Source organism: Paraburkholderia sp. GAS348 (assembly GCF_050434205.1).
In the GTDB taxonomy this organism is placed as follows: Bacteria; Pseudomonadota; Gammaproteobacteria; order Burkholderiales; family Burkholderiaceae; genus Paraburkholderia.
This window is the reverse complement of the sequence record NZ_JBNPVT010000002.1, coordinates 1-54,651: the sequence shown is the minus strand read 5'-3', so window position 1 is coordinate 54,651 and position 54,651 is coordinate 1. Positions and strand designations below refer to the sequence as shown.

At 61.2% G+C, this 54,651-nt stretch carries 61 protein-coding genes and 1 pseudogene (1 of these 62 only partly in view); 18 read left to right on the top strand and 44 right to left on the bottom strand.

Features of this window, described 5'->3' with window-relative positions; genetic code table 11:
* Window positions 1–427: the 3' portion of an NlpC/P60 family protein gene (locus P3T22_RS03205; protein ID WP_429324205.1), read on the top strand. 593 nt of this gene lie to the left of the window's left edge; the window shows 427 of its 1,020 coding nt (coding positions 594–1,020); its start codon lies beyond the left edge, outside the window; it ends in the stop codon at window positions 425–427.
* Between the two features lie 144 nt (window positions 428–571).
* Window positions 572–1,378, top strand: a complete 807-nt coding sequence (locus tag P3T22_RS03200) for an SDR family oxidoreductase (protein WP_063497932.1) — start codon at window positions 572–574, stop codon at window positions 1,376–1,378.
* A gap of 105 nt (window positions 1,379–1,483) precedes the next feature.
* Here the strand turns inward: P3T22_RS03200 and P3T22_RS03195 are convergent, their stop codons facing one another.
* Together P3T22_RS03195 and P3T22_RS03190 are read right to left on the bottom strand one after the other, a co-directional pair.
* Window positions 1,484–2,494: an inorganic phosphate transporter gene (locus P3T22_RS03195; RefSeq protein ID WP_063495984.1), complete on the bottom strand. Its 1,011-nt coding sequence runs from the start codon at window positions 2,492–2,494 to the stop codon at window positions 1,484–1,486.
* Window positions 2,494–3,120 carry a DUF47 domain-containing protein gene (locus P3T22_RS03190; RefSeq protein ID WP_063495983.1) on the bottom strand — a complete coding sequence of 209 codons (627 nt, stop codon included), beginning with the start codon at window positions 3,118–3,120 and terminating at the stop codon, window positions 2,494–2,496. The genes P3T22_RS03195 and P3T22_RS03190 overlap by 1 nt, the downstream gene beginning before the upstream one ends.
* A gap of 904 nt (window positions 3,121–4,024) precedes the next feature.
* Between P3T22_RS03190 and P3T22_RS03185 the strand changes: the two genes are divergently transcribed.
* The gene (locus P3T22_RS03185; protein WP_429324204.1) at window positions 4,025–4,306 is read left to right on the top strand and encodes a BrnT family toxin; all 282 of its coding nucleotides are present in this window, start codon (window positions 4,025–4,027) and stop codon (window positions 4,304–4,306) included.
* Complete coding sequence (locus P3T22_RS03180; RefSeq protein ID WP_429324203.1) at window positions 4,278–4,553, top strand: BrnA antitoxin family protein; 276 nt, start codon at window positions 4,278–4,280, stop codon at window positions 4,551–4,553. The genes P3T22_RS03185 and P3T22_RS03180 overlap by 29 nt, the downstream gene beginning before the upstream one ends.
* Window positions 4,554–4,641: 88 nt before the next feature.
* On the opposite strand, the gene P3T22_RS03175 is transcribed toward P3T22_RS03180, so the two are convergent.
* Window positions 4,642–4,839, bottom strand: coding sequence for a helix-turn-helix transcriptional regulator (locus P3T22_RS03175; RefSeq protein ID WP_429324202.1), 198 nt, complete (start codon window positions 4,837–4,839; stop codon window positions 4,642–4,644).
* Window positions 4,840–5,057: 218 nt separating this feature from the next.
* On the opposite strand from P3T22_RS03175, the gene P3T22_RS03170 reads away from it, so the two are divergent.
* Window positions 5,058–5,618, top strand: a complete 561-nt coding sequence (locus P3T22_RS03170) for a hypothetical protein (protein WP_429324201.1) — start codon at window positions 5,058–5,060, stop codon at window positions 5,616–5,618.
* A gap of 350 nt (window positions 5,619–5,968) precedes the next feature.
* Here P3T22_RS03170 and P3T22_RS03165 read toward each other — a convergent pair whose 3' ends face one another.
* Window positions 5,969–6,106 carry a hypothetical protein gene (locus tag P3T22_RS03165; protein ID WP_429324200.1) on the bottom strand — a complete coding sequence of 46 codons (138 nt, stop codon included), beginning with the start codon at window positions 6,104–6,106 and terminating at the stop codon, window positions 5,969–5,971.
* A gap of 53 nt (window positions 6,107–6,159) precedes the next feature.
* Window positions 6,160–6,720, bottom strand: coding sequence for a recombinase family protein (locus P3T22_RS03160; protein WP_429324199.1), 561 nt, complete (start codon window positions 6,718–6,720; stop codon window positions 6,160–6,162).
* Between the two features lie 245 nt (window positions 6,721–6,965).
* Between P3T22_RS03160 and P3T22_RS03155 the strand changes: the two genes are divergently transcribed.
* The gene (locus P3T22_RS03155) at window positions 6,966–7,787 is read left to right on the top strand and encodes a hypothetical protein (RefSeq protein ID WP_429324198.1); all 822 of its coding nucleotides are present in this window, start codon (window positions 6,966–6,968) and stop codon (window positions 7,785–7,787) included.
* 154 nt (window positions 7,788–7,941) lie between these two features.
* Here P3T22_RS03155 and P3T22_RS03150 read toward each other — a convergent pair whose 3' ends face one another.
* The 24 genes from P3T22_RS03150 to P3T22_RS03035 all read right to left on the bottom strand — a co-directional run bounded on the left by P3T22_RS03150 (window position 7,942) and on the right by P3T22_RS03035 (window position 24,537).
* The gene (locus P3T22_RS03150) at window positions 7,942–9,081 is read right to left on the bottom strand and encodes a hypothetical protein (protein WP_429324197.1); all 1,140 of its coding nucleotides are present in this window, start codon (window positions 9,079–9,081) and stop codon (window positions 7,942–7,944) included.
* Window positions 9,082–9,110: 29 nt separating this feature from the next.
* Window positions 9,111–9,368 carry a hypothetical protein gene (locus tag P3T22_RS03145; protein WP_429324196.1) on the bottom strand — a complete coding sequence of 86 codons (258 nt, stop codon included), beginning with the start codon at window positions 9,366–9,368 and terminating at the stop codon, window positions 9,111–9,113.
* Window positions 9,365–11,272, bottom strand: coding sequence for a hypothetical protein (locus tag P3T22_RS03140; protein ID WP_429324195.1), 1,908 nt, complete (start codon window positions 11,270–11,272; stop codon window positions 9,365–9,367). Before P3T22_RS03140 ends, P3T22_RS03145 begins: the two co-directional genes overlap by 4 nt.
* Before the next feature lie 69 nt (window positions 11,273–11,341).
* The gene (locus P3T22_RS03135) at window positions 11,342–11,764 is read right to left on the bottom strand and encodes a hypothetical protein (protein ID WP_429324194.1); all 423 of its coding nucleotides are present in this window, start codon (window positions 11,762–11,764) and stop codon (window positions 11,342–11,344) included.
* A 52-nt stretch (window positions 11,765–11,816) separates the two neighbouring features.
* The gene (locus P3T22_RS03130) at window positions 11,817–12,104 is read right to left on the bottom strand and encodes a hypothetical protein (protein ID WP_429324193.1); all 288 of its coding nucleotides are present in this window, start codon (window positions 12,102–12,104) and stop codon (window positions 11,817–11,819) included.
* Between the two features lie 68 nt (window positions 12,105–12,172).
* Entirely contained in the window at window positions 12,173–12,370 is a 198-nt protein-coding gene (locus tag P3T22_RS03125) for a hypothetical protein (protein ID WP_429324192.1), read from the bottom strand.
* 3 nt (window positions 12,371–12,373) lie between these two features.
* The gene (locus tag P3T22_RS03120; RefSeq protein ID WP_429324191.1) at window positions 12,374–13,021 is read right to left on the bottom strand and encodes a hypothetical protein; all 648 of its coding nucleotides are present in this window, start codon (window positions 13,019–13,021) and stop codon (window positions 12,374–12,376) included.
* 84 nt (window positions 13,022–13,105) lie between these two features.
* Entirely contained in the window at window positions 13,106–13,306 is a 201-nt protein-coding gene (locus P3T22_RS03115) for a hypothetical protein (protein WP_429324190.1), read from the bottom strand.
* Window positions 13,307–13,319: 13 nt separating this feature from the next.
* On the bottom strand, window positions 13,320–13,943 hold the full coding sequence (locus tag P3T22_RS03110) for a hypothetical protein (RefSeq protein ID WP_429324189.1): 624 nt from the start codon (window positions 13,941–13,943) through the stop codon (window positions 13,320–13,322).
* The gene (locus tag P3T22_RS03105; protein WP_429324188.1) at window positions 13,940–14,113 is read right to left on the bottom strand and encodes a hypothetical protein; all 174 of its coding nucleotides are present in this window, start codon (window positions 14,111–14,113) and stop codon (window positions 13,940–13,942) included. Before P3T22_RS03105 ends, P3T22_RS03110 begins: the two co-directional genes overlap by 4 nt.
* 26 nt (window positions 14,114–14,139) lie before the next feature.
* Complete coding sequence (locus P3T22_RS03100) at window positions 14,140–14,841, bottom strand: hypothetical protein (RefSeq protein WP_429324187.1); 702 nt, start codon at window positions 14,839–14,841, stop codon at window positions 14,140–14,142.
* 414 nt (window positions 14,842–15,255) lie between these two features.
* Window positions 15,256–16,017, bottom strand: coding sequence for a helix-turn-helix domain-containing protein (locus tag P3T22_RS03095; RefSeq protein WP_429324186.1), 762 nt, complete (start codon window positions 16,015–16,017; stop codon window positions 15,256–15,258).
* Window positions 16,014–16,238 carry a hypothetical protein gene (locus P3T22_RS03090; protein WP_429324185.1) on the bottom strand — a complete coding sequence of 75 codons (225 nt, stop codon included), beginning with the start codon at window positions 16,236–16,238 and terminating at the stop codon, window positions 16,014–16,016. Before P3T22_RS03090 ends, P3T22_RS03095 begins: the two co-directional genes overlap by 4 nt.
* Complete coding sequence (locus tag P3T22_RS03085; protein WP_429324184.1) at window positions 16,235–16,426, bottom strand: helix-turn-helix transcriptional regulator; 192 nt, start codon at window positions 16,424–16,426, stop codon at window positions 16,235–16,237. The genes P3T22_RS03090 and P3T22_RS03085 overlap by 4 nt, the downstream gene beginning before the upstream one ends.
* Window positions 16,427–16,573: 147 nt before the next feature.
* Window positions 16,574–16,819, bottom strand: coding sequence for a hypothetical protein (locus tag P3T22_RS03080; protein WP_429324183.1), 246 nt, complete (start codon window positions 16,817–16,819; stop codon window positions 16,574–16,576).
* A gap of 251 nt (window positions 16,820–17,070) precedes the next feature.
* The gene (locus tag P3T22_RS03075; RefSeq protein ID WP_429324182.1) at window positions 17,071–18,198 is read right to left on the bottom strand and encodes a tyrosine-type recombinase/integrase; all 1,128 of its coding nucleotides are present in this window, start codon (window positions 18,196–18,198) and stop codon (window positions 17,071–17,073) included.
* A 330-nt stretch (window positions 18,199–18,528) separates the two neighbouring features.
* On the bottom strand, window positions 18,529–19,914 hold the full coding sequence (locus P3T22_RS03070) for a replicative DNA helicase (protein WP_063495982.1): 1,386 nt from the start codon (window positions 19,912–19,914) through the stop codon (window positions 18,529–18,531).
* 145 nt (window positions 19,915–20,059) lie between these two features.
* On the bottom strand, window positions 20,060–20,512 hold the full coding sequence (gene rplI / locus P3T22_RS03065) for a 50S ribosomal protein L9 (RefSeq protein ID WP_063495981.1): 453 nt from the start codon (window positions 20,510–20,512) through the stop codon (window positions 20,060–20,062).
* Between the two features lie 27 nt (window positions 20,513–20,539).
* Window positions 20,540–20,815: a 30S ribosomal protein S18 gene (gene rpsR, locus P3T22_RS03060; protein WP_012432802.1), complete on the bottom strand. Its 276-nt coding sequence runs from the start codon at window positions 20,813–20,815 to the stop codon at window positions 20,540–20,542.
* A gap of 2 nt (window positions 20,816–20,817) precedes the next feature.
* Window positions 20,818–21,117 (bottom strand): primosomal replication protein N, encoded by a 300-nt coding sequence (priB, locus tag P3T22_RS03055; RefSeq protein WP_028196682.1) that lies wholly within the window; start codon window positions 21,115–21,117, stop codon window positions 20,818–20,820.
* A gap of 50 nt (window positions 21,118–21,167) precedes the next feature.
* Complete coding sequence (gene rpsF / locus P3T22_RS03050; RefSeq protein WP_006048823.1) at window positions 21,168–21,542, bottom strand: 30S ribosomal protein S6; 375 nt, start codon at window positions 21,540–21,542, stop codon at window positions 21,168–21,170.
* Between the two features lie 300 nt (window positions 21,543–21,842).
* Complete coding sequence (locus P3T22_RS03045; protein WP_429324181.1) at window positions 21,843–22,778, bottom strand: anti-sigma factor family protein; 936 nt, start codon at window positions 22,776–22,778, stop codon at window positions 21,843–21,845.
* Complete coding sequence (locus P3T22_RS03040; protein ID WP_429324180.1) at window positions 22,768–23,496, bottom strand: RNA polymerase sigma factor; 729 nt, start codon at window positions 23,494–23,496, stop codon at window positions 22,768–22,770. The genes P3T22_RS03045 and P3T22_RS03040 overlap by 11 nt, the downstream gene beginning before the upstream one ends.
* 126 nt (window positions 23,497–23,622) lie before the next feature.
* Complete coding sequence (locus P3T22_RS03035) at window positions 23,623–24,537, bottom strand: LysR family transcriptional regulator (RefSeq protein ID WP_063495979.1); 915 nt, start codon at window positions 24,535–24,537, stop codon at window positions 23,623–23,625.
* Between the two features lie 315 nt (window positions 24,538–24,852).
* Here P3T22_RS03035 and gcl point away from each other — a divergent pair, with 315 nt between their 5' ends.
* From gcl to P3T22_RS03015, 4 genes are all read left to right on the top strand, one after another.
* The gene (gene gcl / locus P3T22_RS03030) at window positions 24,853–26,628 is read left to right on the top strand and encodes a glyoxylate carboligase (RefSeq protein ID WP_063495978.1); all 1,776 of its coding nucleotides are present in this window, start codon (window positions 24,853–24,855) and stop codon (window positions 26,626–26,628) included.
* Between the two features lie 133 nt (window positions 26,629–26,761).
* The gene (gene hyi / locus P3T22_RS03025; RefSeq protein ID WP_429324179.1) at window positions 26,762–27,571 is read left to right on the top strand and encodes a hydroxypyruvate isomerase; all 810 of its coding nucleotides are present in this window, start codon (window positions 26,762–26,764) and stop codon (window positions 27,569–27,571) included.
* An 84-nt stretch (window positions 27,572–27,655) separates the two neighbouring features.
* Window positions 27,656–28,564: a 2-hydroxy-3-oxopropionate reductase gene (locus P3T22_RS03020; protein ID WP_063495976.1), complete on the top strand. Its 909-nt coding sequence runs from the start codon at window positions 27,656–27,658 to the stop codon at window positions 28,562–28,564.
* Window positions 28,565–29,112: 548 nt separating this feature from the next.
* Window positions 29,113–29,514, top strand: a complete 402-nt coding sequence (locus P3T22_RS03015) for a DUF3597 domain-containing protein (RefSeq protein WP_063495975.1) — start codon at window positions 29,113–29,115, stop codon at window positions 29,512–29,514.
* Window positions 29,515–29,673: 159 nt separating this feature from the next.
* On the opposite strand, the gene P3T22_RS03010 is transcribed toward P3T22_RS03015, so the two are convergent.
* The 6 genes from P3T22_RS03010 to P3T22_RS02985 all read right to left on the bottom strand — a co-directional run bounded on the left by P3T22_RS03010 (window position 29,674) and on the right by P3T22_RS02985 (window position 36,233).
* Entirely contained in the window at window positions 29,674–30,717 is a 1,044-nt protein-coding gene (locus P3T22_RS03010) for an asparaginase (RefSeq protein WP_063497931.1), read from the bottom strand.
* A 251-nt stretch (window positions 30,718–30,968) separates the two neighbouring features.
* The gene (locus P3T22_RS03005; RefSeq protein WP_063495974.1) at window positions 30,969–31,895 is read right to left on the bottom strand and encodes a CysB family HTH-type transcriptional regulator; all 927 of its coding nucleotides are present in this window, start codon (window positions 31,893–31,895) and stop codon (window positions 30,969–30,971) included.
* Between the two features lie 107 nt (window positions 31,896–32,002).
* Complete coding sequence (locus tag P3T22_RS03000; protein WP_063495973.1) at window positions 32,003–33,061, bottom strand: sulfate/molybdate ABC transporter ATP-binding protein; 1,059 nt, start codon at window positions 33,059–33,061, stop codon at window positions 32,003–32,005.
* The gene (gene cysW, locus P3T22_RS02995) at window positions 33,061–34,107 is read right to left on the bottom strand and encodes a sulfate ABC transporter permease subunit CysW (protein WP_063495972.1); all 1,047 of its coding nucleotides are present in this window, start codon (window positions 34,105–34,107) and stop codon (window positions 33,061–33,063) included. Before cysW ends, P3T22_RS03000 begins: the two co-directional genes overlap by 1 nt.
* Complete coding sequence (cysT, locus tag P3T22_RS02990; RefSeq protein WP_063495971.1) at window positions 34,104–35,006, bottom strand: sulfate ABC transporter permease subunit CysT; 903 nt, start codon at window positions 35,004–35,006, stop codon at window positions 34,104–34,106. The genes cysW and cysT overlap by 4 nt, the downstream gene beginning before the upstream one ends.
* 177 nt (window positions 35,007–35,183) lie before the next feature.
* On the bottom strand, window positions 35,184–36,233 hold the full coding sequence (locus P3T22_RS02985) for a sulfate ABC transporter substrate-binding protein (protein WP_063495970.1): 1,050 nt from the start codon (window positions 36,231–36,233) through the stop codon (window positions 35,184–35,186).
* Window positions 36,234–36,546: 313 nt separating this feature from the next.
* Between P3T22_RS02985 and lexA the strand changes: the two genes are divergently transcribed.
* The 3 genes from lexA (at window position 36,547) to P3T22_RS02970 (ending at window position 38,447) form a co-directional block, all read left to right on the top strand.
* Window positions 36,547–37,197, top strand: coding sequence for a transcriptional repressor LexA (lexA, locus tag P3T22_RS02980; RefSeq protein ID WP_429324178.1), 651 nt, complete (start codon window positions 36,547–36,549; stop codon window positions 37,195–37,197).
* Between the two features lie 57 nt (window positions 37,198–37,254).
* On the top strand, window positions 37,255–37,599 hold the full coding sequence (locus tag P3T22_RS02975; protein ID WP_063495968.1) for a hypothetical protein: 345 nt from the start codon (window positions 37,255–37,257) through the stop codon (window positions 37,597–37,599).
* 203 nt (window positions 37,600–37,802) lie between these two features.
* Window positions 37,803–38,447, top strand: coding sequence for a DUF2939 domain-containing protein (locus P3T22_RS02970; RefSeq protein ID WP_063495967.1), 645 nt, complete (start codon window positions 37,803–37,805; stop codon window positions 38,445–38,447).
* A gap of 123 nt (window positions 38,448–38,570) precedes the next feature.
* On the opposite strand, the gene P3T22_RS02965 is transcribed toward P3T22_RS02970, so the two are convergent.
* From P3T22_RS02965 to P3T22_RS02955, 3 genes are all read right to left on the bottom strand, one after another.
* The gene (locus P3T22_RS02965; protein WP_063495966.1) at window positions 38,571–39,035 is read right to left on the bottom strand and encodes a universal stress protein; all 465 of its coding nucleotides are present in this window, start codon (window positions 39,033–39,035) and stop codon (window positions 38,571–38,573) included.
* Between the two features lie 198 nt (window positions 39,036–39,233).
* The gene (locus tag P3T22_RS02960) at window positions 39,234–40,577 is read right to left on the bottom strand and encodes an ATP-binding protein (protein WP_063495965.1); all 1,344 of its coding nucleotides are present in this window, start codon (window positions 40,575–40,577) and stop codon (window positions 39,234–39,236) included.
* Entirely contained in the window at window positions 40,577–41,236 is a 660-nt protein-coding gene (locus P3T22_RS02955; RefSeq protein ID WP_063495964.1) for a response regulator, read from the bottom strand. Before P3T22_RS02955 ends, P3T22_RS02960 begins: the two co-directional genes overlap by 1 nt.
* A gap of 214 nt (window positions 41,237–41,450) precedes the next feature.
* Between P3T22_RS02955 and P3T22_RS02950 the strand changes: the two genes are divergently transcribed.
* The 3 genes from P3T22_RS02950 (at window position 41,451) to P3T22_RS02940 (ending at window position 47,105) form a co-directional block, all read left to right on the top strand.
* Complete coding sequence (locus P3T22_RS02950) at window positions 41,451–42,941, top strand: TolC family protein (protein ID WP_429324177.1); 1,491 nt, start codon at window positions 41,451–41,453, stop codon at window positions 42,939–42,941.
* Window positions 42,942–43,005: 64 nt separating this feature from the next.
* Complete coding sequence (locus tag P3T22_RS02945; RefSeq protein WP_429324176.1) at window positions 43,006–44,058, top strand: efflux RND transporter periplasmic adaptor subunit; 1,053 nt, start codon at window positions 43,006–43,008, stop codon at window positions 44,056–44,058.
* Window positions 44,055–47,105 (top strand): efflux RND transporter permease subunit, encoded by a 3,051-nt coding sequence (locus P3T22_RS02940; protein ID WP_429324175.1) that lies wholly within the window; start codon window positions 44,055–44,057, stop codon window positions 47,103–47,105. The genes P3T22_RS02945 and P3T22_RS02940 overlap by 4 nt, the downstream gene beginning before the upstream one ends.
* 64 nt (window positions 47,106–47,169) lie before the next feature.
* Here P3T22_RS02940 and hpnK read toward each other — a convergent pair whose 3' ends face one another.
* The 3 genes from hpnK to P3T22_RS02925 are packed head-to-tail and all read right to left on the bottom strand — an operon-like array spanning window position 47,170 to window position 49,837.
* Window positions 47,170–47,994: a hopanoid biosynthesis-associated protein HpnK gene (gene hpnK, locus P3T22_RS02935; protein ID WP_429324174.1), complete on the bottom strand. Its 825-nt coding sequence runs from the start codon at window positions 47,992–47,994 to the stop codon at window positions 47,170–47,172.
* A complete protein-coding gene (hpnI, locus tag P3T22_RS02930) occupies window positions 47,984–49,258 on the bottom strand; it encodes a bacteriohopanetetrol glucosamine biosynthesis glycosyltransferase HpnI (RefSeq protein WP_063495961.1) in 1,275 nt (424 codons plus the stop codon). The genes hpnK and hpnI (P3T22_RS02930) overlap by 11 nt, the downstream gene beginning before the upstream one ends.
* A gap of 12 nt (window positions 49,259–49,270) precedes the next feature.
* Window positions 49,271–49,837, bottom strand: a complete 567-nt coding sequence (locus tag P3T22_RS02925; RefSeq protein ID WP_429324173.1) for a hypothetical protein — start codon at window positions 49,835–49,837, stop codon at window positions 49,271–49,273.
* A 175-nt stretch (window positions 49,838–50,012) separates the two neighbouring features.
* On the opposite strand from P3T22_RS02925, the gene P3T22_RS02920 reads away from it, so the two are divergent.
* Window positions 50,013–50,672 (top strand): response regulator, encoded by a 660-nt coding sequence (locus tag P3T22_RS02920; protein WP_063495959.1) that lies wholly within the window; start codon window positions 50,013–50,015, stop codon window positions 50,670–50,672.
* Window positions 50,672–52,072 (top strand): ATP-binding protein, encoded by a 1,401-nt coding sequence (locus P3T22_RS02915; protein WP_063495958.1) that lies wholly within the window; start codon window positions 50,672–50,674, stop codon window positions 52,070–52,072. Before P3T22_RS02920 ends, P3T22_RS02915 begins: the two co-directional genes overlap by 1 nt.
* 85 nt (window positions 52,073–52,157) lie before the next feature.
* Here P3T22_RS02915 and P3T22_RS02910 read toward each other — a convergent pair whose 3' ends face one another.
* The 3 genes and pseudogenes from P3T22_RS02910 to P3T22_RS02900 all read right to left on the bottom strand — a co-directional run.
* Window positions 52,158–53,180 (bottom strand): flippase-like domain-containing protein, encoded by a 1,023-nt coding sequence (locus P3T22_RS02910; protein ID WP_063495957.1) that lies wholly within the window; start codon window positions 53,178–53,180, stop codon window positions 52,158–52,160.
* A gap of 80 nt (window positions 53,181–53,260) precedes the next feature.
* Window positions 53,261–54,445, bottom strand: coding sequence for a bacteriohopanetetrol glucosamine biosynthesis glycosyltransferase HpnI (gene hpnI / locus P3T22_RS02905; protein WP_063495956.1), 1,185 nt, complete (start codon window positions 54,443–54,445; stop codon window positions 53,261–53,263).
* Window positions 54,442–54,651, bottom strand: a pseudogene (locus tag P3T22_RS02900) (hopanoid biosynthesis associated radical SAM protein HpnJ); the annotation flags it as partial. The pseudogene P3T22_RS02900 and the gene hpnI (P3T22_RS02905), both read right to left, overlap by 4 nt.

Genomic DNA, 54,651 nt, shown 5'->3' with positions numbered 1-54,651 from the left:
CGCGCCACAAGCTGATCCGTTCGAACCGCCTCCGCCCGGCATGAGCGTCGGGCAGATGCAGGCGCGTGCGGCAGGCGCTGTATCTCCGGTGCCCTTGCCAGCCACTCAAGCGAGTGCGTACGACGCCGCCGCAGGCACTACGAATCAGCAGACGGCGGCTGCGCGCTCTGAACCGCCAACGGTCGCCGCCCGTGCGCCGGATCCGATCGACGCCGCTGCCGATGCATTCGAACCGCCCCCACCCGTTTCAGTCGCCGCGCGCCAGGCTCAGCAGGCCCAGCAGGCCCAGCAAGCTCAGCAAGCTCAGCAAGCCGATGGGAACGCAGACGTGCAGATCATGCGTGCCTCGACGGCGTCGCGTGGCATCCCTGCCCCCACGCAAACCACCGACGACCCGATCGCACGCTTCGCTAACGGCAATTTCTAACGGCGCGGGCTTGTGGCTCGTGGCCCTGCCGCCCAGGATTAGTCACGTGCCGGCGCGCGCCCCCCGCACCTCGAGCCAGTCCGTCCCCGCTGCGCTGCCGATCTGCTATCGTCATCGATATTCTTCCGACAGCGGGTGATGACGATGGATCTCGGGCTGAAAGACAAGGTAGTGTTGATCACGGGCGGCAGCAAAGGGATCGGGTTCGCCTGCGCCCGGGCGTTCGCCCTCGAGGGTGCGAAAGTCGCAATCGTTTCGCGCGACCCCGCCAATCTCGCGCGCGCTTACGAACAGTTGAAGCAGGAAGACCTGCACGTGCATCGGACCCGCGCCGACCTGCACGAACCACACAGTGCCGCGGACATCGTCGAGGAAGTCACCACTGCGGTCGGCCCCATCGACGTGCTGATCAACAGCGCCGGCGCAGCCCGCCGCTATGACCCGGAAACGCTGGACGCCGAAGCGTTCCGCGCGACCATGGAAGCCAAGTATTTCCCCTACATCTACCCGCAGCAGGAAGTGCTGCGGCGCATGGCCGAGCGCGTGAAGGCCGGCGACAGCGCCGCACCCGGCACGATCGTCAATATCATCGGTATGGGCGGCAAGATCGCGAGCGATATCCATATCGCCGGTGGCGCCGCGAATGCCGCGCTGATGCTCGCCACCGTCGGCCTCGCCCACTACTACGCGCGCTACGGCATCCGTATCAACGCAATCAATCCGGGTTCGACACTGACCGAGCGCGTCGAGGAAGCGGTCAAACTGGAAGCGTCGCAGCAAGGCATTGCCAGCGCGGACGCGTTGGCGCGCGGGCAGGCTAAAGTGCCGCTCGGACGCTATGCAAAACCGGAGGAAATCGCTGACGTCGCGCTGTTTCTGGCGAGCCGCCGCGCGAGCTATGTAACGGGCGCAATCGTCCCGATGGATGGAGGCAGCACGCCGCTGATCTGAGCGGCGCGCATTATCAGCTTTATCAGCTTTATCAGCTTTATCAGCTTTATCAGCTTTACAGCGCGGACAGCCTGGCCGTTTGACAGCCTCGCGGTCCGCGTGCGCTTACAGGAAGCGGTGGCCGAACCACCAGGCAGCTGCGGCGAGCGCCGCGGAAGCCGGAATCGTCAGAATCCACGCCCAGACGATGTTGCCGGCCACCCCCCAACGCACCGCGCTCAACTTCTGCGTGGCGCCGACACCGACGATCGCGCCGGTAATCGTATGGGTGGTGGACACTGGAATACCGAGCCACGACGCCGTGAACAGCGTGATCGCCCCGCCCGCCTCCGCGCAAAAACCGCCGACCGGCTTCAGCTTGGTGATCTTCTGGCCCATCGTGCGGACGATGCGCCAGCCGCCGAACAACGTACCGATACCCATGGACAGATAGCAGCCACCGATCACCCACAGCGGCGGTGCGTCCGCGATCGACGAAGCGTAGCCGGTCGCGATCAGCAACATCCAGATGATGCCGATGGTTTTCTGCGCGTCGTTACCGCCGTGTCCGAGGCTGTACAGCCCCGCGGAGATCAGCTGCAAGCGCCGGAAGCGCCGATCGACTTTGCTCGGTGGCGTACGGAAGTAGATCCACGACACCGCGAGCATGAAGAACGAGCCGAGTACGAAACCGAGCAGCGGGGAGATGAAAATGAAGGCCACCGTCTTCATCAGGCCGTCGAAATTGAGCGAACCCCAGCCCGACTTGGCCAGCGCCGCCCCCACCAGTCCGCCGATCAGCGCGTGCGACGAGCTGGACGGGATACCGTAATGCCACGTGATGATGTTCCAGCCGATTGCCCCGACCAGCGCACCAAAAATGACGTAGTGGTCGACGATATGCGGATCGATCGTGCCCTTGCCGACCGTCTGCGCCACTTTCAGGTGGAACACGAAATACGCGACAACGTTGAACGCCGCCGCGAAAGCCACGGCCTGCTGCGGCTTCAGCACGCCGGTCGACACGACCGTGGCGATCGAATTCGCCGCGTCGTGGAAGCCGTTCATGAAGTCGAAAATCAGCGCGACGGCGACCAGGCCGGCAACGACCCAGATAGCGAGTTGTATCGATTGCATTATGCGTTTTCCAGCACGATGCCTTCGATGATGTTCGCCACGTCCTCACACTTGTCGGTGATCGTTTCGAGCAGTTCGTAAATGGCCTTCAGCTTGATCAGCGTCTTGACGTCGTCTTCTTCGCGGAAAAGCTTCGACATCGCCGAGCGCAGCACGCGGTCGGCTTCGGATTCCAGACGGTCGATGTCCTCGCACGCCTTCAGGATCTGGCTCGCCTGCTTCATGTCCGATAGCAGGCTGACGGCGAACTGCACACGCTCGGAGGTGGCCGTGCAGATATGCGCCAACTGGCTCGCTTCGGAGGTCACCGCCTGCACGTCGTACAGCGAGATAGCGGTGGCGACGTCCTCCATCAAATCGAGGATGTCGTCCATCGTGGTGATCAGCTTGTGGATCTCGTCGCGGTCGAGCGGCGTGATGAAGGTCTTGTGCAGCAGGTCGATGGCTTCGTGCGTGAGCTTGTCAGCGGCCTTTTCGGCCTTCTGCACGTTTTGCTTGTGGGTCTCGGCGTCCTGCAGGTTGTCGATCAGCAGCTCGAGTTCCCGGCTTGCCGAGACGATGCACGTTGCGTGCGCATTGAAAATTTCAAAGAACTTGCCCTCGGTGGGCATGAAACGACCGAACATATGGCTTCCGATAGGCTGTATTTTTACAGCAAAATCAAACGGTTACAGGCTTTGCGCCACACCGCCAATCGAGAAATACGAAAACTGTACGAAAAATCGATTGGGATAACGTCAGTGTGACGACTTCGTGACAAGCCGCGATTCTATCGGAAAGCGCATGCTCACTGGCGGGCCTGTCCGATCCCCGCAACCCAATGTAACGCCGACCTTGACCAGTGCGACGGCGGTAGCGACAACTAGTCTTTAGGCGATCTCACTCGTAGATCAGATCCATCCAGCCTTTCCGCCATTCCCTCCGCCCAACGGCGCCATTCGTCAAAGCGCTCTCCCGGCTCCCCTCCTGATCTACGGCGACTATCTAGCTCAGCGAGATAACGGCGGATAGACTCCGCACGATGCCAATCCTCGACCTCCGAAAGTAGAGCGTAATATTTTTGTTCCTCCTCGATAGTCTGCCGAACTTTCTCTGAGTCGCGACCCGCTCGCGCCTGCTTCAACTTGCGTCTACGAAAAGGCGCGTCTTTCTCAATCAGAGTAGCCATGCTGATGGTTCGCCGCTGACCCGCGACTAACCTGGGAAGATCGGCGCGAGGCATCGGTCTGCCGAAATGGACTTGAGCCCAAAAGCCTTGCGGTGGGAGGGGCACATTAAGCTGAAGGCACGCCCATTTCACGGTGGGCCGGGATACTCCGTACTTCTTCCCAAGCTCGATCATCGGAGTTCGCCACACTTCGTCGTACAACGATTCACGCTCTATGTCGGCTGGCGAGGTCATCGGGTGATCCCATAAAAGAAGCAATATCGCAACGGCTGATCGACTTCGATAGCCTACGAATCCTTACAATGAAAACGTAGCTACAAAAACCTTTGCGCACCATTGTTTTTGTAACTACAATAATTGTCATGCCCATCGAATACGACCAAACCAAAAGCGACGCTAACCAGCGCAAACATGGGGTCTCGCTCGCTATCGCAGAGAAAATTGACTGGTCGGCAGTATGGTGCGCGCCGGATGATCGCAAAGACTACGGCGAACTTCGCGAAATCGGCTATTCGCCGATTGGCGAGCGCTTGTACTGCGTGGTGTTCACGCAGAGAGGCAACGTATTCCGCGTAATCAGCCTTCGCAAGGCCAGCAACCGCGAGATTGAACGATATGAGCAAGCAAACGAAATTGATCCGTAACACGCCCGACGAGGAAGCCGCGATCCAGCGCGGCATTGCGGCCGATCCTGATGCGTTCGAGCCGACCGACGAACAATTTGCACAGATGAAGCGGCGCGGTGGTCGCCCCAAGCTCGCCACTCCTAAGGTGGCGGTGACAGTGCGCTATGACAGCGACGTTATCGAACGATTCAGGGCCAGCGGCGACGGTTGGCAGACTCGCATGAACGATGCTTTGCGCGATTGGCTCAAAACGCACTCCGCATAACTCAGCAGCAGCCATCCGGGCGGCGGTTGCTGTTCGGTGTCATATTCGTTTTGGGCAGGCTCGGCAATGGCCTACATTCGACGTTGCACTATCCAACCGGTGGCAAGTTAGAAACCGGTCGCGCTTCCGCCCATTCCTCCAATTCCCGCACCAACCATGCGACTCTCCGTCCGGTCAGTAGTCGCGATTTTGGAAAGTCTCCCTGATTGATTAGTTTGCGAATGCCTGACTCCGACAAGGCGAGCGCTTCGGCAGCGCCTTGTATATCAAGGTAGATTGGCTTCATGCATATTCTCCAAGCGGCAAAACTAGCGAGTCTATCCACGATGGGGGCGCTTGCGGGGAAACGCTACCCGCGCGGTATTCATTCCACTCAAACTAGCCAGATGCACTACCGCGTGGCCATGATTTGCGAATGCGAGATGTACTGACCCTTGTTTGGAGGCGTAGATCGGGATATGGTCTGCCTGTGAAACCATCAAAAACAATCAATCCGGGGAATTCATGAAACACGCCGTCATCGCCGCGTTGCTCGCATTCGCATCCATCAGCGCACACGCTCAAGACCCATCAACCATCGCCGGATGGTCGCATCTACCACCCGCAGTGCAAGCGCGAGAGATGGCAGCGTATCAGGCGGAGCAACGCGGCTGTGATGGCGTGTCGCAAAGCGGCCAGCTTCTGCCCTCATGCGGCGAAAAAACCAAGCCTTATGTGGGTTACGCGGGCACCAAAAACTGTATCGGATGCACACCCGAGCAAGCCGCAAGGCGTGAAGCCGCGTTGCAGGCCATGCAGGCACAGACAGCAGCGGACGAAGCTGCGTATCAGGCTCGATTGACGCCTAGAGAGAAGGCAGCGCGCCAGAAGGTGTTAGCCGATGGCGAGGCACGCAGCAAGCAACAGCGCGACATGCAAGCGATGGACCGGCAAGCCGTACAGACTGACGCGCACGGCAACAAGTGCGGCGCGACAGAATGCGGTCATGCGGTCCAATACGACGAATACACATGGAACGGGTCACGCTGGGTCGGAACCGGCAGCGGGTTCGCTCGCACGAACTAGCCTAGCGCTTTACCGGACACTGAGCCCGCCTTGTCGCGGGCTTATCTACGGCCCGCAACGGAAAAAGCCCCGCACGATGGCGAGGCGTTTTCTGTTGCACGCGGCGATCTATCAGGACGCGGGCCGAGCTTCGAGTCCAAACAAGCGGTTTGAAAGTTGCATCGTGAAGCCATCTAGCACGGCGGCCATATCTTCTGCTCTAACGGTGCTTAGCGCCATTTCAAACTGACGTTTTGCGCTCAAGATATTTGCGCCGTGTACGGGCGAGTGGGTCGGCTCTTGATAGGTCATTTTCGTTGGGTCCATTGTGAGATACCGGGAAATCGCCCGGCGCGGTTTGCCGCGATAGGTTATGCGGTAGCGATGCCCTTCACTGCCCTGTCCATCTGAACAAGTACAGCGGCCCGTTCTTCCGGTCGAAACGTCGTGAGCATTTTCACGAACTCTGCCTCAGTAAGTACTACTGATTTCTCTTGTTGTGCGTTCATCACGTCAATCCTAATTTTTTAAGTAGCCGGAAGTCCGTCCCGGCGCGGTCGTTTTATTTCGCTGCTTTGAGGTATGCGTACATCGTCGGGCGACTGATGCCGAGGTCGCTAGCAACTGCTGTAACTGATTCGCCAACGTCGATGCGGGCCTTGGCTACGGCCACTTGATCAGGCGTGAGAGACGGTTTGCGGCCTTTGTAGACCCCGTTCGCTTTGGCAATTGCGATGCCTTCGCGCTGCCGCTCGTTTATCAACGTGCGTTCGAACTGTGCAAATGCACCTAGCATGGTCATCATCAACGTTTGCATTGGGTCGTGACTGTCGCCCTTGAACGTCATCCGCTCCTTAATGAATTCGACGGTTACAGCCTTGGTCGTTAGTTCGCGGACGATGCGTAGCAAGTCCTCAGTGTTGCGCGCCAAGCGGTCCATCGAATGGACAATCAGCGTGTCGCCGTCGCGCAGATAGTCGAGCGCGGCCTGTAGCTGCGGGCGCTCGGTCGTCTTGCCGCTCGCCTTGTCTTCAAAAACCTTATCGAGTTGCACGCCGTCAAGCTGGCGTGCGGTGCTTTGATCCGCCGTCGAGACGCGGACATAGCCGATTCGTTTGCTCATGATGCCGACCCCGTTCTTTGTTTGATTCGATAAGTTAGAGTCTACACCCTTTCCAGATTTTGTAAAGAAATTATTTTTATCACCCTATTTTTACAGTTCTGGACACCCCTCAAGCTGTATCGCTAGGGCGTACCCCATCGAGACGCACTCAGTATCAGCACAACTCCGCTTGACTCTCGCGGCTCGGTGTAATTGAATCAAGGTGCCGACCCCGGTTTGTGCCGTCTGCCAGAGGAGCGAAAGGGATGAACTGGGACCGTTTTCTCTCTGTCGCAAACCTCACGGTCTTGATTGTCGGCAGCGTCGCCGCAGGCTATGAGTGGCTGACGTTCAAACAAAAGTACGACGAACAGACGCTAAGTCAGATCGCACTCGCCAACAAACAATTGAGTATCGCCCTCGGCACAGATGAGCAAAAGCCGTACGACTACAGCGGCGACCTGACCATAATCGAGGTTAAGAAATTTGCCGATGGCACGTCTTTGTATGACGTGACTTTCGATGTAACGAGCAAGAACACGTCTAAGTCGCTGATTCGTGTCTCGTACAGCAGCGCAGAACTATATCTTGGTGACCCCTCGATCAAAGAACTAACGCCCGGTTCTGCCGCCAGCATCAACGACTCCCCAGACCCGTGGCATCCGCAGGATAGCGGGTTACTCTCGTGGCGACGGATTGCCTATGAGGCACACGTTGACGAAGGGCCGACGAATTCAACCGTGCTGAAATGGATGGGTGCCCGATACACATCGATTGGGCATGGAGGGGCGTTGACCGGGATACTTGAGAGCGGCACATCAACCGAGTACGCCCCCGAGTACCTGATTCGAGCAAAGCCAAACCAATATGTCAGCTTCGTTGTTAGTTTCGGAATCGACGACTCGCTGGACGCCGGCTCACCGAACGTTGGACTTATTTCCAACACGGAAATACTCGCGGATGCCGACACGGGGCAAGATGGCGTAGTGGTCGCTAGAAGTGCCCCCGGCATTCACGCCACCGCCAAGTTGAAAAAAAACCAACGTCGCGACTTGCATCACCGAGTGGCCGCTACGACCAGCGGTTGACAGCCTGCCGCTGATCAATTTCGTAGCCGATGTTCGTTTGCATTTGACGCTTACGCACAGCGCTCAAAAATATAGCTCGACCTCTCCAACGCCGCGTGATTCCTACAACCGTACTGACTGGCGTAGAGCCAGATCTTCACGTACTCGCCCGCCGCTATGCCACGCTAACCGCCACATCAGGCGCGCTGTTCTTCGCCTCAAGCTCAATCCGATAACCTGATTCAAAGTCGATGCTTCGCTTCACGCTCGCCGGATAATAGAGTTGGTCGAACGGCGTGTTGGTTCCGGTCAGCCTAACCGGCATCGTCACGTCTAACACGTCATCACCCGGAAACTCAGCAGACAGCGACATTTCGTGTTGCACCAGCTCCCGATAATACGAGCGCGCTTTCAGGTCGCACGCCTGTTGCGTGGCGTTGTGGAGCGTGCAGTAATGCGTTTGCGAATTTGGTCCCGGCTTGCCTGTTGGGTAGGTCGAGTGATAGACCTTGCAAGCCAAGTCATTCCACGTCCGCACCACGACAACGATACCGCGCGAGATAGTCAGGGCGCGCTTTAGCCTCAAGCCTTTGGCGCTAGATGATGCGAACGCCTGAGAGGAGCTAGGCTGGGTCCATGTGACTTGGTAAGGGGTGGCACTGTCAGGGGTAGTGCGAGGCTGAAAGAACAGCGTCAGGCCGCGCACGTACACGCCGTACTGTTCGAAGCGAGCTAGGCGCGTCAGCAAATCCCATTCAGTGCTCGAATCGGTCATGGTCGTATGATCGATTTGGTAGTACTTCCCTACCTGCGTTGTGGTCGGCGTGACTTGCGGGGTCAATCCATGACGCTTCGCGAGAAGTATTGCAATCTGAGAAGCGGTTTTGTTTTGCCATTTCTCCGTAGTCTTGGCATCGATCAGTAGCGCGGTGAGGTCGCGCCCCCTGATGCGCAGCGTGCCTTTTACCGGGTCGTAATCAATATCATCGACTTGACCGTAAATCCAAGGCTTCGGAAGGTCATCGGTCGTCCATTTAGAGGAGTTCGCTACGATTCCGGCGAAAATTTCGACGTATATGGTTTTTTGAGTCGAAAACCAGTCTGCGTCATTTGTCGGCGGCAGCGCAGACGCGGCGAACGTGACAGAAAATGTATCAGCGCCTTCATAAGTGTTGTTATCAACTTCGAGCGCCGTCCATCCCGTGACGTTAGTCCCCACGTCCCCGATAGTGCTATGCAGCTTGATTGCGCCACGTACGGCGCGCACTTTTGATGTAATCAATGAAACCTCTGTTTGGGGTTGCAATGCCGACATGGTGCTGTCGGCATTGCTATTGGCAATTACTACTTGTGGCGACGCACCCGGCGTTCAGCCCGGTTAGCCGGAACTGTGATTCCATTGCGCCGCATAAATTCGGCAAGCTCGGCTTGCGATAGACCGTCGAGCGCGTACAGCAAATCACGCGCGGTCTGCCCTTCGTTCGGCACAATGCCAACGTCGTAAAGCCCCTTACGAGCAAGCTCCTCGGTTGCAGTCGCTATGCGCTGCATTTCGTTGACGCCCGCCACGACGAATGCGGCCGTTTCTTGATCGACCATCATCCCGTCTGCCCCGGTGCGGCCTGACCCATGCTGAAGTCAAAGCGCGTGCTGCTGCTTACCGAACCCGTTTCGCTTAACACGTCCCTCATTTGGTAGTGGTATGCCTTTTTGATTTGGTCGCCCATATCGACATTAAGAGTTAAGTTGCCGTCGCGCTGCGCCTTCGACCTAACGTAGCTGCTATCACCTGTCGCTGATCCGCCCGCCGCCGCGTAGTAATCCCTATCGGCCTTGGTCGATTGGTTTGTGTCGAATTTCGGGAGTACGCTGCCGAGCTTTGGAAGTATGTTGCTGTTTTTGCCCGCTGCGGCGTAATAGTCCCTATCCGCTTTGGTCGCTTGGTTGATGCCGACTTGCGGAAGCACATTCGCGCCGTCACCACCCATCCACGTTGGGCGATGCTTCCACGCGTCCCCAATGAAGCTAAAGAACCCCCTAACTGAATTTTTGATGCCGTCCCAAATGCCCGACCAATTCAGGGAATGAAGCCACGACCCCAGCGCGATCAATCCGCCGATAGCGGCAATTGTGAGGGTGATAGGCAACGCGACCGCCGCAAATGCGCCCCCTAAAATTCCCACCGCACCCGTAACCAACGCGATAGCGCCACCTACGATAAGAATTCCAGACACGAACATCGCACCAAGTGCGATAAACTTTGTGAGTTTCGGGTTTTCCTTCACCCATGCCGAAACGCCTGTCATGATTTTTGAAAACTCAGTCAGGCCGGTCAATACGGTAGGCAGTACTTTCAGGCCGATCCGCGTCAGAATATTTTCCCATTGCGCATGGACCTGCGACATAATCAGGTTGAGCGGACCGCCCTTTTGCGCCGCGTCTTGATCCATGCCGTGCTGCGCGATAACAGAAGCGCCCGATGCGTCCATTTGATCTGACTGACGCTGCACAGCGCCGATAAGCTTTGCTCCGCTAGAGCCGCCAATCAGGTAGTCAACACGCCGCTTGTCTGCGTCAGTTTTCGCGCCTGCGTTGCTGTAGAAGCCTTGCATGTATTTGCGAAGCCACATGTCATAATCAGACACCAGCAGTTGCGAATCTACAACCTTGTCATCTTTGCCGAACACGCCAATCTTTTTCAATTGCGCGTAAAGCTTGCCGCCTGTGCCGCCGCCGAACCCCACATGTGCCAGCATGCGGTTATCCAGCATCCGAAGGGCAACACCGAAGCCCGCACTCATTTCCTGCATGAGTGGCTCGGCGCGATTCATCGCTTGAGGCGACATTTTGTTAAGGTCGTTCGGGTCAGCCTTCAGGATTGACAGCAGAACACCGGGCTTCATGGTCCCGTTGCCCGACGCCATCAACCTGTAAAAACGGTCAGCCATTACGTTAATGTCTGCGCCGTTGTTGAACGCTCCACCCAATTCCAGAATCTTCGTGAAGTTGGCTTTGTCGCCGTCCGACATTTCCTTGCCTGTGTTCTTCGCGATAGATTCAATCTTTGCTAGGATTGGCGCGAGCTTGAGCGTGTGTTCTACGTTGTCGCGCCCAGCGTCACGCGTCAGCGCGAACGACTCAGCGCCGACAGCCATCTTTTCATTGATGCTCAGGTTTCGCAGTACGCTGTCATTGCCTGCCCACGTTTGGATCGCGCCGAGTTGTGACGCCTTAGCGCCGTTACTCAGAATGTCGGCTTGAATCTTGCGGTACTTGTTCGCCTGTTCAATCGGCGTCTTGAACATCATTGCAAGGCCAGCGCCAGCACTCAACGCAACAGCCCCACCAAACATTGCTTTGGCGCTGGTGCTCATTTTTTCGAGCTTACCAATTAGCGTATCAACGCCTTTGCCCGCCCTGTTGAAGTCACCAGCCATGGCGATTAGCCCATGCGATACATCATTGACAAGGGAAAGTTTTACGCCGATTTTGAAAGCCTCGAACATGAGGCCCATCCTTTGCACCGTTCAGGCGCTGTTGTGTGCCAGCCGTCGAGTGACCGCCAGCAAGTTGTGTTATCGGCGTGCGTTACGCAGATACGCGGCCTTTTGTGCGGCGTATTCGTTTGGCGTCAGGTCGCGGGCGTTGATTGGCTCACTTTGTTCTGGCTTGCCTCGCATCGTCTTACGGGCGGTCGCTAGCATTTCGGCCTTGTGCGCGGCGTACTGCTCCGGTGTTCCGTTGCGAACTAATTCGCGGCGCTCACGCAAAGCGCGGGCCTCGTCTTCTGCCATCTGCCTATCTGCGCGAGCATCACGTTTGGCGCGGCGCTCGTCGTCAGCTAACGCTTCAGCAGCGTCGTTGCGCTTCCGCGCTATGACATCACTTGCAGTCAGCAACTTGGCTTCGAGATCGGCGGAATGCTGCTTTAGTGCATCGCCCTCGCGGCGAAGCGCGGTGACGTACTCAAGCGAAAAGGTTTCTTCGTCTTTTGGCATTTTGTTTCCAGTTCGTTGGGTCGGCCCGCACGATGTCGGGCGCGTATGGTGGTTAGGCGGTGTACTGCGTCAGGTCGATAAGCTGACCCGCGATCTTGAAATAGGCCGGATTCACGACGCCGGTATTCATGTCTGCGGACGTGTTACGACCGGTCGCGAGAATCGACGCCTGAAGCGCGGCGGCTTGCGCTTGAATCGGAAAAACGGCTTGCAACCACAATGCGTGGTTCAGGTCGTACATGGCTTGGGTGACTAACGTCGAGCCAACCGGATATTGCTGCGCCTCAAGTGCGTTCAGTGCGGCTTGCGCGTTCGATACCAATGTTGCGATGCTGGTCATTTAGTGAATCCCTGCGGTATGCCTGCGTAGGCGATTGACCGGGCCATCGTGGCGACGACCCGCGTTCATTAGTTTGTGAGCGTCGAGAAGTGGCGCATAGCTGCAACTGGATCGGGCATACCGAACGCAACGGATGGATACCAAACGCGAAAGCGGGCCATCAGTTCAGCGTTCCATTCGTGTTCAATCGCATAGGCGCGAATGTCACTGGCGTACCGGTCCTTCAACCCTGCTGCGTGTTCGTGAAATGGGTTCGATTGGCCCATGGATCAGGCTCCTACTGCCGTCAGGTCGATCGGAAGCGCACAGGGCTTACCTGCTGCCGCCAACGCCTTACGCAAACGCTCTGCGACCGGCAACAGGGGTTTTACGGCTTCGAGCCACGCAGCAGAAGCCGCGCTCAGTTCGCCCGCTTTTTGCATGGCGAGCGTCGCGCTCACTGCGCGCGTACGTGCATCGGCTTCCTGACGAAGCTTTTGCAGCGACGATTCGATAAGCGGCTTTTCCGCGAAAGCGGCCTCACGGATTGCAACCTGCTCAGCAATAGCGGCTTCGTAAGCATCGGAATCACACTTTGACGCACCAAAGGTCGTATTCCGTAGCTTGTGTAAGGCGTCCGTGAGCCTTTGCGTTTCGCGGACAGCGTTACGCTCAATGACTTCTAGCGCCGGAAGGCGATTAAGCGCCGCGTAATATGCGTCGCTCGCTTCGCGTGCGGCAGCTTCCTTTTCGAGTAAGGTTTGTGTGTTGGTTGTCATGTTGGTGTTCCCAAAGGTGATAGTTTTGATGCGCCAGATTGGCGCGTTGGTTTTCGTGCCCGATATTGGGCAATACGACGGGATGCTGCGAACTCGGTAAACGAAAAAACCCGCACTAGGCGGGCTTGGTGTCTCGATAGGCTTTACCCATAACAGCATGTAAAGCGACCGCGCGAATCTCGTTAAGATGAGGTCGTTTTCGCCGACCTTTACACCGCCATCCAGCGGGTCTAGATTCCAGCTTTACACGTCGCGCCACGTCACGCGGTTCAACGCGTCCAGCATTGCGGGCTGCGAAACGCCGAAGCGCCTAGCCAATGCCGTACATCCTCGCGTCTTGCTGCCGGGAACATGAAGTATTCGAGCCTGCCGCACCTGTGCAACGCTTAATTTGGCGTTCGGGTTCTGCTCGCCGCTCGCGTAGCCGCGTTTTTCGTATGCCATGGTTATCCGCCGTTTAAAGGATCGGGTTTTCAGGCCCGGGTTCGTCAGGCGCAATGAACGTATCAGTGCGCGTTATGCCGCCATCATCATCGCCGCCGTCCCGCTCTGCCCGTCGCTCGATTAGGGATTCGCGCACTTGGACGGCATGAAGCGCGGTCTTAATCGCCCGATCGCTATGCGCGCCGTAATCGACGCGCTCATACACAGCTTCGTCGCCGGGGCCGTACTCGCTCGCCTCGCGGTCATGACGCTTTTGCAGTTCAAGCCCGTCATGGGAATTGACTTTCGCGGCCTGCTCGGCACGCTCTACGCGACGCACACGCAGTTTCGCCGCCATGACTTCATGGTCAACGTCGCCCAGTCCGTCAGCCGCAATAGCCTTTAGGTCCGCGATGTCTTCCGGCGACAGATCGCGAGTAAAGAAACCGTGCGTGCGGGCGTTCTGATTGGCAATTGGCGCTCCGTTGTCGCTGCCGCCGTGGCGCTTACAACGTCGATGACCAAGAGCGGGCGGATTCTTACAACGCTTGTTATCGCCAATGACCGCCCCGCAACGTTTCGCACGGTTGCTCGCGCGCGCGGATTTGTTTTGTGGAGCGGCCCCGCCGTCGCCCTTCAACGCGTCGGGCACATTCATGCCGCCGCCTTTGCGCGCACCTTGATGCTGTTGCGCAATTCCTTGATGCGACTGAACAGGCTCGCGTGATACTCCGACGCAAGCGCCATTTGCTTCGCTGACGGGGTTTGCCCCGCATCCGTTGCGCGGGCCTTGTCGAGCCGCGCCTTTACCTTGTCGATGTTCTGCATTTCGGAATTCCTGTAGTGTTGCGCGCTTATGCGGCGTGTTGGGTCGTGTTCGACAGGACGAAGCGAGCCAACTCAGCGCTAGTTCCGTTATGCGCGACCCACAGAGCCGTTAGCGCCTCCGTGTTTGCTACGGTACGCGGGGCACGCTTCAACGCGGCAATCCGCTTGCTGCCTGCACGAACGCCAGCGCGCAGCTTCTTGAATGTCAGCGAGTCCCACCAATGCGGGGACGGCGTGCAATCGTTGTGAAACTCTCCGCGCGCTTCCCTCGACGCTGCCATGTATGCGGCGTGCGCGAGTTCGGCGGTACGGAAGTAACCAAGGTGGATTTGCGTCTTGTTGAGCCGGATTTTCGCTTGGAAGCAACCCCGCGCGCGACAGAGTGAAGCGCCCTTCAGTCCGGTCGTGCTGCTCGCGTTGCAGGCTTGGTTAGCGCTGTTTTGCATACTCGTTGCGACGCGCAGATTGCCGCGCCGGTTATCTAACCCGCACCCGTTGCCGTGGTCAACCTTTCGCGCGTCGGTGCGATCAAGCCCCGCAATCTGGCGATGCATCCGAACCAACGCGCGTCGCCCGGCAAATGCCGGGTGTGCGACCCATCGGCATGCATAGCCGTTATGGTCGTGCCACTCGAAAGCGCTCAACGCGTCGAAGTCGGCAGCGTCAACCATTGCGAAGCCGCCGTTAGTCAAGGTGATTAATTTAGATTCTGTCTTGGTCGTGTTCATGTCGCGGGAAATCCCGAATTTGTTTTAACTTGCGTATAGCCCTTTAGCGGGCTTACTTGGGGGTTGCAGGCCCACGGGTAGCGGACGCATGCTGCGAAGGCCAGGGATGGGCCGTCCAATGCCATTTCATGGGATTCCTAATCTGTCGCCGTCCCGTCTTTCTGAAAAATCGCGCCGGAACGCGAATTTAGAACAGCGAAAAGCGCTTTCAGAGAAAAGGCGTCAATGATCCGCCGCTCGCTGCAGAGCTTACGGGCCATGGGTATCCACATACCGCGTAAGCGCTTGGATGCAACGGAGCTTCAACAGGAATCAACACGTGTTGAACAGGTGTTGAACAGGTGTTGCCGTTTGCTGAACCGCCGCTTGGCTGTTCGAGGTCTGCCAATAGCGAACCCACCGCTAACGGCGCGCTCAGAACGAGATGGCAGAACGATCTTCACTTTGTTGCGCCCCCTTCATTTTGTTGCGCTTGCGCCCCGAACGGCGGTCATCCTTATCCTGCTCCGTGCCCGCGAACAGCCGCAGCGCGCCAATTGGATTATCCGCCCCAGCTATCCAGTCCACACCGAACGCGTCCACGAACGCATCGCGCTTTTCTTCAATATCTAGGATGTCGTCACGGATCGCCCATGCCCGCATCGTGTCATCCAAAGGTAATTTGGTGTCAATGATTTCCTGCTCGGTCATCGGTTCGTAGTCAGGTTTTATGACGGTCGGCAAATCCAGCTTTTTCGGATTTGGGACCAAGGTTTTTAAACCTTCCTTCTTCAACCTTCCTTCTTCAATTCCTTGTTTGGGTGCAACCATTGCACTAGGGGGGGGCGATGATTGCACTAGGGGTGGTGCAGCCATTGCACCGCTGTCGCCGCATCCGGGTGCACTATCAACAATTTGCGGAATCAACAGCCGGTATTCATTCGTGTCGTTGTTGCCCGCCGTGAGCGGTCGCTTCATCACCTTCAGCCAGCCTTGCTCGGCGCACCATTTAATCGCGTCAATCACAGTGCGTCGGCTCGCGCCAATATCGTCCGCGATGGTCTGATATGATGGCCAAGCCGCCTTGCCGTCCGGATTCATCATTTCCCGCATACGCAGCGTCCGCAGGACGTGACGCGTCGAAGATGGCACCCGCGCCGCCTTCATCGCCAAATGTAATTCCCACTCACCGATCATCGCGCCCCCTGCGAGCGGAACTGATCCGGGATCATCAGCGCGAAGCCGGGGCAAGCTTTGTCAGCGCGGTCAACAACTAGCCAACCACCCTTCTCGGCAAGGGCGACATGCTTCCTCACGGCGCTTTCGCTCATGCCCGTATCTTTCGCTAGCTCCGCAAACGTCACGCGAACAAATGGCGCAGCTTCCGGGGCAACCGTGACCAGCGGCACTTGATTCATGCTCCCGCCCGATTGTCGATCCAACCTTGAACGTCAGCGACGCGGAAGGCAACACGGCCCGGTGAGAGTTGCAGCTTGGGCACAAATGCGCCAGCACACAGCAAGCGATGAATCGTCGTGCGGCCAAGGCCGGTGACTTGGCAAGCTTCCTTGATCGAGTAGAACGCTTGAGGGTGTTGCGCTTTCATAGAGTTTCCTGTTGGGTAAACGCAAAAACCCGCAGCCGTTTCCGGTGTGCGGGCAATGGGTGATTGAATCGTGTTGCGGGTAAACGGAGAAAGCCCGCCCGCGGTTAGGCGAAACGGGCTTTCTCTTTGAAGGTCAGGCTTGGCGGGTCAAGCGTCGGGGCCGAGTATGCGCCTCCGCATCTTATCCATTGCGCGCTGCTCGTCTTGCTGCCTAATGAATTCGATTTGGCGGCGCTCCCGCCGCACGCCGTATCCGTAATGGTGGCCGCGATGCTCGACGCTGGAATTCATCGCTCGGTGCATCGTATTGCGCGTCACGCCGTAATGCGCCGCCAATTTCGCCACGCTGTATTTCTTCGAGTCGCGGGCGTGCGCCTCTTTGGCGGCGCGCACATCATCGATACTCAGTTTCGCGCCGCACCCGGCGCTTTCGCCTGTAGGCGGCGGTAGATCAAGCGCCGTATTCTGGCGCGCAACTTTGGACCACATGTGAGTTTCCTAAGCGGTAAACGACAAAGAGCGCAACCAATCGGCTACGCTCTTAATCTTGCACGGATTTCTACAACATGCCGCATTGTATCGGCTTAACCGCCACTCTGTCAAGAGGTGCCGCGTGCGTTCTTTTTGCTCCAAGCATGATCGCGCTACAGGACGGAAATCCGGTCGAGTCGTTCAACAATATTGTCGGTCAGGTTGCCGTAATTGGATTGGATGATAGCAACGCTTGTGCCGGTTAGTGTGGCGACGGTAAATACGTCGATGCCCTGCGCGATGGCTTCGCTAATGTACGTGTGGCGCATGCAGTAGAGAACGGCGTCTGGCAAGCCAGCGGCGTCCCTCGCCTCCCGAAATGCCTTCCCCCACTGCGCCGCAGTCCACCGGCCCGCAAAGGCATTCGTCAGTAGTGGTGCGTTGCCGATCTTGTCGCGAGCTTGCTCAGCAAAGAACGCACGCGCCACTGACGACAGCGGAACCTCGCGGCGTCCGGTCTTGCCATCAAGCCAGAGCCGTCCGGTGTTGCGGTCATAGTCTGCCGCGTTGGCGTTGGCAATCTCGCCCGGTCGTGCGCCGGTATGGAGTAGCGCGGTTGATAGTGAGCGCAAGTCGCCAGGCATCGCGGCCAGTAGCGCGCGGCGCTGTTCGACGGTCAGCAAGCCATTGCGGCGCGCTCCGACATCGGAAAACTTGTTGACGCCTTTCCACCCTGAATCGCTTGATACAAGCTGGCATTTTTTTGCGTAGTTCAGGGCGGCTTTCAGTGACGCCAGATTGCGGTTAGCCGAATCCTTCGCCCGGTTATAGCTTTCTTCGTCGTCCGGGTCATCGGCGTCTAGCTGTGCATTGCGCCAGCCTTCCACTTCGAACGCGCGCAACTTCGACAGGTCCAGCAAGCCGAACCGCTTGCCGTAGATCAACCGCTTAAAGCGGTAGTCGGCATCTTTTGAACTGGCGAGCGAGTTATCGACAGCCAATTTCTTTACGTACGCCTCGCACGCGTCAGCAACCGTCGTGGTTTTGTTCTGCGCCCCGCCGTCGAGCGCTTGCGCCCACTTTTCGACCGCCTTGCGGGCATCCTCAAATTCCGCGAAGTCACCAAGCGCGTTGAACGTCTGTTTGCCGTCAGGCATGCGGTAACGCCCTATCCATGTTCCCGCGCCCGATTCGAGCTTGCGGAACCCGCAGTAGACGCCCTTGCGCACCTGTTCGAAGTACGGTTCGCGGCGCGGCGTCAGCTTGGCGCGAGCGGTCTTTGTCTTGATGCTGTCGGCCATAGTGTTCCCCGTTGTGTGGGCCGAAGTATACGCTGCTTTTTGCGCCATACGAAATCCGTACGAAAAAGCAACGCCGAATACATCGGAACAACAAGAAACAACTAATGCAGTGTTTTCAGTGACTTAGATTGGATTTCTGTACGAAACGGAACAAGTCGGAACGGCTTTTTTTGCCCTCGGTGGGCATGAAACGACCGAACATTGGGATCCCGAAAATTGGTCACATTATGACTGACATAAAACCGCCACATTGTACCGTTCCGGGATCGATGCCGCACTTTTGAAAGCGTCGTTACAACAGACCCAGCCCTTATCCCAGCAGTTGCCCCTTTACTCGCTGTAGAAATTCTGCGCGCCGGCAAAATTGTCGAACTTCGTAAATTGGCCATGGAACGTGAGCCGAACAGGGCCGATCGGACCATTCCGCTGCTTACCGATGATGATCTCCGCCGTACCCTTGTCGGGGCTGTCCGGGTTGTACACCTCATCGCGATAGATGAACAGAATGACGTCCGCATCCTGTTCGATAGCGCCGGATTCACGCAAGTCGGACATGATCGGCCGCTTGTTCGGGCGCTGTTCGAGACCGCGGTTGAGCTGCGACAACGCGATCACCGGTACGTCGAGTTCCTTAGCGAGACTCTTCAGCGAACGCGAGATTTCCGAGATTTCGGTCGCACGGTTTTCACCCGACGACGAACCGCTCATCAGCTGCAAGTAGTCGATGATGATCAGCCCAAGCTTGCCGCACTGGCGCGACAGCCGACGCGCGCGCGAGCGCAATTCCATCGGGTTCAAGCCGCCGGTTTCGTCGATGAAAATCTGCGCCTCGCTCATTTTCTGCACCGCGTGCGTGAGCTTCGGCCAATCCTCGTCGGTCAGGCGCCCAGTCCGCATGCGGTGCTGGTCGAGCCGGCCGACCGAGCCCAGCATACGCATGGTGAGTTGCGAGCCCGGCATTTCCATCGAAAACACGGCGACCGGCAGGCCGTACTCGACCGCCACATATTCGCCGACGTTCATTGAAAACGCCGTCTTACCCATCGACGGGCGGCCCGCCACGATGATCAGCTCACCGCCGTGCATACCGGAGGTCATGCGGTCCAGGTCGACAAAACCAGTCGGCGTGCCGGTCACGTCGCTCGGATTGGCGGTGTGATACAGCGTATCGATCCGCTCGACCACCTCGGTCAGGAGCGGCCCGATCTCCAGGAAACCCTGCGTGCCGCGCGCACCGTCTTCCGCGATCGAAAACACTTTCGATTCCGCCTCGTCCAGCAACTGGCGGACTTCCTTACCCTGCGGATTGAAAGCGTCGGCGGAAATTTCGTCGGCCACGGACACGAGGCGGCGCAATACCGCACGATCGCGCACAATTTCCGCGTAGCGGCGGATATTGGCCGCGCTCGGCGTGTTCTGCGCCAGCGCGTTCAGGTAGGCGAGACCGCCGACCTCTTCCGCCTTGCCCGAGGTGCCGAGCGCCTCGTACACGGTAATCACGTCGGCCGGACGCGTCGCTGCGATCAGCTTGCCAATGTGCTCGAAAATGATGCGGTGGTCGTACCGGTAAAAATCGCTCTGCGACAGGAAGTCGGCGATGCGGTCCCATGCCGCGTTGTCGAGCAGCAGGCCGCCCAGCACCGACTGCTCGGCTTCGATCGAATGCGGCGGGACTTTCAGCGACTCGATTTGGGGATCTTTGGACGGTGCGTTCATGGAGAGGAATTATCGGGTAAATGCGCGCGGAGGGAAATCAAAACCGATACTTCGATACATCGGAAACGGGCAACAAAAAAGGCAGGGGCCGGTCACCCGGCCCCTGCCTTTTGCCAGTAACAACCTGGCAGATGCTAACTGATGCTTAGACGTGTTCGCCGATCACAGCCACGTTGACATCGACGAGAACGTCGGTGTGCAGCGAGATCTGAACAGCGTGGTCGCCAACCAGCTTCAGCGGGCCTTCCGGCAGACGCACTTGCGCCTTTTCCACTGCGAAGCCTTGCTTGACCAGTGCATCAGCGATGTCCGCGTTCGTCACCGAGCCGAACAGACGGCCGTCGACGCCAGCCTTCTGATTGATCTGAACCGTCGAGCCTGCCAGCTTTTCGCCTTGAGCTTGAGCGATAGCCAGCTTTTCAGCGGCGATCTTTTCCAGTTCAGCACGGCGAACTTCGAATTCAGCCAGGGCTTCCTTCGTTGCGCGGCGAGCTTGTTTGTTCGGGATCAGGAAGTTACGTGCGTAACCGTCCTTGACCTTCACGATATCGCCCAGGTTGCCCAGATTGACGACTTTTTCCAGAAGAATAATTTGCATTCGGATACTCCTTATCGCGTCGTCGGGTTAGGCCTTGTGCTGGTCGGTGTACGGCACCAGCGCGAGGAAACGTGCGCGCTTGATTGCCGTGTCCAGCTGGCGTTGATAGTGCGACTTCGTACCCGTGAGACGCGCCGGCGTGATCTTGCCGTTTTCGCCGATGAAGTCCTTCAGCGTTTCGAGGTCCTTGTAGTCGATGTGATCGACGTTAGCGGCCGTGAAACGGCAGAACTTCTTGCGCTTGAAGAGCGGATTTTGTTGCTGACGACGCTTGTCGAATTTCTTACCAGTCGGGCGGGGCATGTTCAGTCCTTTCCAATGTCCTGCAATTCTGTGATGTGAAATACCAGTGTTCTTGCGTTGCGGTGCTTTTTCGCCAGAAAGCCTGTGAAGAGCGTTTCCACGCCCATCTGACAGCCTTCCAGCTTACCGCTCGCCTCGCCTGCGGCTACCGCCTGCATGGTCAGTTCGACTTGCCGGGCAATGCCGGCTTCGACGACTTCCGTGCGGTGGTGCAACGTGCAGCCTGCAATCGGAACGCCGGCGGGGGTATACCGCACCGGTTCGCGTTCGACGACGCTGGCCGTAAGTTGCAGCCGGTTCATGAAGCCTTTGACGAGAGCGACGCTTGATCTGGTAGCTTAAATTGTGTGTCTTAAGCCTGCGCTTCGGACGGTTGCGTAGCAGCCGACTTCTTGGCTTCTTCGCGCTGCACTTCCTTCATCATCGGCGACGGGCCGGTTTCGGCCTTCTTCATCTTGACGATCAGGTGACGCAGAACAGCGTCGTTGAACTTGAATGCGTGTTCCAGCTCGTCGAGCGTGGTTTGGTCGCATTCGATGTTCATGCAGACGTAGTGAGCCTTCGCGAGTTTCTCGATCATGTAGGCCAGTTGGCGACGGCCCCAGTCTTCGATACGGTGGATCTGACCACCGTGCGACGTGATCGTGCTCTTGTAACGCTCGATCATGGCGGGCACTTGCTCGCTCTGATCGGGGTGCACGATAAAGACGATTTCATAATGACGCATACACACTCCTTGGGACTTGTGGATTAAAGCCACCCGGGCGTCGGAACCGGTGTGGCAAGTGAGAAGCCAAAGAGTGTAACCCGATTGGGGCCGGGTTGCAAGATATCCCGTTAATGCGGCACGTGAATCGGGTGTGTTTTCAAGGGTTTAGGGGCTAACGGGTGGTCGCGGCTGACGCCGTGGGTTACGGTGACCAAAAAGGCGATCGAAACCGGCGGGCAAAGCCCCGAACGCGCCGGAGGCCGTCGTGTGTCTCCTGCAGCGCGATCTGGCGGCTAAAAACGCTGATCGCAGCTGCTTTTAGCCGCCCTCAGTCCGCTCGCCGCCTTGCAGGCGGGCTTTCAGCGCCGCTTCCAACCCGCTCAACGCATCCGGCGCGGCGTCCGTGATCGCCCACCAGGTCATCCCTTCTGCGTTCCAGTGCGAGATCGAATAGCCTTCGCGGGCCAGCGTCGCGGGGGCCGCGCCGTCCGTGCTGCGGCCCGTTCCGCCGGTGCCGGCCTCCGGAAACACGTACACGTCGATCACGTGCTTGCGGTAGTGGTACACCAGCACGGCCACCCGCTGATGCGCGAGGTAATCCAGCCGCCCACCCTCCAGCGCGAAGCCGCTCGCCGCGAGGTCCTCGACCGGCGGTGAATAATCGAGCCGGCCGTTGAACCACGGCTTGACCGTGTGCTTGTCCGTCGAAATCACGTCGATGTCGCGCCCCGACACCTGCGCGCGCACGTGGCTCTCGACCAGTTCGTCGGCGAACGGCGCGAACTCCACCGGGCGGTGCAGACTTAGCGTGACGCCCGCGGCCACGGCGCACAGCCAGACGACCAACGCGGCCAGCCAGCCTTGCGCAATCAGTCTGTTCGAGCCGACGGCAGCGCCCAGGCCGCCAAAGCCGCCCTGCGGGCCACGCCAGCCGTTCAGCCAGCTATCGATCCACGCGAGCCAGCGCCGCTGAAGCGGCGGAGGTTTAACGGCCGCGCCGGCCGGAACCTGAGTCGTCATGGCAATGGCATCGTCCGTCCCAGGCAGTCCCGCGACAATCCGGGCCCGCAGCGACGCCGGCGCGCGATGATAAGGAGCCGCGCGCAGCGATTCGCTCAACGTATGCAGATTTTCGCTTTCGCGCTGGCAGGCGTCGCAGCGCTCGATGTGCTGCTGGACGCGCTGAGCGTCCGGCGCGGGCAATTCGTGGTCGGCGTTCGCATCGAGGAGCGGCCGCGCTTCGTTACAGTCCATCTGGCGTCTCCTGAGCTAAGCCGGCGGCGCTTGCGCCGGGGTTGTTGGGCGGACGGCCGTTGGAGGCCGCCCGGAGTGGCGTGACGGAAGCCGTGGATGGCGTGCATGCGCCCGGCATCGTGGCGCGTGGCGAACCGCTCCCCCCTTGCTTCGCCGTCAGCAGCGCGGCCAGCTTGCGCCTGCCCCGCGCGAGCCGCGACATCACCGTGCCGATCGGCACGTCGGCCACCATTGCGATCTCGCGATAACCCATTTCTTCAAGCTCCCGCAGGATCAGCACCTCGCGGTACTCGACCGGCAATTGCGCGAGCGCATCGTGCACGAGCTTCGTATCCTCGTTGCGGATCAGGAGTGTCTGCGGATCCGCGCCGCCCGCGCTCCAGCCTTCGAAGGTGGCGTCGTCCATGGTGTCGTCGAACTCCACCGTCTCGTGCGACGACGCGCGCCGCCGCCACTCCGTGTACCAGGTGCGGCGCACGATCGCGAGCAGCCACGGCCGCGCCGAGTCGCCCCGGAAGGTATCGAAGAAACGGAACGCGCGCATGAACGCTTCCTGCACCACGTCGTCGGCATCGTTGGCGTTGCCGCACAGCCAGCGCGCCAGGTTGTACGCGGCGTCGAGGTGCGGCAGCGCCAGTTCCTGAAAACGGCGGCTCCTTGCTGCATCGGCGTCGGCATTGACGTGCGCGCGGGCGGCGTCTGAATCGGTTTGGACCACCTCGGCCCTCCAGGAGGTTGCAGCCAGGCTGTGTAACTCGCTTTCACTCGCTCATTACGCATAACCGGTCACGTGCCGGGTTTATTCCCGCCTGCGTCTTGAATCCGAATATTCAAGCCGCTAATGCTAGTAAGTGGGGCGATTCCAGTAATCCTCGCTGGCATACACCTCTTTCAGGTAATCGATGAAGTAGCGCACCTTGGCCGGCACATAACGCTGCTGCGGATAGACCGCCAGAATGTCGTAGTCGGGCAGTGCGAATTCGTCCAGCACGGTTTCCAGCTCGCCGCGCGCCAGTTGCTGCTGGATTTCCCACGTGGAGCGCCAGCCGAGCCCGAGCCCTTCGGATACCCAACGATGCAGCAGCTCGCCGTCGTTGCAGTCGAGCGTGCCGCCCACCCGCACCGTCGCCAGCTTGCCGTTGCGGCGGAAGTACCAGCCGCGGTTCTGCCCGCCTTGCAGGTTGAACGCCAGGCAGTTGTGCTGCGGCAGATCTTCGAGCGTTTTCGGCTTGCCGTATTTGCGGAAATAGTCCGGCGTGCCGCAGACCACGCGCCGGTTCGACGCCAGCTTCACCGCGACGAAATTCGGATCGACTACGCCGCCGATCCGGATCGACAGGTCATAACCCTCGCGCACCAGATCCACGACGCGGTCGGTCAGGTTGAACGACACTTGCAACTCCGGCTTGTCGGCGAGAAAAGCCGGCGCGAGCGGTGCAACGTGCTTGCGCCCGAACGCGGCCGGCGCCGACACGATCAAATGGCCGTTCACCGCGCGCCGCCCGGCGCTCAGTTCGTTTTCCGCCTGGTCCCATTCGGTCAGCAGGCCGCGGCAGCGCTCGAGAAACGCCGCGCCGTCTTCGCTGACCACGAGGCGCCGAGTCGAGCGGTACATCAGCTTCACGCCGAGGCGCTTTTCCAGCGCGTCGATGCGGCGCCCGAGAATCACCGGCGACACGCCCTCTTCCAGCGCGGCCGCCGCGAGACTGCCCGCGTCGGCGACGCGCACGAAAGTTTCGATTTGTTTGAAGCGGTCCATGTTTGTCTCCTCTCGCGCCCCGGGGCCAACGGCTCGGGGTTCAGCGCTTTCGGCTTCACGGCGCCAGCTTCCGGATCGCGGCTCGCGCCTCCCTCTGCTCGCCGCGCCCTAGGCGTCACGCTCCGCACCCGCCCGCCCAGCCGCGCAAAGCCACACGCCATTCCATACTTTTTGTTTCGAAATAAGCGACCCGGACTGATCTTATCAAACCTTTCGGTGAAGCCTACAGTTCGATCAACACCTTTTGGTTTGCAAATCCGTCAACGAATTCGTTACCCCACCGATTCGCCCATCCAAGACATTCAGGAGACATTCATGGCCAAGATGAGAGCCGTCGACGCAGCCGTGCTGGTGCTCGAAAAAGAAGGCATCAACACCGCATTCGGCGTTCCGGGCGCAGCAATCAACCCGTTCTACTCGGCTATGCGCAAGGCAGGCAGCATCAGCCACGTGCTGGCGCGTCACGTCGAAGGCGCGTCGCACATGGCCGAAGGCTATACGCGCGCCCAGCCGGGCAACATCGGCGTGTGTATCGGCACCTCGGGCCCCGCCGGCACCGACATGATCACCGGTTTGTACTCCGCTCAGGCCGACTCGATTCCTATTCTGGCTATCACGGGCCAGGCGCCGCGCGCACGTCTGTACAAGGAAGACTTCCAGGCCGTCGATATCGAATCGATCGCCAAACCGGTCACCAAGTGGGCTGTCACGGTGCGCGAACCGGCGCTGGTGCCGCGCGTGTTCCAGCAGGCCTTCCACCTGATGCGTTCGGGCCGTCCGGGTCCGGTGCTGGTCGACCTGCCGATCGACGTGCAGCTCGCCGAAATCGAATTCGACATCGACACGTACGAGCCGCTGCCGGTCTACAAGCCGAAAGCGACCCGCAAACAGATCGAAGCCGCGTTGAAGCTTTTGAACGACGCTGAAAAGCCGTTGATCGTCTCGGGTGGCGGCGTGCTGAACGCAGTCGCTGAAGACCTGCTGGTCGAATTCGCCGAAACCGTCGGCGTGCCGGTGATTCCGACGCTGATGTCGTGGGGCGCGATTCCCGACGACCATCCGCTGATGGCCGGCATGGTCGGCTTGCAAACGTCGCACCGCTACGGCAACGCGACGATGCTCGCCTCCGACTTCGTGCTCGGCATCGGCAATCGCTGGGCGAATCGTCACACGGGCAGCGTCGAGGTTTATACCAAGGGCCGTAAGTTCGTGCATGTGGACATCGAGCCGACGCAGATCGGCCGCGTGTTCGGACCGGACCTCGGGATCGTGTCGGACGCGAAAGCCGCGCTCGAACTGTTTGTCGAAGTGGCGAAGGAGTGGAAGGCCGCCGGCAAGCTGAAGGACCGCAGCGCATGGGTCGCCGATTGCCAGCAACGCAAGAAGACGATGCTGCGCAAGACGCACTTCGACAACGTGCCGATGAAGCCGCAGCGCGTGTACGAAGAGATGAACCAGGTGTTCGGCCGCGATACGTGCTACGTGAGCACGATCGGTTTGTCGCAGATCGCCGGCGCGCAATTCCTGCACGTCTACAAGGCGCGTAACTGGATCAACTGCGGCCAGGCAGGCCCGCTCGGCTGGACGATTCCGGCGGCGCTCGGTGTGCGCGCAGCAGACCCGCAACGTCCGATCGTCGCGCTCTCGGGCGACTACGACTTCCAGTTCATGATCGAAGAACTGGCAGCCGGCGCGCAATTCAAGCTGCCGTACGTGCACGTGGTGGTGAACAACTCGTACCTCGGTTTGATTCGCCAGGCACAGCGCGCATTCGAGATGGACTTCTGTGTGCAACTCGGCTTCGAGAACATCAACTCGCCGGAAACGAACGGCTACGGCGTGGACCACGTCGCGGTTGCCGAAGGCCTGGGTTGCAAGGCGATCCGCGTGTTCAAGCCGGAAGAACTGAAGCCGGCGCTGCTGAAAGCGCAAGCGATGCTCTCCGAGTTCAACGTGCCGGTGATCGTCGAAGTGATCCTCGAACGCGTGACCAACATTTCGATGGGCACCGAGATCGACGCGATCAACGAGTTCGAAGATCTGGCCGAGAGGCGCGAAGACGCGCCGACGGCAATCAGCATGCTCGACTGAACTTTCTGACGCTTTGACGCGCGCTCCAATGCGCGCGCTTTGGCCCGATGAGCATCACATGAGCGCGGCTCGGCACCCCCTAGCCGCCTCATGAAGTTATTCCACTGACCGACCAGCGAGACAAAAAAGCACCATGCCGAAATTTGCAGCGAATCTCACCATGCTGTTCAACGAAGTCCCGTTCCTCGACCGCTTTGCGGCAGCAGCGGAGGCGGGCTTCAACGCCGTCGAATTCCTGTTTCCGTATCCGTATCAGATCGCCGAATTGAGCGAGCGTCTGGAACAGAACCGTCTCAAGCTCGTGTTGCACAACCTGCCCGCGGGCAACTGGGAAGCGGGCGAACGCGGCATCGCGTGCCTGCCGGATCGCGTGGGCGAGTTTCAGGAAGGTGTCGGCCGCGCGATCGAATACGCGACGGCTTTGAAGGTGCCGCAACTGAATTGCCTCGTCGGCATTCCGACGGCGGGCGTCGATGCGGACAAGGCACGCTCGACGATCGTCGACAACCTGCGTTTCGCCGCGGGCGAACTGAAAAAAGCCGGCATCAAGCTGCTGGTCGAGCCGTGCAATTCGTACGACATCCCCGGCTTCGCGCTGAACCGTTCGGGCGAAGGCCTCGACGTGATTCGCGCGGTGGGTTCGGACAATCTGTTCCTGCAATACGACATCTATCACATGCAACGGATGGAAGGCGAACTCGCGGCAACGATCAAAAAGAATCTGCCGCAGATCGCGCACATCCAGCTGGCCGACAACCCCGGCCGCAACGAGCCGGGCACCGGCGAAATCAACTACCCGTTCCTGTTCGACCTGCTCGATTCGCTCGGCTACGAAGGCTACGTCGGTTGCGAATACAAACCGCGCACGACCACCGCCGCCGGCCTCGGCTGGCTGCAGAGCGTGGCCGGGCAAACCCGCGGCGCGGCCCACGCCGCTGCCTGATCGACTCATTGATCACATCAGGCACACCACGCCCCGAAGGAAGTCCCTCTGCGGGACCCCAAACAACACTGGAGATTTAGACACATGGCAAAGATCGGTTTCATCGGCCTCGGCATCATGGGCGCGCACATGGCGCGCAACCTCATCAAGGGCGGCCACACGCTGTTCGTGAATGGCGCGTACCCGGTGCCGGAAGATCTGAGCAAGACGACCACCGTAGTCGCCAATTCGACCGCAGTGGCACAGGCCGCCGATATCGTCATCATCATGGTGCCGGACACGCCTGACGTCGCCAACGTGCTGTTCGCCGACGACGGCGTCGCCGCCGGCCTCACAGAGGGCAAGCTGGTGATCGACATGAGCTCGATCTCGCCGCTCGATACGCAAGCCTTCGCGAAGAAGATCAACGCGCTGGGCGCGGACTACCTCGATGCACCGGTGTCCGGCGGCGAAGTCGGCGCGCGTGAAGCGTCGCTGACGATCATGGTGGGCGGCCCGGAGAAGGCCTTCGCCAAGGCCTTGCCGCTATTCGAACTGATGGGCAAGAATATCTCGCTGATCGGCGACAACGGCGCAGGTCAAACCTGCAAGGTCGCAAACCAGATCATCGTCGCGCTGAACATCGAAGCGGTGGCTGAAGCGCTGCTGTTCGCATCGCGCTCGGGCGCCGATCCGGAACGTGTGCGCAAGGCGCTGATGGGCGGTTTCGCTTCGTCGCGCATTCTCGAAGTGCATGGCGAGCGTATGACCAGGCGTAAGTTCGATCCGGGCTTCCGCATCGAGCTGCACCAGAAGGATCTGAACCTCGCACTCGACGGCGCACGCAAGCTGGGTATCGCCCTGCCCCATACGGCAAGCGCGCAGCAACTGTTCAGCGTATGCGCGGCGAACGGCGGCAAGGCATGGGATCACTCGGCCATGGTGCGCGCGCTCGAAATCATGGCGAACTACGAAGTCGCGCAAGCGCCGGGTAGCGAAGCCAAGGCGGCCTGAAGCAAACGGACACAGACTGCCGTGATCGTTGCACCGTCAACGTCATGGCAATCGCAGGTGGGGCGCCCGGACCGTCGTGAAGCATCGTCGGCGGAACGGGCAAATCGTGCCGCTCTGGGCTGAGAGCGGCAAGTGGGGTCCGCAGCGGCACCCGGCGGCGCCGGGGAAGCCTTGGTCGGTCAGACGTCGTCGTCGGGTGTCCGGCTGTCGGATTTCAAACTTATGCGTTTTCCGCCAATCTCTCGCAGCGGCTGCATCATGCATGCCGCCTGCCAGCATCTCTCCTTGCAGGTCTCCTCGCACGTGTGCTCGCAAGTCCGCTTGCATTTGCTTGCAACTGCGCGGCCGCGGCACGACCTTTTTTGACACATCGGTCCGCGCTTTTCTCCTACACTCGTTGAGTCTGGTTGCAGGCGCATCAGCGATCACGTGCGGCTTGCCGATCATTGCAGCGCATGTGCTCTGCTTCATTCGCCCGATTCCCAACCAGTGTTCAACCCGCGAGCGGAATGTGCTTGCGCCGGTAACCCATCTGCAAAGGATTCAGAATGAGCATCTTTGGTGACATCGTAAACAAGCTCTTCGGCAAAGCGAAGCCCGACCAGCCTGCGCCTGCGGTTGAGCCGACACCGGATCCGGCAGCGGCGCAAGCTGCTGCACCGGAGGCTACACCGGCGCCCGCGCCGCTGGCCGACGTCGACGTCGCCGCCGTCATGGACCAGTTCGTGAGTGAGAGCGGGCAAACGTTGAACTGGCGCACGTCGATCGTCGACACGCTGAAAGCGCTCGGCGTCGACAGCAGCCTCGAACATCGCAAGCAGCTCGCACAGGAACTGAAGTACGGCGGCGACACGAACGATTCGGCGAGCATGAACATCTGGTTGCACAAACAGGTGATGCAAGCGCTGGCGGCAAACGGCGGGAAGTTGCCTCCGGATCTCGCGGCCTAACGGCTTGCCGGCCTCGCCTGTTTCCGCCGATAGCGATCAACCTTAAGCTGAAACGACAACGCGGCGCCCGGGTCGATGACCTGGGCGCCGCGTTGTCATTCAAGCTTCATGTGCGGGACACGATTCTGACTTTGAACCGGGCCGCCCGCGCCACATCAATCAGTACGTATCGAAAGTCTTCTGCAACGCAACCGGCCCTGTCCCGCCCGCGGCCAATGCCAGCATCAGCAGCACGCGCGCTTTGTACGGATTCAGCGAACCTGCGCTGACGAAACCGAGTGCGTCGTCGGCGGCCGCGCCGTTGCGCATCACATGCCCTGAACCCACGCGCGACGCACGCACCACCGCGACGCCTTGCGAAGCGGCATCGGCCAGCGCCTGCTGCACCGAGGCGTGAATCGAGCCGTTACCCGTGCCCGCCACGACGATTCCGCGCACGCCAGCAGCAACCAACGCATCCACGGCAATGCGCGAGACGCCCGCGTAACTCACGATGATCTCCACATGCGGCCACTTCGCGCCGATCACGAATTCGGTCGCGAGCGTATGCGGACGCACCACGCTGCGCTGGAATTCGACGCGGCCGTCCTGCACCCAGCCGAGCGCGCCGATATCCGGAGACTGGAAGGCATCGACTGCATATGTACTCGTCTTGACCACGTCGCGTGCGCTGTGAATCTTGTTGTTGAACGCCACCAGCACGCCCTGCCCGCGCGAACCCGTGTGCGCCGCAACCGTCACGGCGTTCAGCAGATTCAGCGGACCATCGGCGGACAGCGCCGACGCCGGGCGCATGGCTGCCGTCAGCACGACCGGCTTGTCCGACTTGATCGTCAGATGCAGCAGATAAGCGGTCTCTTCGAGCGTATCCGTGCCATGTGTGACCACCACGCCGTCGATGTCATCGTCGGCGAGCAACGTGTTGATGCGTTGCGCGAGCGTGGTCCATAGCGACATTTCCATGTCTTTACTGTCGACGCTGGCAATCTGCTCGGGCGCGATGCGCGCCACCGTGGACAAGGCAGGCACCACGGCCAGCAATTGCTCGACGCCGACCACACCGGCCTGGTAGCCCGATGTGTTGGTGGCGTCCGCGGCCGCGCCGGCGATCGTGCCGCCGGTCGCCAGCACGGCGATGCGTGGCAGCGGCGGCGTGGCGCCTTCGTCTGAAGGCGTGGCGGAGGAAGAAGTCGAAGTATTCATGGCGGCGATTGTAAGCGATGCGCCGCGCGCCGCCATGCGTGAAAAAACGGATGTCCGTTGATTTCGGAACTGGATGAGGCCAGCGCTCTGTGCGCCACGAGTTTGCGCGGCGTTTGCATCACGGCCAGCCGCAGCCCGCATGAAGTTCGCGCTGGCGCCGCAACGAATTCACGCGACGCCGTTCGTGCCCCGTGCCGAACCATGCCGAACCATGCCGAACCATGCCGATCCGCGCCGATCCGGCGCAAGCCTCAAACCGCTTCGCGCAGCTGCGCGGCGATTTCCGCTTCGTTCAACTGCGGCGCGAACATTTCGATCAGCCGGTATGCATACGCGCGCAGGAACGCGCCCTTGCGCAAGCCAACCCGCGTCGTGCTCGCCTCGAACAGGTGCTGCGTATCCAGCGCGACCAGTTCCGTGTCGCGCTTCGGATCGTAAGCCATGGCCGCCACCACGCCGATGCCCATGCCGAGTTCGACGTAAGTCTTGATCACGTCGGCGTCGATTGCGGTCAACACGACGTCGGGCAGCGCACCCGCTTTCGCGAACGCCTGGTCGATGTGCGAGCGGCCCGTGAAGTCCTGGTCGTAGGTGACGATCGGGAATTCGGCGATCTCGTCGAGCGTCAGGTTCTCGCGCCCGACCAGCGGATGCTCCTTCGGCACCACCACGACGTGATGCCACGAATAGCACGGGAAGGTGACGATATCAGGAAAGCGGTCGAGCGCCTCGGTCGAAATGCCGATGTCCGCTTCGCCGTTGATGATCATCTGAGCGATCTGTTGCGGGCTGCCCTGGCGCAGCGCCAGATGCACCTTCGGGAACACCTCGGTGAATTGACGAATTACCTTCGGCAGCGCGTAACGCGCCTGCGTGTGAGTCGTCGCCACGACGAGGTGGCCGCTGTCCTGATCGGCGTACTGGCGTGCGACGCGGCGCAGATTCTCCGCATCCAGCAACATCCGCTCGATCAGCTGATGCACCGCCTTGCCCGGCTCGGTGAGACCCGTCAGACGCTTGCCGCGCCGGATGAAAATATCGACGCCGAGTTCGTCCTCCAGGTCCTTGATCTGTTTCGATACGCCCGACTGCGACGTGTACAACACGTTCGCCACCTCAGTCAGATTCATGTTCTGACGCACGGCCTCGCGCACAAAGCGCAATTGCTGAAAGTTCATCTGTATGTCTCCGGTTGAGCCAGAGTTGAGTTATTAGAGTTTGATTGAAACGCCGAGTGTTGCTGCGCTGCTTTGGGTGTCGGTTTTGGTGTCGGTTTGGGTGTCGCTCATTGCGCCGGAAATACGCGCAACGCGCGTGGCACGGCCGTCACGCCATCGCCGATCGCCAGTTGCAGATCGCGCCACGATTCGCGGTCGAGTTCCGCCTCGAGCACGCTCCCTTCACGGCCTGCCAGTTCCACACGCACCGAGCCGCCGAGCGTCACTACGCGCCGCACGTCGACCACAATGCCTTCGCGGTGGCCAGACGCTTGCGGGTACAACTGCAAATCGTGCGGCCGCACATACGCGAACGCCGGCCCGCTGAAATCGGCCTTGATCGCGACCGGCAGCGCCGCGCCGTCGACCACGAAGCCACTCGCATTCACGTTGCCATGCAGACGGTTCGCCGCGCCGAGGAACTCATAGACGAACGAAGTTTGCGGATGGTCGTACACGTCCTGTGGACTGCCCACCTGCTCCACATGCCCGCGATTCAACACGACGATCCGGTCGGCCACTTCGAGTGCTTCTTCCTGATCGTGCGTGACGAAGATCGTCGAGATATGCAGATCGTCATGCAACCGACGCAGCCAGCTGCGCAATTCCTTGCGCACTTTCGCATCCAGCGCGCCGAACGGTTCGTCGAGCAGCAGGACCTTCGGTTCGACAGCCAGTGCGCGTGCCAAAGCAATCCGCTGCCGCTGGCCACCCGACAATTCCGACGGATACCGTTGCGCGAGCCAGTCGAGTTGCACGAGCTTCAGCAGTTCATGCACCTTCTCGCGAATCACCGCTTCCGAAGGCCGCTCTTTACGAGGCTTCACGCGCAGGCCGAACGCGACGTTCTCAAACACCGTCATGTGACGGAACAGTGCGTAATGCTGGAACACAAAACCGACTTCGCGCTCACGCGCGCCGACCGTCGCGACGTCCTGGCCTTGCAGCACGACCTGGCCGCCGTCCGCGTATTCGAGGCCGGCGATCACACGCAGCAAGGTGGTCTTGCCACAACCCGACGGCCCGAGCAGCGCAACCAGTTCACCCGGCGGAAAGTCGAGCGAAACGTTATCGAGCGCGACGAAATCGCCGAAGCGCTTTTGCAGGTTACGAACGGTGATACCCATTACAGCTCTCCTTGCTTGAGCGGGTGCTTGACTGCACTCTTCGACACATGCGTTGTATTGACTGACTGTGAAGCGGACTGTGGAGCGGGCTGTAAAGCGGACGCCGGCGTGACAGGCCCCGCATACGCCGGCACATCGCGCGCGGCAGACAGTTCCGCCGACATATGGCGCTCGGCAAGCAACTTCAGACCGAGCGTCACGAGTGCCAATAAGGCCAGCACCGACGCCACGGCAAACGCCGCCGAGAAGTTGTATTCGTTATAGAGAATTTCGACGTGCAGCGGCATCGTGTCGGTCTGGCCGCGAATGTGGCCGGACACCACCGACACCGCGCCGAACTCGCCCATCGCCCGCGCGTTGCAGAGAATCACGCCGTACAGCAGGCCCCATTTGACGTTCGGCAGCGTGACGCGCCGAAAGGTCTGCCAGCCCGAAGCGCCGAGCACGTGCGCGGCTTCTTCTTCGTCGTTGCCTTGCGCCTGCATCAGCGGAATCAGTTCGCGCGCGACGAATGGGAACGTGACGAAGATCGTCGCCAGCACGATGCCCGGCACCGCGAAGATGATCTGCACGTTATGGTCTTGCAGCCACGGGCCGAACCAGCCTTGCGCGCCGAACATCAGCACGTAGATCAAGCCGGAAATCACCGGCGAGACCGAGAACGGCAGATCGATCAACGTGGTCAGCAATGCCTTGCCGCGGAAGTCGAACTTGGCGATACACCATGACGCGGCGAGGCCGAATACGAGATTCAGCGGCACCGCGATGGCAGCTGTAATCACGGTAAGTTTGATGGCCGACAACGCATCCGGGTCGGCAAGCGATTCCAGATAGAAGCCGATCCCCTTGTTCAAGGCCTGATAGAACACGGCGACGAGCGGCACGACCAGGAACAGCGCGAGAAACAGCAACGCGACGCCGGTCAGAATCCAGCGCACGACGGGCGGCTCGGTGACCGGATCGGGCCGGCGCGCGACATTGAGCGGCGCGCGCGGCGCCAGGGCAACAGCAGCGGCATCCACACCATTCAGGGAGTTGCGGCTCATTGCACACCTCCGCCGACACCGATCGCCGCCACGCTGGCAACGGCAGGCGCCGGGCCTGCGCCGCCACGGCCCGTCCGGCGCTGCAGATACCACTGCAGCGTATTGATCAGCAACAGCATCAGGAACGACACCACCAGCATCACGACCGCGATGGCGGTGGCGCCGGCGTAATCGTATTGTTCGAGCTTGGTGATGATCAGCAGCGACGTGATTTCCGATTTCATCGGCACGTTACCGGCGATGAAAATCACCGAGCCGTACTCGCCGAGCGCCCGCGCGAAGGCCAGCGCGAAGCCTGTCAGCAAGGCTGGGAATACGGCCGGCAGCACCACGCGGCGAAACGTCAGCCAGCGCGACGCGCCAAGGCAGGCGGCCGCTTCTTCCTGCTCGCGCTCGAACTCTTCGAGCACCGGCTGCACGGTCCGCACGACAAACGGCAAGCCGATGAAGGTCAGCGCGATCAGCACACCGGCTGGCGTGAAGGCGATCTTGATGCCGAGCGGTTCGAGAAACTGCCCGATCCAGCCGTTGCCCGCATACACCGCCGCAAGCGAAATACCGGCCACGGACGTCGGCAGAGCAAACGGCAGATCGACCACCGCATCGACGATGCGCTTGAACGGGAACGTATAACGCACCAGCACCCACGCGACCAGAAAACCGAACACGGCGTTGATCAGCGCGCCGCCGAGGGCCGAGAAAAACGTCAGGCGATACGACGCGAGCACGCGCGGCGACGTGACCGCGCGCACGAACTGAGCCCAGTCGAGCGTCGCGGTCTTGAGAAAGGTCGCCGCAAGCGGAATCAGCACCACGAGGCTCAAATAAGCGACCGTGATGCCGAGTGTCAGGCCGAAACCGGGCAAGGCACTCGGTTTTCGGAAGGTCAGCGTCGTCATGCTCAGTACTCTTTCAGGGTTGATGCCGGTGGCTCTTTTTTCGGCCGCCTGGCTGGCCACAAGCGCGCCGGGCGGGCGCGCTTAATGGCGAGGTGTGACTCACATGTCTAACTTCAACGTCTAACTGCGACGTCTTACTGCGTATCTCGTCCCGCCGTGTGCCGCGCTGTGTGGCCGTTACTGCGGCGAGTAAATCGAATCGAACACGCCGCCGTCGGCAAAGTGCGTCTTCTGCGCGTTCGCCCAGCCGCCGAACGAATCGTCCACCGTGTACAGCTTCAGCTTCGGAAACTTCGAGGTCAGCTCGGCCGGCACCTTGTTCGAACGCGGGCGGTAGAAGTTCTTCGCTGCGATTTCCTGACCTTGCTCGCTGTACAGGAAGTTCAGATACGCTTCGGCCAGCTTGCGCGTGCCGTGCTTGTCGACGACCTTGTCCACCACCGCAACCGGCGGCTCGGCCAGAATGCTCACCGACGGCACGACGATTTCAAACTTGTCCGGACCGAATTCCTTCAGCGACAGGAACGCTTCGTTTTCCCACGCGATCAGCACGTCGCCGATTCCGCGTTGCACGAAGCTGGTGGTCGCGCCGCGCGCGCCCGAATCCAGCACGCCGGCATTCTTATAGAGCTTGCCGACGAATTCCCTGGCCTTCTGATCGTTGCCGCCCGGCTGATGTTCGGCATAGGCCCATGCGGCCAGGTAGTTCCAGCGCGCGCCACCCGATGTCTTCGGATTCGGCGTGACGATCGACACACCCGGCTTGATCAGATCGTCCCAATCCTTGAGGTGCTTCGGGTTGCCCTTGCGCACCAGAAACACGATCGTCGACGTGTACGGCGAGGCGTTGTCCGGCAAACGCTTTTGCCAGCCTTTGTCGAGCAAACCCTTGTTGGCCAGCGCGTCGATGTCGTAGGCGAGAGCCAGCGTCACGACGTCCGCCTGCAAACCGTCCAGCACCGAACGCGCCTGCGCACCCGAGCCGCCGTGCGACTGCCTGAAGGTGACCGTCTCGCCCGTTTTGGCCTTCCATTCCTTGCCGAATGCCTGATTGACGTCCTGGTACAGCTCGCGTGTCGGGTCGTACGATACGTTCAGCAGCGTCGTCTCGGCTGCATGCCCCTGTGTCGTGACGCCGAGCGCGGCGATCGTGCCGGCTGCGCCCAATGCGAGCGCCGCGATGAGTTGTCTGGTCCTGCCTGCCAGCCCCGTGCCTTGATGGTTCATGCCAACTTTCTCCGCGTTGTGGTCCGCTGAAACAGCGTGGTGTTGTTTTGCGTCGCGGTCACGTGCACATGAGCGCCAACTCGAAGGGCAGTCTATCGAAGCGCTTTCATCATTAATAATAATGTTTCTTCATTTTTTAATACGCAAAAGTGGTAATGACGGCCAGATAAGGCGTTGCAGCACGAAAATGGGTATTAAGACATCCATTTCCGACGCTGGAACGCCACCCCGGGCCGCGAACTTAAAGTAAAGCTTGAATTGCGCGGAATACTGTATAAAAATACAGTCACCTGTTCATACATACAGTGGCGCCATGACCAAACTCACCGCACGACAGCAGCAGGTTTTCGATCTGATCCGCCGGGCCATCGAACGCACCGGCTTTCCGCCCACCCGCGCGGAGATCGCCGCCGAGCTGGGGTTCAGTTCGGCCAACTCGGCAGAAGAACATTTGCGGGCGCTGGCTCGCAAGGGCGTGATCGAACTCGCGGCCGGCGCATCGCGCGGCATTCGCCTGCTGGCGGGGCCGGAAGATTCGCCGTACCAGTTCACGCTGCCGCACGCCAGCATCATGCAACTGTCGCTGCCGCTGATCGGCCGCGTTGCAGCGGGTAGCCCGATCCTTGCGCAGGAACATATCTCGCAGCACTACGCGTGCGACCCGGCGCTGTTCTCGAGCAAGCCGGACTATCTGCTGAAGGTACGTGGGCTGTCCATGCGCGACGCGGGCATCTTCGACGGCGACCTGCTCGCGGTGCAGAAGAAAAGCGAAGCCAAAGACGGCCAGATCATCATCGCGCGCTTGGGCGACGACGTGACGGTCAAGCGCTTGAAGCGCCGGCCGAACGGTATCGAGCTGATCGCCGAGAACCCCGACTACGACAACATCTTCGTTGAAACCGGCAATGCGGAGTTCGCGCTCGAGGGTATCGCCGTCGGGCTGATCCGCCCGGGTGAGTTCTAACCCCCGCTCGTGCTCCACCCCAAAGCTGCCCTAACGTTGAATCGCCTGGAGAGACTCATGGAACGCCTTGCCCGCCTGCTGCCTTTTCGCCAGTTCGGTCGTTTGCGCCATCTGCGCAAACTGGTGCCCTGCTCACTGATCGAGGCGTCCTCGGCGAGTACTCCATCGCTGTTCGACACGCCGGCCGGCGTATCGGGCTTGCCCTCCTCGCTGCCGGCTTTTGCTCGCGTGTCGTTGAATTCGGGGCTGAATACGGCTGAACCTGCGCGTCGCGCGCCGGTGCGCGTCTATCACGGGCCGTCACGGCTGATCATGGTCGGCACGGTAGACGCCGTGTGCCGCATGATCGATCGTTGCATCGCCGACGAGGCCAATGTGCACGGCGCGGTGTTCGAATCATAAGCGGCACTGCGGCTGCACTGCCCGTGCACTGCATTCCACTGCGGCTGTGCGGCTGTGCGGCGAGCGGCCAGCGGCATGCGGCGTGCGAAGCGCGGCCTAAGGTCTTTCGGCCGCCCGCGGCCTCTCGGATATGGCATCGTCTGGGATCGTTTTCGCGTGGCCGCGGTCCACGTTAGATCACACCTGATGGAGAATCCCACCCGATGGCAGTTTCAACTCGCACGAGACGCAGCGGCATCCGGCCGCTGATTGTCGCTTTGATTGCAATTGTGGTGATTGCCTTGTTGGGGTTCGGTTACGCGTCGCCCTACATGGCGCTGAATAACCTTAAACGCGCGGCGGATGCGCGTGATGTGCAAACCGTCAATGAATACGTCGACTTTCCCGCATTGCGCGAGAGCCTGAAGCAGCAGGTCACCGGTTTGTTAACACGTCGGCTCGACGCGCATGGCAGCGGCAATCCGTTCGCCACGATTGGCGCAATGATCGGCGCGGCATTGATTGGTCCGCTGGTCGACGCTTATGCGACTCCCGACGGCGTTGCGGCATTGCTGAACGGCATGCCGCCGCGCGGCAACCCGGGCGAACGGCCGCCTGTTCCGCCGGTCTCAGCGGCGCCCGCACCGGAACCCGCGCCCCCTGTTGCCGGCAATACGGCCAACGGCACAGCTAATAACGAGAACAACGCGACGCCACCGCAACCACCGCAAACCACTGCGGGCTATCGCAGCCTGAACGAATTCGTCGTTACCTATCAGCATGGCGCCGGTGACGCGCGTTACTCGGCGATCTTGCGGCGCGAAGGCTTGTTCACATGGAAGCTGGCCGCGGTCAATCTGAACGAGTGATCGTCTGGCAGGCGCTATCGACTTGAGCGAATCATAGTTTGACCGACGCGGTCGCCCTGATCGAACGACCGCTCGGCCCACGTGGCCCTTTCAGCCCAGTGCGCGCCCCACCACCGCTGTGCGTCAAGCCGCCGCTTGCTGCTGCTCCTGCGCGGACGAGCACGCCACCAGAATGCTGCACGAGACCCGATCCAGCAGCGGGGTATTCCCCGCACCCATCCACCATCGTGCCAGACCGGTGCGGCAACGATGGCCGACCACCACGAGGTCGACATGCAATTCGTTCGCCAGGTTGGCGATCTCATCGATCGGATGGCCAAACGCAAAATGCCCTTGCGCGGTCACGCCGCGTTCGGTGAGCCAGTCCACCCCTTCCTGCAGGATGTCGCGGGCCGTTTTTTCGAAGCTGCCACAGGCCACATCGGTCAGCAGGCCCGCACTTTGCGCAATGGTCGAGCGCATGTCGACCACTGACAATAAGTGCGTTTCCGCCTTCAGATCCAACGCGAGGTCGGCGCCGCAACGTAACGCTTTGCGGCCTTCGCGCGAGCCGTCGTAGCACAACAGGATTTTTTGGTAGCTCGCCATGATTTTTCTCCCATTCCGCGAGAAGTGCGGTCTGAATGAATCATGGTGCGCCGCAATTCAGGTTGCAAGGGATGGAAAACGCTAAGTGCGCCCTAAACAGGTACGTGTTGGATTCGATCCGCAGGCGCGCCATTTGGCGACATTGTGCTCGGCGAGGTGATGTGGGCGGCCAGCAAGTCGATGAATAGGGGCTGGGGCTCAAGGAAAGCCCAACGCCGTCAGGCCAAAAACCGAAACACACAAACCACTCCGCCCAACATTATTCCGCAAGGAAAGCCCAAGCTGATGCCGCGCGGCGATCCGCGCCACAATCGCCAGCCCAAGCCCGCTGCCCTCGCCCTGGGCTTCCTCCCCGCGATAAAACCGATCGAAAACCCGCTCGATTTCAGCCTCCGGTATCCCGGACCCGCTATCCACCACGTCAAACCCCACCCGCTCGCCAGAGCGCTTCAGAATCAGATCTACACGCCCGCCCCGCGGCGTATGCCGGATCGCGTTGTTGATCAGATTCCCCAGCAACACACTCATCCCATGCGGCTCAGCCAGTACCGTATAAGCATCGTAGTCCGCACGGGCGTCTTCACACTCGAGCCCGAGATCGATCTCCTTGGTCTCCGCGAGCAGCGAAAAATCCCCCACCGCCTGCTCGCCGATGCGGCGCAAACTCACCGACACCATCGACGTCACCGGATGTGCATCCTCACGCGCCAACGTCAACAATTGCTGCACCAGGTGAATGATCCGGTTGACCCGCCCCTCGACGCGCTCCAGCGTTTGCCCTTCGCCCTTTAACGAGCCGTCGCGGGAAGCCGCCTGCAGTTGCAGCTTCAGCGCGGCAAGCGGCGAGCGCAGCTCATGCGCGGCATCGGCGATAAACGTGCGCTGCGCCTGCGAAGCAACGTTCAGGCGTTGCAGCAGATCATTGAGCGCTCCCACCAGCGGCTTGATTTCGACCGGCACAGTGCCGTCAAGACGCAGCGGCTCCAGCGAATCGAGCGACCGGGTCGTCAGCGCGCGCGTCAGCCCGCCGATCGGCGCCAGCCCCTTTGCCACCACCAACAGCACCAGCACGATCGTCACCGGCACCAGCACACCGAGCGGCCACAACGTATGCAGCGCCAGTTGCAGCGCAAGGTCTTCGCGTACGGAGATCGGCTGCGCAACCTGGATATAACGGTCGCGCTGTTCCAACCCGAACGCGCGCCAATGATTCTCGCCGCGCTTGACCGTGCTGAAGCCCGCAGGCAAACGCGAGAATACCGGCGCCTGCATCGAGTGATAAATGAGCTCGCCAGACCGGTCCCAGATCTCGATCACGACCCGATCGTCGGCCAGATCGCCCAGGTCGGGATTGCGATGCTCGCCGTCGCTCGCACCGGCCAGGTTCGATGGCAAGGACAGCGCCACCGTGCGCAGCTCGTAGTCGAACAGTTCACTCGCTTCTTCGCGCGCGGTGTGAAAGATGCCGAAGCCCGCCACGCCCGAAGCCGCGGCCAGCCCGAAAATCAGCCAGCCCAGCAGCCAGCGGCGAATCGACGTCATCAGCACCTCTTCAGACGGTAGCCCACGCCGCGCACGGTCACCACCTGCTCCGCGCCGATCTTGCGCCGCAAACTGTGCACGTGCACTTCGATGGTGTTGCTGCCCACCTCTTCGCCCCAGCCGTATAACTTCTCTTCCAGCTCGGCCTTGGTGAACACGCGCGTGGGTTCTTCGATCAGCGCCTGCAGCAAGGCGAACTCGCGCGGCACGAGCGGCAGCACTGCGCCGCTTTTGGTGACTTCGTGTGCCGCGGGATCGAGTGTGAGTTCGCCGTGCGCATAGATGGGTTGCTTCTGGCCGGTGCGCCGCCGCAACAGCGCGCGCACCCGCGCGGCCAGCTCGTCGAGGTCGAATGGTTTGATCAGATAATCGTCGGCGCCCGCATCGAGGCCGCGAATCCGATCGTCGACCGCATCGCGCGCAGTCAGGATGATCACCGGCGCGGCACCGCCGCTCTTACGGTAGGCATTGAGCACGTCGATGCCGTCCTTCTTCGGCAAGCCAAGATCGAGCAGCACGAGGTCGTAGACGCCGTTACCCAGCGACAACTCTGCCGCGCGGCCGTCTTCGGCCCAGTCGATCGCGTAGCCAGAACGGCGCATCGCGCCCAATACCGTCTCCGCAATCATGTCGTCGTCTTCGACGAGTAGCAGACGCATGGTCTCTCCTCTCTCCAGTTTGCCGGCATTGTCCAGCCCGTTAGCTTAACGCTTCCTTATGTCCTCCTTAGGGGAAGCTTAGGCGACGCTGAAGGGAGGCTTATGGGACGCTTAAATTCCGGTTAAGCGTTCCTTAAGCTCTCCATGAGCAGAATCGGCACCTGTTCTGCGACATCCGCTCGCGGCTGCCTCACCTTTTTTTCAGGAGCCGGATTTGCCCGTTTTCAACGCCGCCGCAGCGGCCATTTCAGCGGCTTGCTCAGCAGCGAGGCGACCGATCGGTCTGGCCGCCTCGCTTGCGGCCAGATCGGCGGCCGCCCCCGCAGCACGGTTGCGCGCGCTGGTGCCAATTTGCGCGATGCTGCTCGGCGGATGCGCGTGGTATCACCGCGAACCACTCGCGCCGCAGGATACGTCGACCTCGGCCCGTTCGCTCGAACGCATCCAGATCGATCCGTCGACCATGCCGCTACCCGAACTGGCCGCGCATCGTTTCGATCCGTCCGACGGATTCGACATCGACGAAGTCGCCATGCTGGCGGTGGCGAACAATCCCGACCTGAAGCTGGCTCGCGACGACCTCGGCATCGCCCGGGCGCAGGCTTATTCAGCCGGACTGCTGCCCGACCCGCAACTGAGCGTTGCGAGCGACTATCCCGGCGCCGAAGGCTTCACGCGCGCGTTCAATTATGGTTTGAGCATCGACGTGATGGCGATCGTGCTGCGCAGCGCCAACCAGCAATCCGCCGACGCGACGGTGGCCAAGACCGATCTCGGCCTGCTGTGGCAGGAATGGCAGATCGTCGCCCAGGCGCGGCAGTTGTTCATCAAGACGCGCTTCCAGCAGGACACGCTGCCGCTGCTGCAACAGCAGCGCGACCTCGCGCGCACGCGCTACGAGCGCATGGCCGAAGCGCACCGCGACGGCAATCTGACCGACGACACGCTGACCGCGGCGCTCACCGCATACAGCGACGCACGCAAGCAGTACACCGACGCCGAACGGGCTGCGGAACAGACTCATCACGATCTGAACGCGCTGCTCGGCCTCTCACCCGAAGTGCAGTTGCAACTTGCCGGCAGCGACGACGCGATCGAACTGCCCGACGCGACGCTCGACGCAGCATTGGCCAAACTCGCCCAACGCCGCCCGGACCTGATCGCACTGCAAGCGGGCTATGAAGCGCAGGAGCAGAAATACCGCGCGGCGATTCTCAGCCAGTTCCCAAGCCTCTCCGTAGGTTTCGTCCGCGCGCGCGACACCTCGAACATTTACACCAGCGGCTTCCAGATCAATCTGAGCCTGCCGATCTTCAATCGTAACCAGGGCAACGTCGCGATCGAAAAAGCGACACGTCAGCGCCTGCGCGATGAATATCAGTCGCGCCTGAACCAGGCGTATGCCGATGTCGCCCATCTGCGTGCGGACGGCGTGATTCTCACGCGGCAGTTGCAGCAGACCGAAGCCGCGCTGCCCGATGTCGATCGCGCCGCGCAACATGCGGCCGCGGCCTACGCTCAGCACAACCTCGTGCTCGGCGCCTATACCGATGCAGAAAGCGCCGCGCTCACCAAACGTGTCGACGTCGCCGCGCTGCGCGAATCGCTCGCCGAACAACGCGTCGGCTTGCAGGCGCTGCTCGGCAGCACGATCCCCGACGCCTTTTCCTCTGCACAGAACTTCACCGAAACTCATGCGAAATAGCCCACTGTCGGCACGGCGGCCGCGCATCGCCTCATATGCGATTTCCCTTGCCTGCGTCGCGCTCATGAGCGCCGCCGTCCATGCGGCCAGCGCAGCCAGTGCGTCCGCCGGCGACGATGCCGCCGACCAAGCCGTCGTATCCGTGCAAACCGTACGGGTGCAGCGTACCGTCATCGCGCAGCCGGTACGCGCCTATGGCATCGTCGCGGCATCCGCGTCGAACCTGACCACGGTCAATTTGCCGTACCTCGCGCGTATCGTGCAGATGCGCGTGCAAGCCGGCCAGAGCGTGACGCGCGGCATGCCGCTTTTCGTCGTGCAAGCGGACCCGGCCGCGGTGCTCGCCACCACCCAGGCAAAAAGCGCCGTGACGCTGGCGCAAGGCGAACTCGCGCGCACGCAATCGCTGTACGACCAAGGGCTTGCCACACAATCGCAACTCGCCGCCGCCCGCAAGGCCGCGGAGGACGCGCAGCAGGCGCTCGCCGCGCAGAACCAGACGGGGGTCGCGAGCGGCAACAAAGTCATCGCGGCGCCGATCGACGGCGTCGTTTTGCAGGTATCGGCGGCCCAGGGCGATCAGGTGCAGGCCGGCGCCGCGATCCTGCAACTGGCCGGCGGTAATGGCCGCGATGCGCGCGCGAACGTGATGCTCGGCGTGGAGCCGTCTGACGTCCCCGCTATCCGTGCCGGCGACACGGTCACGCTGCACGGCCTGTCCACCTCGCTCGCGAAGGCCGCGGTGGACGGTCACGTGGTGCTGGTCGGGGCATCGGTCGATCAGCAAAGCCAGCTCGTCAATATCGGCGCGAACGTCCCGCTCGGACAGAGCGCGTTCATTCCGGGCACGCATGTCAGCGCCGATATCGCGACTCGCAGCGGCACGCATTGGGTCGTGCCGCGTGCCGCCGTGCTGAAAGACGACAAAGGCGCATACGTATTCCAGATCACGCCGCAAAACAAGGCGCGCCGCGTGGCGGTGCTCACGCAGGTCGAAAACGGCGACCGCTACGGCGTGGATGGTCCGATCGACGGCGCAGAAGGCCTCGTCGTCAGCGGCAACTATGAGTTGACGGACGGCATGGCGGTGCGGGCTACTGGAGGCGCGCCGCGATGAATTTCGGTCAATGGATGCAGAAGCACCGGCGCTCGCTGCTGTTCGTGATCGCGCTGCTGGCGATCGCGGGCGCACTGACCGCGTTTCGCCTGCCGATCTCGCTGTTCCCGAACGTCGCGTTTCCGCGCGCCGTCGTCTCGCTCGACGCGGGCGACCGCCCCGCCGAACAGATGGCCACGCTAGTCACGATGCCGGTCGAAGAGGCGCTGCGGCGCGTGCCGAACGTACGCGACGTCGAATCGACCACGAGCCGCGGATCGGCGGAAATCTCGATCAATTTCGACTGGGGCACCGACATGGCACAAGCCACGTTGCAGGCGCAGTCGGCGATCAGCGAGATCCTCGCGACGCTTCCGCAAGGCACCTCGATGCAGGTGCGGCGCATGGACCCGACCGTGTTCCCGGTGCTCGCGTATAGCTTGACGTCGAAACAGCAGTCGTTGTCTGCGCTGCGCGATCTCGCGCAGTTCCAGATGCGGCCGTTGCTGTCGTCGGTGGAAGGCGTGGCGCGCGTCGAAGTGACGGGGGGCGCGCAGGACGAATTTGAAGTCGCGATCGATCCGGCGCGCCTCGCAGCCTACAAGGTGTCGCTCCCGGACGTGTCGAAAGCGATCGGCGCGAGCAACGTGCTGATGGCCACCGGCCGTATCGAGGATCACTACAAGTTGTACCTCGTGATTGCCAACTCCACGATCACGCAACTCGACGAACTGCGCAACGTGGTGGTGTCGGCCAACGGCGCGACGCAAATCCGCCTCGGCAACATCGCGACAGTCCATCAGGGCGTCGTGCCGCAATGGATGCGCGTCACGGCAGACGGCCAGGACGCGGTGCTGCTCAACGTCTACCAGCAACCCGGTGCGAACAGCGTGGCAATGGCCAAGGCGATCCGCGCGAAGCTCGCCGACTTCCAGCATCAGATGCCGGCCGGCGTGCATCTCTCGAACTGGTACGACCAGAGCGAACTGGTGATCGCCTCGGCGACCAGCGTGCGCGACGCGATCATGATCGGCGTGGTGCTGGCCGCGTTCACACTATTTGCCTTTCTGCGCAACTGGAAGATCACGGCGATTGCGGTCGCGCTGGTGCCGGTTGTGATGGCCGCGACGATCCTGCTGCTCGACGTGTTCGGCATGGGCTTCAACATCATGACGCTCGGCGGGATGGCCGCCGCGGTCGGCCTTGTGATCGACGACGCCATCGTAATGATCGAACACATCGTGCGACGCATGCGCGAAGGCGGGGCGCACAAGTTCCATGGCCGCGTGATGGCGGCGGCGCTCGAATTCACGCGGCCGCTTGCCGGGTCGTCGGCGGCGACGCTGATCATTTTTGTGCCGCTCGCGTTTCTGTCGGGCGTGACGGGCGCGTTCTTCAAGGCGCTCTCGGTGACGATGGCAAGCGCCCTGTTCATTTCATTTCTCGTCACGTGGCTTGCGGTGCCGATTCTGTGCGACCGCTGGCTGAAGCCCAAAGACGCCGAAGAGCACAAGGAAACCCGCTTCGCCTCATGGATGAACCGGCGTTACGGCTTTCTGATCGAACACGTGACGGCGCGCCCGGCTCTCGTGCTGCTCGGCCTGCTGCCGCTGATCGTGGTGGCCGCGTTCGCGTTCACGCGGGTGGGCAGCGGTTTCATGCCGAGCATGGACGAAGGCGGTTTCGTACTCGACTATCACACCAATCCGGGCACGTCGGTGACCGAAACCGACCGGTTGATGAAGCAGATCGAAGGCATCATCCGCGCGAATCCGAACGTCGCGACTTACTCGCGCCGCACCGGCGCCGGTCTCGGCGGCGACCTGAACGAGCCTAACAAGGGTGACTTCTTCGTGCGGCTGAAGTCGGGCGGCCGTGAGCCGATCGAAACGGTGATGGAAGAGATCCGTTCGAAGGTCGAGACGCAGGTGCCCGGCGTGAGCATCGAACTCGCGCAACTGATGGAAGACCTGATCGGCGACCTGACCGCGGTGCCGCAGCCGGTCCAGATCAAGATCTACTCCGACGACCAGAACACACTCGACACCACCGCGCGCAAGGTCGCCGCGCAGATCGGCAAGATCCAGGGCGTGGTGGACGTCAACGACGGCATCAACCCGGCAGGCGACGCGCTCGAATTGCACATCCGGCCGGAAGCCGCGGCGGCCGAGGGCATGGACCCGCAGTCGATTGCGCAGGCCGCGTCCGACATGGTGGAAGGCAACATTGCGACGCAATTCCAGAGCGGACCGAAGACAGTGGGCGTGCGGGTACGCGTGGCCGGTGCCTTGAAGCTGACCGATACGCAACTGGGGCAGTTGCAGATTCGCGCACCGGACGGCCATCTGTTCGCGCTGAATCGAGTCGCCGATCAGGTGGCGGTGACTGGTCAGCCGGAAATCAGCCGCGACAATCTCAAGCGGATGGTGGCCGTGACGGCGCGAATCGATGGTCGCGATCTGGGCTCGACGATCGCGGATGTACAGAAGACGCTGAGCGACAAGAGCTTGTTGCCGACTGGCGTCTATTACGAGTTGGGTGGTTTGTACCAGCAACAGCAGATTGCTTTCAAGGGTTTGCTGACCGTGTTTGGTGCTGCGATTGCGTTGGTGTTTGGGTTGCTGCTGTTTTTGTACGAGCGCTTCCGCGTTGCGCTGGCGGTGATGGCGATGCCGTTGCTGGCCGCGGGCGCGGTGTTTATCGGGTTGTGGATCACCGGTATCGAGTTGAATATCTCCGCGATGATGGGGATGACGATGATTATCGGTATCGTGACTGAGGTGGCGATTTTTTATGTATCGGAGCTGCAGGGGTTGATTCGGGATGAAGGTGTTGGGTTTGAGGAGGCGCTGATCGCGGCTGGGCGGAATCGGTTGCGGCCGATTGCAATGACCACTATTGCAGCTATTCTCGCGCTGCTGCCTCTGGCGTTTGCCCTCGGGCAAGGGGCGGCTATGCAGCAGCCTTTGGCGGTCGCCATTATTTCCGGGTTGATTGTGCAGTTGCCGTTGGTGTTGTTGCTTTTGCCTGTGGTGTTGAAGTTGTTGATGAAGAAGCAGGCTATTTGAAATGAGGGTTTTTTGCCTGCGCCAAAGAGAAGCAGATGTCCGCCCCGCGCAGGCAAAAAAAACCTCAAACCTTCAACACATCCCCAAACCCGCCCACCCGGGCACCCAAACGCCGAATGGCATCAGCGACCCTAGGCGACAAGAGCGCCTGCAACTCCTCAACATGCCGATAATCCCGCATCCCATGACTCAAAACCCGATCGCCGGCAAACGCAGGATGACAATAAATCTCCCCCACCCCATGGGGCAAATCGGCAAGCGCGGCAAGCCATACCGCCTCATCCATCCGCCCACTATCAGTAATCCCAACCAAATAATCGTTATGCACGATCCCAGCCCGGTCCAGCCTCGCCCGCACCCGTGAAATCCATGGCCTCAACCACAGCGGCGCGCCAACTTCGAACGGCAAACGCATCGCCCGCATCCCATACTCGCGGCCGATCTCCAGAATCAACCCGAGCACCGTCGGATGCAAATGAAAATGCTTGTGCGTGTTGACGTGATCGAGCGTCAACCCCGTCTTCGCAAACGCCTCGAACTGCGCGCGAATCTCTCGCGCCAGCTGTTTGCGAACATGCGGCAAAAAGAAAAACCTCACCCCGTCCCGCACCATGTTGTCGCCAAAGCGGCCATGCTCGTCGAGCAATGCGGCAATCCCCGCACGCGGCGTGACCGCGTCGCCGTCGGCCAGCACCAGATGCAGGCCAACCCGCAACGCCGGGAGTGCGCGAGCACGCGCCACCGCGTCGTCCGCGGCAGGCGCGCCGACCATCAGGCTCGCGGCTGTCAACACGCCGTGCCGGTGTGCCTGCTCGACAGCCAGATTCACCCGTGGATGCAGACCGAAATCGTCAGCGGTGACGATCAGCCCGCGTGGCTTAGCCGCCATCCGACGTCTCCATGACATCCATCACGCGCAACGCCGCACCGTGCGTGGCCGACGCAGAAGCCTCGACCGGCACGCGTGCGCCACGCCACACCACATGCGAGCCAAACGCGCCCGCGAACCATTGAAATGCCAGCAAGGTATCGCGCAACGGCACGAGCGGCAAGTCGCGCCAGAAAGTGCGGTCATGACGCGCGGAACGCAGATGCAGCAGCATGCGTGCGGCAAAACCAGCCGCCGTGCTGGCGCCGCTCGCCAGCGCCGCCCACAGGTGCATGCCGTCGAACGGGCCGTTCGCGAGGCGCCCGGTGAGCCATGCGCCGACAAGGAGCCACGGCGTCGGGAACGTGATGAATAGAAACGCAAAGCCAAGCGGGTTCACCGAACGGATCGTGCGCAGCCAGCGCGTCTCACGCTGCCACAAGGCGGAAAACGTCGGCTCGATGACATCGGTGGCCACCATCACGCGCGAAAGCACCGTGCGAAGCCCGAGCGCGCGCACGTGTTCGGCAAGCCAGTAGTCGTCCGCGAGACAGTTTTTCAGCGCGTCGAAACCGCCGATGCGTTCGAGCGTCGCGCGGCGCAACGCGAGGGTTGCGCCGAAACCGAAGCGGCGCGACCCCGCCGCATGTGCGACCCGCACCGACGGAGCGAACCACTCGTTGATAAATAGCGCGCCAACCCGCGGCCAGAAACCGCCGACGCCTTGCGCCACGTACAGACAGGTCACCACCCCCACGCGCGGATCGGCGAGCGGCGCCGCCACGGTGTCGAGATAATCGGCTTCGACTGCGATGTCGCTATCCGCAATCACGATCACGTCATGACGCGCCCGTTCCGCCATGTTGATCAGGTTGCTGACTTTGAGATTGCTGCCGTGCACGCGCGTATCGACCGCGAGCTCGATGTCGTGCATCGGATAAGCGGCCTGCAAACGGCGCACTACGGCGATGGCGGGATCGTCCGGCGACGACACGCCGAGCACGAGTTGGAAATGCTCGTGGCGCTGATCGCAGAAGGTTCTGAGGTTCTCGTAGAGACGCGGCTCGGCACCGCACAGCGGCTTGAGCACGCTGACGCCGACTTTCGCAAAAGGAGCCAGAGGAGGAGCCAGAGGATGCGAAGGCCGGGCGGCAACACTCGCGCGCGTCCCGCGGCGCAGCGCGAAGAACGGCATCGCCACCGCTGCCAACATCGCATAGACTGAAGCCGACACGCAGCCGGACAACAGGACCCATTGGCATACTGTCAATGCGTGCGCCGCCATGGTCTGCGTCCGTCAGCGCCCGGCCAGCACGAACGGTCTGCCCGTAAAACGCAAATGAAGAACGACGAACCAGCGCCGCGGACAATCCACTTCAATCAACACCGGCCGGCCAGCCGGCGTTGCGTGGCGGCCCTGAATGGCGAGGTCGAAAGCGGTGTGCGCGAACTGGCGCATCATGACGACGCCGCTCGCAATCAGCGCGAGCGCAAGGAACTGGAAACGCGTGGAACTGAAGAACGCCTGGGAAACCGGCAAGACCAGCGGTGCCAGCAGGGCAAGCATTTCGGTACCCATGGCCGTGAGTGAAGCCGCCATCAGATGGGCTCGCAGCATGTCGATGGTGACTGGCTTCATGGCGTGATCTCGTGGCCCGATGGAACGCACGGCGACGCGCAGCGGCGCGGCTCGCCGGCAAAAGCACTGGCAAATTCGCTGGCAAATTCGCTGGCAAAAAGCATGAGCAACGGTGCCGGCAAAAGGTGCCACAAGAAGGACTGCCGTCCATTCCGTCGATGTGCTTACGATTAAGCTGCGATGATCTGACAACATGACGTAGTTTCGCGCGCGCTTGTCGGCCACGCGACAGTAACGTTTCTGGGGGCGATAGTAGCGATTCTAGCTGAAGGAAACCTTAAGGAAGAAAGCGGTATAAAGCGAGTCGTGACCATGATCGTTACACTTCAGGTATGCGGCTCGGCGCTTGCTTAAAAACGGCCGCCGCCATGCAATAAACATCGAACGGAATCTCTTTCCCATGCGCGTACTCCTCGTAGAAGACGACGACCTGATCGGCTGCGGCATCGAAGCGGGACTGCGTCAGGCCGGCTTCACCGTCGATTGGGCACGCGACGGCCACAAGGCCAGTCTCGCCCTCGATACTACCGCCTATGCGCTGGTGCTGCTCGATCTCGGCTTACCCAGGGTATCGGGTATGGAACTGCTGAAACGGCTGCGCGATGCCGGCAAAGACGTGCCGGTGCTGGTGTTGACCGCGCGAGGCACGGTGGCGGACCGCGTCGGCGGCCTCGAAGCCGGCGCCGACGACTATCTCGGCAAGCCCTTCGACCTGACCGAACTGATTGCCCGTTGCCGGGCCCTGCTGCGCCGCGCACAAGGGCGCAGCGTCGAGCTGATCCGCTATCAGGATCTGACGGTCAATCCCGCCGCGCAAACCGTCGAAATCGGCAATATGCGCGTACCGCTCACCTCGCGTGAATGGGCGATCCTGATGCAACTGCTGACCAACCAGGGCATTCCCCAGTCGCGCTCGCGCCTCGAAGAGAGTTTGTATGGATGGCAGGAAGAAATCGAAAGTAACGCGATCGAGGTCCATGTGTCCAACCTGCGCAAAAAGCTCGGCGCCAAGCTGATCAGAACCGTGCGCAATATCGGCTACGTGGTGGAGAAAGCGTAATGTCGGCATCGATACGCCACCGCCTGATGCTGCTGGTGCTGGCCAGCATCGCGCTGATCTGGGGCATCGCGCTGATGTCGAGTTACCGCCAGGCCACGCGCGAAGTCGGCGAATGGGAAGAGGCGCGCCTCGCCGAGCTCGCGCAAATCCTCGCGCTGCTCGACCAGCGCAATCTGACCACGCTGGCCAACGCTCGCATCGACGTGCGCGAAGAAGAAAAAGGCGGTGAACCCGGCGCGAACAACAGCGACGACGACGATTCCTTACCGCGCGACGCGCTATTTCAGGTGCGCAGCGCGAACGGCGACGTGCTGGCCGGCAGCCCGCAATTGCACGCGCTAAAAGCGTGGGATCTGCCCGTGCCGTCTGCCAGCGGCGGCCAAAACATGACGCTCGGCGGTCAGGTATGGCACACGTTCACCTTGCGCGACACGGCGCTCGGCCACATAGTGCGCGTGTTCGAACCGGCCAATACGCGCAGCGACCTGGTGAGCGGCGTCGCGAGCCGGATCGCCCGCCCCACGCTCCTCGCGCTGCCGGTGCTGGCGATACTGGTGTGGTTCAGCATCGGCTGGAGCCTGGCGCCGCTCAAGGTGCTCTCGGGCGCTATCCGCGCGCGCGACATCAACCGGCTGGAACCGGTCGACATCGGCCGGGCCCCGACCGAGGTGCGCCCGCTCGTCGACGCGATCAATCTGGTGCTGTCGCGCTTACGGCACTCCATCGAGCGCGAACGCGCGTTCACCGCCGACGCCGCCCATGAGCTGAAGACGCCGCTTGCGGCCATCAAGGTGCAGGCGCAAGTCGCATTGGCCGAATCGAACACGGCGTTACAGCGTATTGCGATGGAGCGCGTGGTGCAAGGCGTCGATCGCAGCGCGCGGCTCGCGGAGCAGTTGTTGCTGCTCGCGCGCCTGGATGTCCACGAGAAACTCTCCACCGCGCCGCTCAGACCCGCTGCGGTGGCGAAAGACGCGCTGCTTGCCAACGAACGCAATGCGCAGCAGAAGAGCATTCGCGTCACGCTCACCGGCGACATGCGCGCCGAGATCAACGCGGAGCCCGTGCTGATGGGCATCCTGCTCGACAATCTGCTCGATAACGCAATCAAGTATGGGCGCACCGGCGGCAGCGTCGAAGTCGCCGTGCAGCATGAAGTCGGCCGGGTGCAGCTCACCGTGCGCGACGACGGCCCCGGCGTTGCGCCCAGCGATCTCGCGCGCCTCACGAACCGGTTTTTCCGCGCCACCGGCAATCAGGCTACCGGCAGCGGACTCGGGCTCTCGATCGTCGCGCGAATCGCCGAGCATTTCGGTGCGAGCCTGCATCTGGGCACGGGCATCGGCGAGCACGGGCTCGCGGTGCAAGTGTCGTTTCCTGCCTATGCGGGGGCGGACTGAGGGTACTGCCGAGGGCGTCTATGAGGCTGCCGCAAAGGCCATCGTCAAGTCTGGTGGATAAGGGAAGTATTTCGTTCCAGCCGCACTAGCGCTGGCTTGCCTCGCCCACGGCCGCCCGCCCCGCGCGCTCCACCTGCTGCGGCTCGCGATTCGACGACTCGGCAAACTGCCACGCAATGAGTCCGGGCACGAACATCAGCAGATCGCGAATGCGCCGCGCGCCGGCGAGCGCGAGGCAAGTCGAAGGATCGAGGCCCAGCGCGCCTCCGATCAGAATGAAACCGCCCTCCTGCACCCCCAGACCGCCCGGCACGAAGAAAGCCGCACTGCTGATCGCCTGGATCAGGGATTCGATGACCACAGCTTCGACCAGCGTAACGTGAACGCCGAGAAAGTACAGCGCCAGCCAGATTTCCAGCGACGTCAGGAAGCACTGCAGCGGTTGCCAGAAGAACAGATAGCGCAGCACCACGCCGCGCCGGCGCCAGATCAGCTTGATGACCTGGTCGATCTGCGCCGATTGTCCGACGAGCGCGGCGAGCTTGCCGCTCGTCATTCGATTGAGCGCGCGGGTGATGCGCTCGAACGGGCTGGCATGCTGCACGAGTGCGAACAGCACCAGCATCGGCGTCAGCACCACCACGCCCCACGCCAGTTGCCCGGCGAGCCGCAGCGTGTCGGAGTGCGCATGCGCGAACAGAAAACCGATGCCGACCATCGTGAACAGCAATTGGCTGATCACCGTGAGCTGCATATCGACAATGATGCTGCCGACCGCCGTGGACGGCCGCACACCCCAGCGCTTGAGCAACCGGAACGACACCACCTCGCCGCCGATACGCGCCACCGGCAACATGCAATTGACGGATTCACGCACCCAGACCAGATGCAGCATATTGGCGATGCTGGGCCGGTTCGCGCCGCGAATCAGCGAGCGCCAGTCGCAGGCATTGGCGATCATCGGCAGCACGTGCGCGATGGCCGCCAGAATGAGACCAGCGCCTGCCGCGCGCAGTGCGCCGAGCACGGCGCCGGGATTGTCCTGCCAGACCAGCCATAGCGACACCAGCAAGCCGGCAAGCGCGGCGAGGCGGCCGAGATGCTTCATCACGCGGCCACCTCTCTCGCGCGCGTCAAGCCCGCTGCATTGCCCTCGCCACCCTCTTCCAGATACCCGCGCATCATTGCTTACCCAACCTGCTGTTCATCCGTCATTCCGACTTGCTCGGCCGACAACAGGCCGTCGCCATCCACCTTGAAACTGAAACCGCGCCAGATCACGCGCGAGGACCAGAAGCTCGCAACGAAAATCGAAAACGATACGATATCCCATAATGGCAACAGCCACAGATCACGATGGGCTTGCCGCAACGCGCGATCGGACAGCAGTTTCAGTGCGAGCCGGGCGCATACGGCGACCAGCGCGAGCGGCCACGACCACAGCGCGCCCCCCGAGAAGGCAATGGCGAGCAGCGCGAAAGCGAGCGGATGAATCAGCGCCGAGCCAAGATGGCCGAGCGGATCGATGCTGCGAATCGTGCGGCTCCAGCGCAGTTCGTGCGCGATCAGTTGCGTCGCGCTCGATTCGACGCAGGCATGCGAAATCGTGAACGGCGGAATCACCACCTTCTCGCCGATCATGCGCACCGCTTCGCCGATCGCATGGTCCTCGGCCAGATGCTTCACAAATGGTGTGAACCCGCCGATTTTTTCGAGGGTGCCGCGTCGCATCGCGATGGTCTGCCCAAAGCAAGGGCGCGCGAGGCCGAGCGCAAGCCCGGTCACCACGCCGGGCAGGAATTGGTAGTTGGTGGCCTTGGCCGACATGCGCGGCCAGAAACCGGGATCGGGCGTACCGCGATAGACGCAGGTGACGAGACCGACACCAGGCTTCTGCAATTCGCCGATCACATTGCGCAGATAATCCGGCCCGACGCTCACGTCGCTGTCCGCGAACACCAGCACGTCGTGCTGGGCCTGCGGCAGCATATTGAGGATGTTGCTGATCTTGCGGTTCGGACCGTACAGGCGTGCATCCGCGACCACGGTGATATCCGCTTCCGGATGCAGGCGCCGCAGATCGTCGACGGTCTGCAAGGCGGGGTCGGCCGAATCGTGCACGCCGAACAGGAATTGCACGGGACCCGGATAGTCCTGCTGGCAGAAGCTCGACAGGTTAGCGAGCAACGCCCACTCGTTGCCGTGTAACGGTTTGACGATCGTGACCGGCGGAAAACTGGTCGGCTCGGACACCGCTCTCGCGAAGAACCGGCCGATCAGGGCGCCCGCCAGCACCGTGTAGGCGATGCCGAAAACCGCACCCGCCGCACACGCATAGGCCAGCGTGACGGCGAGCAGATGCAGGGCGCTCACGCTTGGTGGGCGCGCAGGAAGCGGAAGAATTCGACGCCTTCACGCAGGCGCCGTTTCATCATGTCCCAGCTCGTGAGCATCTCACGCAGAATTTCCCAGATCTTCGACGGGCGGAAATAGAAGCGCTTATAGAAGTTTTCGAGCTGGTGGTAAATCTCGTCGCGCGACAGATGCGGATAGCCGATCGCCGCGAGCTGCACCCCTGA

Bases quoted from the DNA above. Each gene is read 5' to 3' on its own strand.
- P3T22_RS02960 (WP_063495965.1), bottom strand. From the start codon at position 40,577: ATGACGTCGATTCGCCGCTGGCTGCTGGGCTGGCTGATTTTCGGGCTG.
- P3T22_RS03175 (WP_429324202.1), bottom strand. From the start codon at position 4,839: ATGAAGCCAATCTACCTTGATATACAAGGCGCTGCCGAAGCGCTCGCC.
- P3T22_RS03000 (WP_063495973.1), bottom strand. From the start codon at position 33,061: ATGGGTATCACCGTTCGTAACCTGCAAAAGCGCTTCGGCGATTTCGTC.
- P3T22_RS03045 (WP_429324181.1), bottom strand. From the start codon at position 22,778: ATGGACTGTAACGAAGCGCGGCCGCTCCTCGATGCGAACGCCGACCAC.
- P3T22_RS03020 (WP_063495976.1), top strand. From the start codon at position 27,656: ATGGCAAAGATCGGTTTCATCGGCCTCGGCATCATGGGCGCGCACATG.
- hpnK (WP_429324174.1), bottom strand. From the start codon at position 47,994: ATGGCGGCTAAGCCACGCGGGCTGATCGTCACCGCTGACGATTTCGGT.
- P3T22_RS03135 (WP_429324194.1), bottom strand. From the start codon at position 11,764: ATGCCAAAAGACGAAGAAACCTTTTCGCTTGAGTACGTCACCGCGCTT.
- P3T22_RS03035 (WP_063495979.1), bottom strand. From the start codon at position 24,537: ATGGACCGCTTCAAACAAATCGAAACTTTCGTGCGCGTCGCCGACGCG.
- P3T22_RS03110 (WP_429324189.1), bottom strand. From the start codon at position 13,943: ATGAATGTGCCCGACGCGTTGAAGGGCGACGGCGGGGCCGCTCCACAA.
- P3T22_RS03165 (WP_429324200.1), bottom strand. From the start codon at position 6,106: ATGAACGCACAACAAGAGAAATCAGTAGTACTTACTGAGGCAGAGTTC.
- P3T22_RS02940 (WP_429324175.1), top strand. From the start codon at position 44,055: ATGAATTTCGGTCAATGGATGCAGAAGCACCGGCGCTCGCTGCTGTTC.
- P3T22_RS03070 (WP_063495982.1), bottom strand. From the start codon at position 19,914: ATGAACGCACCGTCCAAAGATCCCCAAATCGAGTCGCTGAAAGTCCCG.
- P3T22_RS02945 (WP_429324176.1), top strand. From the start codon at position 43,006: ATGAGCGCCGCCGTCCATGCGGCCAGCGCAGCCAGTGCGTCCGCCGGC.
- P3T22_RS03200 (WP_063497932.1), top strand. From the start codon at position 572: ATGGATCTCGGGCTGAAAGACAAGGTAGTGTTGATCACGGGCGGCAGC.
- P3T22_RS03185 (WP_429324204.1), top strand. From the start codon at position 4,025: ATGCCCATCGAATACGACCAAACCAAAAGCGACGCTAACCAGCGCAAA.
- P3T22_RS03115 (WP_429324190.1), bottom strand. From the start codon at position 13,306: ATGGCATACGAAAAACGCGGCTACGCGAGCGGCGAGCAGAACCCGAAC.
- P3T22_RS03195 (WP_063495984.1), bottom strand. From the start codon at position 2,494: ATGCAATCGATACAACTCGCTATCTGGGTCGTTGCCGGCCTGGTCGCC.
- P3T22_RS03100 (WP_429324187.1), bottom strand. From the start codon at position 14,841: ATGAACACGACCAAGACAGAATCTAAATTAATCACCTTGACTAACGGC.
- P3T22_RS02915 (WP_063495958.1), top strand. From the start codon at position 50,672: ATGTCGGCATCGATACGCCACCGCCTGATGCTGCTGGTGCTGGCCAGC.
- P3T22_RS03010 (WP_063497931.1), bottom strand. From the start codon at position 30,717: ATGAATACTTCGACTTCTTCCTCCGCCACGCCTTCAGACGAAGGCGCC.
- P3T22_RS03155 (WP_429324198.1), top strand. From the start codon at position 6,966: ATGAACTGGGACCGTTTTCTCTCTGTCGCAAACCTCACGGTCTTGATT.
- P3T22_RS03170 (WP_429324201.1), top strand. From the start codon at position 5,058: ATGAAACACGCCGTCATCGCCGCGTTGCTCGCATTCGCATCCATCAGC.
- gcl (WP_063495978.1), top strand. From the start codon at position 24,853: ATGGCCAAGATGAGAGCCGTCGACGCAGCCGTGCTGGTGCTCGAAAAA.
- P3T22_RS03085 (WP_429324184.1), bottom strand. From the start codon at position 16,426: ATGAAAGCGCAACACCCTCAAGCGTTCTACTCGATCAAGGAAGCTTGC.
- hyi (WP_429324179.1), top strand. From the start codon at position 26,762: ATGCCGAAATTTGCAGCGAATCTCACCATGCTGTTCAACGAAGTCCCG.
- priB (WP_028196682.1), bottom strand. From the start codon at position 21,117: ATGAACCGGCTGCAACTTACGGCCAGCGTCGTCGAACGCGAACCGGTG.
- rpsF (WP_006048823.1), bottom strand. From the start codon at position 21,542: ATGCGTCATTATGAAATCGTCTTTATCGTGCACCCCGATCAGAGCGAG.
- P3T22_RS03105 (WP_429324188.1), bottom strand. From the start codon at position 14,113: ATGCAGAACATCGACAAGGTAAAGGCGCGGCTCGACAAGGCCCGCGCA.
- P3T22_RS03140 (WP_429324195.1), bottom strand. From the start codon at position 11,272: ATGTTCGAGGCTTTCAAAATCGGCGTAAAACTTTCCCTTGTCAATGAT.
- cysW (WP_063495972.1), bottom strand. From the start codon at position 34,107: ATGAGCCGCAACTCCCTGAATGGTGTGGATGCCGCTGCTGTTGCCCTG.
- P3T22_RS03130 (WP_429324193.1), bottom strand. From the start codon at position 12,104: ATGACCAGCATCGCAACATTGGTATCGAACGCGCAAGCCGCACTGAAC.
- P3T22_RS02970 (WP_063495967.1), top strand. From the start codon at position 37,803: ATGGCAGTTTCAACTCGCACGAGACGCAGCGGCATCCGGCCGCTGATT.
- cysT (WP_063495971.1), bottom strand. From the start codon at position 35,006: ATGACGACGCTGACCTTCCGAAAACCGAGTGCCTTGCCCGGTTTCGGC.
- rpsR (WP_012432802.1), bottom strand. From the start codon at position 20,815: ATGCCCCGCCCGACTGGTAAGAAATTCGACAAGCGTCGTCAGCAACAA.
- P3T22_RS02910 (WP_063495957.1), bottom strand. From the start codon at position 53,180: ATGAAGCATCTCGGCCGCCTCGCCGCGCTTGCCGGCTTGCTGGTGTCG.
- P3T22_RS03005 (WP_063495974.1), bottom strand. From the start codon at position 31,895: ATGAACTTTCAGCAATTGCGCTTTGTGCGCGAGGCCGTGCGTCAGAAC.
- lexA (WP_429324178.1), top strand. From the start codon at position 36,547: ATGACCAAACTCACCGCACGACAGCAGCAGGTTTTCGATCTGATCCGC.
- P3T22_RS03180 (WP_429324203.1), top strand. From the start codon at position 4,278: ATGAGCAAGCAAACGAAATTGATCCGTAACACGCCCGACGAGGAAGCC.
- rplI (WP_063495981.1), bottom strand. From the start codon at position 20,512: ATGCAAATTATTCTTCTGGAAAAAGTCGTCAATCTGGGCAACCTGGGC.
- P3T22_RS02975 (WP_063495968.1), top strand. From the start codon at position 37,255: ATGGAACGCCTTGCCCGCCTGCTGCCTTTTCGCCAGTTCGGTCGTTTG.
- P3T22_RS03095 (WP_429324186.1), bottom strand. From the start codon at position 16,017: ATGATCGGTGAGTGGGAATTACATTTGGCGATGAAGGCGGCGCGGGTG.
- P3T22_RS03120 (WP_429324191.1), bottom strand. From the start codon at position 13,021: ATGCTGTTATGGGTAAAGCCTATCGAGACACCAAGCCCGCCTAGTGCG.
- P3T22_RS03090 (WP_429324185.1), bottom strand. From the start codon at position 16,238: ATGAATCAAGTGCCGCTGGTCACGGTTGCCCCGGAAGCTGCGCCATTT.
- P3T22_RS03075 (WP_429324182.1), bottom strand. From the start codon at position 18,198: ATGGCCGACAGCATCAAGACAAAGACCGCTCGCGCCAAGCTGACGCCG.
- hpnI (WP_063495961.1), bottom strand. From the start codon at position 49,258: ATGGCGGCGCACGCATTGACAGTATGCCAATGGGTCCTGTTGTCCGGC.
- P3T22_RS02955 (WP_063495964.1), bottom strand. From the start codon at position 41,236: ATGCGTCTGCTACTCGTCGAAGACGACGACATGATTGCGGAGACGGTA.
- P3T22_RS03160 (WP_429324199.1), bottom strand. From the start codon at position 6,720: ATGAGCAAACGAATCGGCTATGTCCGCGTCTCGACGGCGGATCAAAGC.
- P3T22_RS03145 (WP_429324196.1), bottom strand. From the start codon at position 9,368: ATGATGGTCGATCAAGAAACGGCCGCATTCGTCGTGGCGGGCGTCAAC.
- P3T22_RS03015 (WP_063495975.1), top strand. From the start codon at position 29,113: ATGAGCATCTTTGGTGACATCGTAAACAAGCTCTTCGGCAAAGCGAAG.
- P3T22_RS03190 (WP_063495983.1), bottom strand. From the start codon at position 3,120: ATGTTCGGTCGTTTCATGCCCACCGAGGGCAAGTTCTTTGAAATTTTC.
- P3T22_RS02920 (WP_063495959.1), top strand. From the start codon at position 50,013: ATGCGCGTACTCCTCGTAGAAGACGACGACCTGATCGGCTGCGGCATC.
- P3T22_RS03125 (WP_429324192.1), bottom strand. From the start codon at position 12,370: ATGGGCCAATCGAACCCATTTCACGAACACGCAGCAGGGTTGAAGGAC.
- P3T22_RS03150 (WP_429324197.1), bottom strand. From the start codon at position 9,081: ATGTCGGCATTGCAACCCCAAACAGAGGTTTCATTGATTACATCAAAA.
- P3T22_RS02965 (WP_063495966.1), bottom strand. From the start codon at position 39,035: ATGGCGAGCTACCAAAAAATCCTGTTGTGCTACGACGGCTCGCGCGAA.
- P3T22_RS02985 (WP_063495970.1), bottom strand. From the start codon at position 36,233: ATGAACCATCAAGGCACGGGGCTGGCAGGCAGGACCAGACAACTCATC.